The sequence below is a fragment of the Vibrio sp. Scap24 genome, from assembly GCF_013394185.1.
GTDB lineage: Bacteria > Pseudomonadota > Gammaproteobacteria > Enterobacterales > Vibrionaceae > Vibrio > Vibrio pomeroyi.
In genome coordinates, this window is sequence record NZ_CP041332.1 from 2,998,509 (window position 1) to 3,056,179 (window position 57,671).

51 protein-coding genes, 1 riboswitch and 1 other annotated feature (2 of these 53 cut by a window edge) are annotated in these 57,671 nt (G+C 44.3%); of the genes, 31 read left to right on the forward strand and 20 right to left on the reverse strand.

Going from position 1 to position 57,671, the window contains the following annotated elements; all coding sequences use genetic code 11:
* Positions 1 to 662, forward strand: the 3' portion of a protein-coding gene (pyrF, locus tag FLM53_RS13440) for an orotidine-5'-phosphate decarboxylase (RefSeq protein WP_017078954.1). The gene continues 34 nt to the left of window position 1, outside the view; 662 of the gene's 696 nt are visible here — the last part of the coding sequence; its start codon lies beyond the left edge, outside the window; its stop codon occupies positions 660 to 662.
* 103 nt (positions 663 to 765) lie between these two features.
* On the opposite strand, the gene FLM53_RS13445 is transcribed toward pyrF, so the two are convergent.
* Both FLM53_RS13445 and FLM53_RS13450 read right to left on the reverse strand, forming a co-directional pair.
* Entirely contained in the window at positions 766 to 1,560 is a 795-nt protein-coding gene (locus tag FLM53_RS13445; RefSeq protein ID WP_306293725.1) for a tRNA-(ms[2]io[6]A)-hydroxylase, read from the reverse strand.
* 103 nt (positions 1,561 to 1,663) lie between these two features.
* Positions 1,664 to 2,428: a hypothetical protein gene (locus tag FLM53_RS13450; RefSeq protein ID WP_017629879.1), complete on the reverse strand. Its 765-nt coding sequence runs from the start codon at positions 2,426 to 2,428 to the stop codon at positions 1,664 to 1,666.
* A 322-nt stretch (positions 2,429 to 2,750) separates the two neighbouring features.
* Here FLM53_RS13450 and cysB point away from each other — a divergent pair, with 322 nt between their 5' ends.
* Both cysB and FLM53_RS13460 read left to right on the forward strand, forming a co-directional pair.
* Complete coding sequence (gene cysB / locus FLM53_RS13455) at positions 2,751 to 3,725, forward strand: HTH-type transcriptional regulator CysB (RefSeq protein WP_004741986.1); 975 nt, start codon at positions 2,751 to 2,753, stop codon at positions 3,723 to 3,725.
* 149 nt (positions 3,726 to 3,874) lie between these two features.
* On the forward strand, positions 3,875 to 5,077 hold the full coding sequence (locus tag FLM53_RS13460; protein WP_176681647.1) for a methyltransferase: 1,203 nt from the start codon (positions 3,875 to 3,877) through the stop codon (positions 5,075 to 5,077).
* Positions 5,078 to 5,235: 158 nt separating this feature from the next.
* On the opposite strand, the gene ald is transcribed toward FLM53_RS13460, so the two are convergent.
* Positions 5,236 to 6,360: an alanine dehydrogenase gene (gene ald, locus FLM53_RS13465; protein ID WP_017630266.1), complete on the reverse strand. Its 1,125-nt coding sequence runs from the start codon at positions 6,358 to 6,360 to the stop codon at positions 5,236 to 5,238.
* Between the two features lie 156 nt (positions 6,361 to 6,516).
* Between ald and lrp the strand changes: the two genes are divergently transcribed.
* From lrp to serS, 5 genes are all read left to right on the forward strand, one after another.
* Positions 6,517 to 7,011 (forward strand): leucine-responsive transcriptional regulator Lrp, encoded by a 495-nt coding sequence (gene lrp / locus FLM53_RS13470; RefSeq protein ID WP_004734558.1) that lies wholly within the window; start codon positions 6,517 to 6,519, stop codon positions 7,009 to 7,011.
* Positions 7,012 to 7,174: 163 nt separating this feature from the next.
* Positions 7,175 to 10,309 carry a DNA translocase FtsK gene (locus tag FLM53_RS13475; RefSeq protein ID WP_176681646.1) on the forward strand — a complete coding sequence of 1,045 codons (3,135 nt, stop codon included), beginning with the start codon at positions 7,175 to 7,177 and terminating at the stop codon, positions 10,307 to 10,309.
* Positions 10,310 to 10,390: 81 nt separating this feature from the next.
* Entirely contained in the window at positions 10,391 to 10,987 is a 597-nt protein-coding gene (gene lolA, locus FLM53_RS13480) for an outer membrane lipoprotein chaperone LolA (RefSeq protein ID WP_017630264.1), read from the forward strand.
* Between the two features lie 63 nt (positions 10,988 to 11,050).
* Positions 11,051 to 12,406 (forward strand): replication-associated recombination protein A, encoded by a 1,356-nt coding sequence (locus FLM53_RS13485; RefSeq protein ID WP_256099373.1) that lies wholly within the window; start codon positions 11,051 to 11,053, stop codon positions 12,404 to 12,406.
* A 142-nt stretch (positions 12,407 to 12,548) separates the two neighbouring features.
* The gene (gene serS / locus FLM53_RS13490) at positions 12,549 to 13,856 is read left to right on the forward strand and encodes a serine--tRNA ligase (RefSeq protein WP_176681644.1); all 1,308 of its coding nucleotides are present in this window, start codon (positions 12,549 to 12,551) and stop codon (positions 13,854 to 13,856) included.
* A gap of 110 nt (positions 13,857 to 13,966) precedes the next feature.
* Here serS and FLM53_RS13495 read toward each other — a convergent pair whose 3' ends face one another.
* The 4 genes from FLM53_RS13495 to bioA form a co-directional block, all read right to left on the reverse strand.
* A complete protein-coding gene (locus FLM53_RS13495) occupies positions 13,967 to 15,613 on the reverse strand; it encodes a response regulator (RefSeq protein WP_176681643.1) in 1,647 nt (548 codons plus the stop codon).
* A gap of 2 nt (positions 15,614 to 15,615) precedes the next feature.
* Complete coding sequence (locus FLM53_RS13500) at positions 15,616 to 16,767, reverse strand: EAL domain-containing protein (RefSeq protein ID WP_176681642.1); 1,152 nt, start codon at positions 16,765 to 16,767, stop codon at positions 15,616 to 15,618.
* On the reverse strand, positions 16,764 to 20,348 hold the full coding sequence (locus FLM53_RS13505) for an ATP-binding protein (RefSeq protein WP_176681641.1): 3,585 nt from the start codon (positions 20,346 to 20,348) through the stop codon (positions 16,764 to 16,766). The genes FLM53_RS13500 and FLM53_RS13505 overlap by 4 nt, the downstream gene beginning before the upstream one ends.
* A 224-nt stretch (positions 20,349 to 20,572) precedes the next feature.
* Positions 20,573 to 21,856, reverse strand: coding sequence for an adenosylmethionine--8-amino-7-oxononanoate transaminase (gene bioA / locus FLM53_RS13510; RefSeq protein WP_176681640.1), 1,284 nt, complete (start codon positions 21,854 to 21,856; stop codon positions 20,573 to 20,575).
* Positions 21,857 to 22,016: 160 nt separating this feature from the next.
* Between bioA and bioB the strand changes: the two genes are divergently transcribed.
* Genes bioB through bioD form a run of 4 tightly spaced genes read left to right on the forward strand, consistent with a single transcriptional unit; the run spans position 22,017 to position 25,751 of the window.
* The gene (bioB, locus tag FLM53_RS13515) at positions 22,017 to 23,069 is read left to right on the forward strand and encodes a biotin synthase BioB (RefSeq protein WP_048609384.1); all 1,053 of its coding nucleotides are present in this window, start codon (positions 22,017 to 22,019) and stop codon (positions 23,067 to 23,069) included.
* Positions 23,056 to 24,267, forward strand: a complete 1,212-nt coding sequence (gene bioF, locus FLM53_RS13520) for an 8-amino-7-oxononanoate synthase (RefSeq protein ID WP_176681639.1) — start codon at positions 23,056 to 23,058, stop codon at positions 24,265 to 24,267. The genes bioB and bioF overlap by 14 nt, the downstream gene beginning before the upstream one ends.
* Complete coding sequence (gene bioC / locus FLM53_RS13525; RefSeq protein WP_176681638.1) at positions 24,268 to 25,071, forward strand: malonyl-ACP O-methyltransferase BioC; 804 nt, start codon at positions 24,268 to 24,270, stop codon at positions 25,069 to 25,071. It begins immediately after the preceding gene.
* Positions 25,068 to 25,751 carry a dethiobiotin synthase gene (gene bioD, locus FLM53_RS13530; protein WP_176681637.1) on the forward strand — a complete coding sequence of 228 codons (684 nt, stop codon included), beginning with the start codon at positions 25,068 to 25,070 and terminating at the stop codon, positions 25,749 to 25,751. Before bioC ends, bioD begins: the two co-directional genes overlap by 4 nt.
* A gap of 84 nt (positions 25,752 to 25,835) precedes the next feature.
* Here bioD and FLM53_RS13535 read toward each other — a convergent pair whose 3' ends face one another.
* Positions 25,836 to 26,003, reverse strand: a complete 168-nt coding sequence (locus FLM53_RS13535) for a hypothetical protein (RefSeq protein WP_017057057.1) — start codon at positions 26,001 to 26,003, stop codon at positions 25,836 to 25,838.
* Positions 26,004 to 26,278: 275 nt separating this feature from the next.
* Here FLM53_RS13535 and htpX point away from each other — a divergent pair, with 275 nt between their 5' ends.
* Positions 26,279 to 27,142, forward strand: coding sequence for a protease HtpX (htpX, locus tag FLM53_RS13540; RefSeq protein ID WP_102344686.1), 864 nt, complete (start codon positions 26,279 to 26,281; stop codon positions 27,140 to 27,142).
* A gap of 293 nt (positions 27,143 to 27,435) precedes the next feature.
* On the opposite strand, the gene purB is transcribed toward htpX, so the two are convergent.
* From purB to mnmA, 3 genes are all read right to left on the reverse strand, one after another.
* Positions 27,436 to 28,806, reverse strand: a complete 1,371-nt coding sequence (gene purB, locus FLM53_RS13545) for an adenylosuccinate lyase (RefSeq protein ID WP_176681636.1) — start codon at positions 28,804 to 28,806, stop codon at positions 27,436 to 27,438.
* Positions 28,807 to 28,949: 143 nt separating this feature from the next.
* Positions 28,950 to 29,567 (reverse strand): high frequency lysogenization protein HflD, encoded by a 618-nt coding sequence (gene hflD, locus FLM53_RS13550; RefSeq protein ID WP_146491851.1) that lies wholly within the window; start codon positions 29,565 to 29,567, stop codon positions 28,950 to 28,952.
* Positions 29,568 to 29,610: 43 nt separating this feature from the next.
* Positions 29,611 to 30,747 carry a tRNA 2-thiouridine(34) synthase MnmA gene (gene mnmA / locus FLM53_RS13555; RefSeq protein WP_176681635.1) on the reverse strand — a complete coding sequence of 379 codons (1,137 nt, stop codon included), beginning with the start codon at positions 30,745 to 30,747 and terminating at the stop codon, positions 29,611 to 29,613.
* 204 nt (positions 30,748 to 30,951) lie between these two features.
* On the opposite strand from mnmA, the gene FLM53_RS13560 reads away from it, so the two are divergent.
* Positions 30,952 to 31,221 (forward strand): hypothetical protein, encoded by a 270-nt coding sequence (locus FLM53_RS13560; protein WP_010439986.1) that lies wholly within the window; start codon positions 30,952 to 30,954, stop codon positions 31,219 to 31,221.
* A gap of 102 nt (positions 31,222 to 31,323) precedes the next feature.
* Positions 31,324 to 32,628, forward strand: a complete 1,305-nt coding sequence (locus FLM53_RS13565) for an inosine/guanosine kinase (protein ID WP_017631378.1) — start codon at positions 31,324 to 31,326, stop codon at positions 32,626 to 32,628.
* A gap of 215 nt (positions 32,629 to 32,843) precedes the next feature.
* On the opposite strand, the gene FLM53_RS13570 is transcribed toward FLM53_RS13565, so the two are convergent.
* Positions 32,844 to 33,254 (reverse strand): H-NS family nucleoid-associated regulatory protein, encoded by a 411-nt coding sequence (locus FLM53_RS13570; protein ID WP_017060262.1) that lies wholly within the window; start codon positions 33,252 to 33,254, stop codon positions 32,844 to 32,846.
* Positions 33,255 to 33,618: 364 nt separating this feature from the next.
* Positions 33,619 to 33,796, forward strand: a riboswitch (Lysine riboswitch).
* A 112-nt stretch (positions 33,797 to 33,908) separates the two neighbouring features.
* On the opposite strand from FLM53_RS13570, the gene FLM53_RS13575 reads away from it, so the two are divergent.
* The 9 genes from FLM53_RS13575 to hisIE all read left to right on the forward strand — a co-directional run bounded on the left by FLM53_RS13575 (position 33,909) and on the right by hisIE (position 43,189).
* The gene (locus tag FLM53_RS13575) at positions 33,909 to 35,501 is read left to right on the forward strand and encodes a Na+/H+ antiporter NhaC family protein (RefSeq protein ID WP_176681634.1); all 1,593 of its coding nucleotides are present in this window, start codon (positions 33,909 to 33,911) and stop codon (positions 35,499 to 35,501) included.
* Between the two features lie 190 nt (positions 35,502 to 35,691).
* Positions 35,692 to 35,827 (forward strand) — a sequence feature (His leader region).
* Positions 35,828 to 35,880: 53 nt separating this feature from the next.
* Complete coding sequence (gene hisG / locus FLM53_RS13580; RefSeq protein ID WP_017060264.1) at positions 35,881 to 36,777, forward strand: ATP phosphoribosyltransferase; 897 nt, start codon at positions 35,881 to 35,883, stop codon at positions 36,775 to 36,777.
* Positions 36,777 to 38,096 (forward strand): histidinol dehydrogenase, encoded by a 1,320-nt coding sequence (hisD, locus tag FLM53_RS13585; RefSeq protein WP_176681633.1) that lies wholly within the window; start codon positions 36,777 to 36,779, stop codon positions 38,094 to 38,096. Before hisG ends, hisD begins: the two co-directional genes overlap by 1 nt.
* 9 nt (positions 38,097 to 38,105) lie before the next feature.
* A complete protein-coding gene (gene hisC, locus FLM53_RS13590; protein WP_017630679.1) occupies positions 38,106 to 39,146 on the forward strand; it encodes a histidinol-phosphate transaminase in 1,041 nt (346 codons plus the stop codon).
* 132 nt (positions 39,147 to 39,278) lie between these two features.
* Positions 39,279 to 40,367 (forward strand): bifunctional histidinol-phosphatase/imidazoleglycerol-phosphate dehydratase HisB, encoded by a 1,089-nt coding sequence (gene hisB / locus FLM53_RS13595; RefSeq protein ID WP_176681632.1) that lies wholly within the window; start codon positions 39,279 to 39,281, stop codon positions 40,365 to 40,367.
* 24 nt (positions 40,368 to 40,391) lie between these two features.
* The gene (hisH, locus tag FLM53_RS13600; protein WP_176681631.1) at positions 40,392 to 41,006 is read left to right on the forward strand and encodes an imidazole glycerol phosphate synthase subunit HisH; all 615 of its coding nucleotides are present in this window, start codon (positions 40,392 to 40,394) and stop codon (positions 41,004 to 41,006) included.
* Between the two features lie 43 nt (positions 41,007 to 41,049).
* Positions 41,050 to 41,787 carry a 1-(5-phosphoribosyl)-5-[(5-phosphoribosylamino)methylideneamino]imidazole-4-carboxamide isomerase gene (gene hisA / locus FLM53_RS13605; RefSeq protein WP_012604374.1) on the forward strand — a complete coding sequence of 246 codons (738 nt, stop codon included), beginning with the start codon at positions 41,050 to 41,052 and terminating at the stop codon, positions 41,785 to 41,787.
* Positions 41,769 to 42,542 (forward strand): imidazole glycerol phosphate synthase subunit HisF, encoded by a 774-nt coding sequence (gene hisF, locus FLM53_RS13610; RefSeq protein ID WP_176681630.1) that lies wholly within the window; start codon positions 41,769 to 41,771, stop codon positions 42,540 to 42,542. The genes hisA and hisF overlap by 19 nt, the downstream gene beginning before the upstream one ends.
* A complete protein-coding gene (hisIE, locus tag FLM53_RS13615) occupies positions 42,539 to 43,189 on the forward strand; it encodes a bifunctional phosphoribosyl-AMP cyclohydrolase/phosphoribosyl-ATP diphosphatase HisIE (protein ID WP_176681629.1) in 651 nt (216 codons plus the stop codon). Before hisF ends, hisIE begins: the two co-directional genes overlap by 4 nt.
* A gap of 177 nt (positions 43,190 to 43,366) precedes the next feature.
* Here hisIE and FLM53_RS13620 read toward each other — a convergent pair whose 3' ends face one another.
* The 4 genes from FLM53_RS13620 to FLM53_RS13635 form a co-directional block, all read right to left on the reverse strand.
* Positions 43,367 to 43,891 (reverse strand): YchJ family protein, encoded by a 525-nt coding sequence (locus FLM53_RS13620; protein WP_176681628.1) that lies wholly within the window; start codon positions 43,889 to 43,891, stop codon positions 43,367 to 43,369.
* A 118-nt stretch (positions 43,892 to 44,009) separates the two neighbouring features.
* Positions 44,010 to 45,227: an EAL and HDOD domain-containing protein gene (locus FLM53_RS13625; RefSeq protein WP_176681627.1), complete on the reverse strand. Its 1,218-nt coding sequence runs from the start codon at positions 45,225 to 45,227 to the stop codon at positions 44,010 to 44,012.
* A 111-nt stretch (positions 45,228 to 45,338) separates the two neighbouring features.
* Positions 45,339 to 46,085 (reverse strand): UDP-2,3-diacylglucosamine diphosphatase, encoded by a 747-nt coding sequence (gene lpxH / locus FLM53_RS13630; protein ID WP_176681626.1) that lies wholly within the window; start codon positions 46,083 to 46,085, stop codon positions 45,339 to 45,341.
* An 84-nt stretch (positions 46,086 to 46,169) separates the two neighbouring features.
* Positions 46,170 to 46,664 (reverse strand): peptidylprolyl isomerase, encoded by a 495-nt coding sequence (locus FLM53_RS13635; protein ID WP_017060275.1) that lies wholly within the window; start codon positions 46,662 to 46,664, stop codon positions 46,170 to 46,172.
* Positions 46,665 to 46,854: 190 nt separating this feature from the next.
* Between FLM53_RS13635 and cysS the strand changes: the two genes are divergently transcribed.
* Both cysS and FLM53_RS13645 read left to right on the forward strand, forming a co-directional pair.
* The gene (gene cysS, locus FLM53_RS13640) at positions 46,855 to 48,240 is read left to right on the forward strand and encodes a cysteine--tRNA ligase (protein WP_176681625.1); all 1,386 of its coding nucleotides are present in this window, start codon (positions 46,855 to 46,857) and stop codon (positions 48,238 to 48,240) included.
* 96 nt (positions 48,241 to 48,336) lie between these two features.
* Positions 48,337 to 48,915 carry a thymidine kinase gene (locus FLM53_RS13645; protein ID WP_048658319.1) on the forward strand — a complete coding sequence of 193 codons (579 nt, stop codon included), beginning with the start codon at positions 48,337 to 48,339 and terminating at the stop codon, positions 48,913 to 48,915.
* Between the two features lie 100 nt (positions 48,916 to 49,015).
* Here FLM53_RS13645 and FLM53_RS13650 read toward each other — a convergent pair whose 3' ends face one another.
* The 3 genes from FLM53_RS13650 to FLM53_RS13660 all read right to left on the reverse strand — a co-directional run bounded on the left by FLM53_RS13650 (position 49,016) and on the right by FLM53_RS13660 (position 50,873).
* A complete protein-coding gene (locus FLM53_RS13650; protein ID WP_176681624.1) occupies positions 49,016 to 49,681 on the reverse strand; it encodes a YdcF family protein in 666 nt (221 codons plus the stop codon).
* The gene (locus FLM53_RS13655; RefSeq protein WP_176681623.1) at positions 49,674 to 50,528 is read right to left on the reverse strand and encodes an NAD(P)H-binding protein; all 855 of its coding nucleotides are present in this window, start codon (positions 50,526 to 50,528) and stop codon (positions 49,674 to 49,676) included. The genes FLM53_RS13650 and FLM53_RS13655 overlap by 8 nt, the downstream gene beginning before the upstream one ends.
* Before the next feature lie 114 nt (positions 50,529 to 50,642).
* The gene (locus tag FLM53_RS13660; protein ID WP_017630468.1) at positions 50,643 to 50,873 is read right to left on the reverse strand and encodes a TIGR02647 family protein; all 231 of its coding nucleotides are present in this window, start codon (positions 50,871 to 50,873) and stop codon (positions 50,643 to 50,645) included.
* Positions 50,874 to 51,133: 260 nt separating this feature from the next.
* Between FLM53_RS13660 and FLM53_RS13665 the strand changes: the two genes are divergently transcribed.
* Together FLM53_RS13665 and focA are read left to right on the forward strand one after the other, a co-directional pair.
* Positions 51,134 to 52,438 (forward strand): ATPase, encoded by a 1,305-nt coding sequence (locus FLM53_RS13665; protein ID WP_176681622.1) that lies wholly within the window; start codon positions 51,134 to 51,136, stop codon positions 52,436 to 52,438.
* A gap of 362 nt (positions 52,439 to 52,800) precedes the next feature.
* Positions 52,801 to 53,643, forward strand: coding sequence for a formate transporter FocA (gene focA, locus FLM53_RS13670; protein WP_048614492.1), 843 nt, complete (start codon positions 52,801 to 52,803; stop codon positions 53,641 to 53,643).
* 354 nt (positions 53,644 to 53,997) lie between these two features.
* On the opposite strand, the gene FLM53_RS13675 is transcribed toward focA, so the two are convergent.
* Positions 53,998 to 54,792: an ABC transporter permease gene (locus FLM53_RS13675; protein WP_176681621.1), complete on the reverse strand. Its 795-nt coding sequence runs from the start codon at positions 54,790 to 54,792 to the stop codon at positions 53,998 to 54,000.
* A gap of 437 nt (positions 54,793 to 55,229) precedes the next feature.
* Between FLM53_RS13675 and torE the strand changes: the two genes are divergently transcribed.
* The 3 genes in view from torE to torA are tightly spaced (at most 50 nt apart) and all read left to right on the forward strand, a layout consistent with a single transcriptional unit that may run on beyond the window.
* Positions 55,230 to 55,412 (forward strand): trimethylamine N-oxide reductase system protein TorE, encoded by a 183-nt coding sequence (gene torE / locus FLM53_RS13680; RefSeq protein WP_010440051.1) that lies wholly within the window; start codon positions 55,230 to 55,232, stop codon positions 55,410 to 55,412.
* 50 nt (positions 55,413 to 55,462) lie between these two features.
* Positions 55,463 to 56,644, forward strand: coding sequence for a pentaheme c-type cytochrome TorC (torC, locus tag FLM53_RS13685; protein ID WP_065205537.1), 1,182 nt, complete (start codon positions 55,463 to 55,465; stop codon positions 56,642 to 56,644).
* A gap of 24 nt (positions 56,645 to 56,668) precedes the next feature.
* Positions 56,669 to 57,671, forward strand: partial view of a trimethylamine-N-oxide reductase TorA gene (gene torA, locus FLM53_RS13690; RefSeq protein ID WP_176681620.1) — the 5' end (the start) only. The gene runs 1,460 nt beyond the window's last position; the window shows 1,003 of its 2,463 coding nt (coding positions 1-1,003); the start codon lies at positions 56,669 to 56,671; its stop codon lies beyond the right edge, outside the window.

The window sequence follows — 57,671 nt, forward strand, 5'->3', positions numbered from 1 at the left end:
ATGACAACCAAGCGGATGCGTTAGCCTTTGTTGATCGTATTGACCCAGCATCTTGCCGTTTAAAAGTCGGCAAAGAGATGTTTACCTTGTTTGGCCCTGAGTTTGTTCGTGAATTACACAAGCGTGGTTTCTCAGTATTCTTAGACCTTAAATTTCACGACATTCCTAACACATGTTCAAAAGCAGTGCGTGCTGCCGCGGAACTTGGCGTATGGATGGTGAACGTACACGCAAGTGGCGGTGAGCGTATGATGACGGCTTCTCGCGAAATCTTAGAACCGTATGGTAAAGATCGTCCGTTGCTTATCGGTGTAACAGTACTAACCAGTATGGAGCAGTCTGATCTAGCGGGTATCGGCTTAGACCTAGAGCCACAACAGCAAGTAATGCGCTTGGCTTCTCTTACTAAAAACTCTGGTCTAGACGGTGTGGTATGTTCAGCGCAAGAGGCTTCATTGTTGAAAGGTGCACTTGGTCAGGAGTTCAAACTAGTGACTCCGGGTATTCGCCCTGTGGGTGCTGATGTTGGTGACCAGAAGCGAATCATGACGCCTTCTAAAGCGATTGAATCAGGTTCTGATTACCTAGTTATCGGTCGTCCAATTACTCAAGCTATAGACCCTGCAGCTGTTCTTGCTGAGATTAACGGTACTCTAGCTTAAGTTTCTCTTATAGCTAGCGATACGAATAAAGAAGGCCAGCAAATTGCTGGCCTTCTTGTTTGTTTGCGATAAACAGAGTTTGTTCGGGCTAGATTGACTTAACTTAAACCGGCGCACCACTATGGAATTTAAAATCGCTGTCTTCTGAAGTAATAAGGTCAGCTTCTACTTGAGCAAAGTGTGCAATACGTTCAGAGATATCTTTCCCCGCGATCTGCTCTGCTAGCTCAAGGTAATCTTGATAATGACGCGCTTCTGAGCGAAGTAGAGACACGTAAAACTTCTCCATGTCTTCTTCTAAGAAAGGCGCTAATTTAGCGAAGCGTTCACAAGAACGAGCTTCAATAAACGCACCGATGATCAGCTTATCAACCAGAGCGTCCGGCTCGTAAGTTTTAACTTGCTTGATCAAACCTTTCGCGTAACGACCTGCTTCGATCGGTTGGTAAGTCACGCCTTTCTTTTCCATCAACTCCATCACTTGATAGAAATGATGCAGTTCTTCTTTAATCAGTAGAACCATTTTGTCGATCAGGTCAGCACCGTAATTACAGCCTTCTTTCGCTGTGATTTGCTTCGATACGTTGCTCTTGCCACGAAGTGACTGTAGATCTCCAATACGGCGGTAAGCAAACTGCTCGTATGGCAAGATCCACTCATTCAGTTGCTTGGCGCTTTCTTTGTCAACCGCGTACTTACGGATAAGGAACAGAGCACTTTGAGCCGCTTTTAGCTCACAAAGCATGTGATCACGAAGAATGATGTGAAGGTTTTCTGGCTTTTTGGCTTCATCGATCCATGAATCTGGCGTTTCGGCTTTAAGAAAGGAGTGAATTGGAGCTAATAGTTCTTGATACATGGTCGGGGCAAGTTTGTTGATAATGCGGGATTTTATCACAGCTCACTAGATCTCCCTATACGGAGAAAGGAAATTAACTAGGTACAAAAAAGGCCGCTTATTTAAGTAAATAAGGCGGCCTTTTCTTGTTTGGGCTAGACGATTACCATTTCTTCTTCTGACCGAATAGGGCATCCATATCGTCGTCACGCTCTTTAGATTCCATCTGTTGTAAATCTTGAGCGTTTTTATCTTGGCGCTTCTGATCAAGGTCGTTAAGCATCTGCTGAAGCTTCTCTTTTGCTTGATTAGAGTATGAGTCGTTTTTAGTTGCTAACGCATCAATACCTTTACGCAGTAACTGAATCGCTGTGCCTGGTTGACCACGAGATATTGAGTCGTTTGCACGTTTGATAACGTTCTCGATGTTAATACGAATTTGAATTGTCTCGAGACGAGCGTTCTCAACCACATAAGCTTGGGTTTCAAAACGACCTTTGTTGTGTTCATTACGAACCGTATCGCGAAGGCGTTTGACTAGCTTAAGCATCATGATCGCTTGCTTATCACTGCTTGGCACGCGGAAAGCTGTACTTTCACCACCTTGGTAGTTCTCTTTAAGCTGAGTGATTTGTTGCTTTACGCTTTCGATACGTTGAGCGAGTTGCTTATTTTTAGGGTCGAGCTGATACATGTTTTCTAATGCATCAAGAATTCGATTATTTAGGCATACAAGAAGATCTTGGCTAAACGGCATATGGTGAGCATTACCAATCAACTCTTCAGTTCCGTCAATAATGGTTAGATAACGAGAAGCTTCCTGTTTCTTCGCTGTTTCTACCTTAACTTTGTATTGAAGCATGATGTTGTAGCCTAAAACCAACACCAAAAGAACGGCTACTAAGGCGATTATTAAACCAATATTCATATATTTGTGTCTGCTTGTTGTTTTCTATAGCTAACTGGAGAGGATACACGATTCCATTATGTATCGGCACTCGTAAATTGCAATTTCTGATTATCTCTTGTTGAGCGCAATCGGCAATCAAAATTTACCAACTAATGTATGAGAATGAGGAGTGGGTTGCAAAGCGTTAGTGATGTTTTTGTTTGTTAAGCTATAAAAGCTCAATTTTTCTGTCATTTTTGTGCTTGAAGCGTTATAACTATTAATTATATTACACGAGACTATAACGCTCTCTTTGCAAATAAGTTAGCACAGAAATGAGTAAAGGATTACGAGGTTAGATATGAAGTTACAGCAACTGAAGTACATTGTTGAGGTTGTAAACCATAACCTAAATGTTTCTGCGACCGCAGAGAGTTTATACACATCTCAGCCTGGCATCAGTAAACAGGTTAGATTGCTTGAGGATGAGCTGGGTATTCAGATCTTTGAGCGAAGCGGCAAGCACTTAACGCAGGTGACTCAAGCTGGTGAGGATATCATTCGTATCTCTCAAGAGATTTTAGCTCGTGTTGAAAGTATTAAAGCGGTAGCGGGTGAGCATACTCATCCAGAGATGGGTACATTGAACATTTCAACGACTCATACCCAAGCACGTTACGCTCTTCCTGATGTGATTAAAGGCTTTACTGCCCGTTACCCTAAAGTTTCGCTTCACATGCACCAAGGTACACCGAGTCAAATGTCTGAGGCCGTTGCGAAAGGGACTGCAAACTTTGCTATTGCGACTGAAGCTCTTCACCTTTACCAAGACGCGATTATGCTGCCTTGTTACCACTGGAATCGCTCAATCGTAGTAACCAAAGATCACCCTCTTGCTCAAAAGCAAAATATCACGATTGAAGATCTAGCCGCTTATTCTCTAGTAACTTACGTATTTGGTTTCACTGGCCGCTCAGAACTTGATACCGCATTCAACAAAGTTGGTCTAACACCGCGCGTTGTGTTTACCGCGACAGATGCGGACGTAATCAAAACTTATGTTCGTATGGGCATTGGTGTTGGTGTTATCGCGAGTATGGCAATTGACCATGAACAAGATACTGATTTGGTTGCCATTGATGCAAGCCACCTATTTGGTGCGAGCACGACAAGCATCGGCTTTAGAAAGGGCACCTTCCTGCGTTCTTACATGTTTGATTTCATGGAGCGCTTTGCACCGCACTTAACTCGCCCTGTTGTCGAGCAGGCTATTTCTTTGAAATCCAATGAAGAGATTGAAGAGATGTTTAAAGATATCGAGCTACCTGTTCGTTAATCTCATCGTGCAAATCTATATTCTTATTCGGCCTGTATCTACAGGCCGTTTTTCTTTCTGATTTCGAACTCTCTTTACTGCTCTCTTTTATATCGAGCCTTTCCATTTCCGTTTGTTACCCCTACAATCCACGCACCATAGGGGGAAGCATGCATTCACGATTTAAAACACTCGACTCATTCTTGTTAGAGCACCAGGTTTACTGGCGTTCAGAGCCTTTCCACTTATGCCAAACTCAGCAACAACCTTGGGTTGATGTGAATCGCCCGCTTGTCGATTGGTTGGATAGATTGAGTATTGAGAATATTCAGATTCTAAAAGAGCAGCCTCAAGTGTTGGCCGAAGAGCTTATTGGTTTTCTTCCCGAATTAGAGGAGGCGAATCAAAGCATTCAGTTCACTACCAAAGCTCTTAAAGGGTTAACACTTCCACGAGGTACTGAAGATGGTATTCCAGGAAGAAAGCTACAACAGATTGTTTCGATGGGCGAGGCTTCGCTTGAACATCATCATGGCAAAGAGTGGTTGGAGTGGTGTTCTGGAAAGGGTTTCCTTGGTCGAATCTTATCTCAACAATCTAAGCAAAAAGTGACCAGTTTCGAGTGGCAGCAATCGCTGTGCGAAAGCGGCCAAAAGATTGCAGATGCACAACGTCTAGAAATGACGTTTGTTCAAGGTGATGCGTTTTCTAAAGGTGCAGATAAGGTATTTAATCCAAACCAACACGCTGTAGCACTGCACGCCTGTGGCGATCTTCATGTTGAGTTAGTTAAAAAATCTGTGTCACATGGGCTGCCAGCAGTCACTATCTCCCCTTGCTGTTATCACCTTATTCGTGAAGAAAACTACCAAGCTATGTCATCAGTGGCAAAGGCTTCGGCTTTAACATTGAGCAAGAGTGATTTACGAATCCCACTTCAAGAAACGGTTACTGGTGGTGAAAGAGTAAAGCGACATCGTCAGTTAGAGATGAGCTATCGTTTGGGCTTTAGCCAACTGCTTAAGTCTGAACTAAACATCGATGAATACATCCCAGTACCGAGCATCAAAAAATCAGAATTATCTGAAGGGTTTGAATCGTTTTGTCAGTGGGCATCTGAAATGAAAGAGTTACCACTTGGTTCGGATATCGATTTTGAATTCTATTTTGCTCAAGGCGAGAAACTTTTCTGGGAAATGGAGAAGCTGAGCTTAGTTCAGCAAGTTTTCAGGCGACCATTGGAGATATGGCTAGCTTTGGATCGCGCTCTTTACCTGCAAGAGCAAGGCTATGAGGCAAGCATCGAAGAGTTTTGTGAACGCAGTGTCACGCCTCGAAATTTGTTGATTCATGGTGTTAAGAGCGACCGATAGATCTCAAGAGTATAAGGCAGGCCGTTGATCATAGTTCACGAGCGATAGTGCTATAGATACAAAAAGCCAGTTCGACAAATGTCGGACTGGCTTTTTTAATGTGTGTTGTAACTGAACGTTTCAACGAGAAAATTTACGCTCAGTTAGTCATTACATCATTAGTTAAACATTGCGATAGCTTCTGCTGGGTCTACGTATTCTAGGTCAAAGCTCTCTGCAACTTCTTTACAAGTCACTTTCCCGTGGATTACGTTTAGACCTTCTAGGAAGCCTTTATCAGATAGAAGTGCTTCGCGGTAGCCTTTGTTCGCTAGCTTAACAATGTAAGGAAGTGTTGCATTGTTTAGTGCGTAAGTTGAAGTACGAGCAACGGCACCTGGCATGTTAGCAACACAGTAGTGAACTACATCGTCAACGATGTAAGTTGGGTCTGCGTGCGTTGTAGCGTGTGAAGTTTCGAAACAACCACCTTGGTCGATTGCAACATCAACAACCGCTGAACCTGGCTTCATCTTAGCGATGTGATCTTTTGTAACAAGCTTAGGAGCCGCTGCACCTGGGATTAGTACTGCACCAATCACTAGGTCTGCTTCTAGAACATGCTTCTCGATAGCGTCTTCAGTAGAATAAACTACTTTTGCGCGACCTTGGAATTCTTCATCAAGGCGACGAAGTGTATCTACGTTACGGTCAAGAATTGTAACATCTGCGCGAAGGCCAACAGCCATACGTGCTGCGTTAGCACCTACAACACCGCCGCCAACAACAACAACTTTTGCTGGTTCAACGCCAGGAACGCCACCAAGAAGAAGACCACAACCACCGTTAGATTTCTCTAATGTTTGTGCACCTGCTTGAATAGACATGCGACCAGCGACTTCAGACATTGGTGCTAATAGTGGCAAGCGACCCATATTATCTGTTACAGTCTCATAGGCTACGCAGACAGCTTTGCTCTTGATCAGCTCTTCAGTTTGTGGAAAATCTGGTGCAAGGTGTAAATAGGTAAATAATATTTGCCCTTCGCGAAGCATAGCTCGCTCGACAGCTTGAGGTTCTTTAACCTTTACAATCATCTCTGCTTTCGCGAAAACGTCAGCAGCAGTAGGAAGAATGGATGCGCCTACAGCGATGTAATCATCGTCTGAAAAACCGATACCAGTACCGGCATTGGTTTCTACAAAAACTTGGTGGCCGTGTGAGATAAGTTCTCTCACGCTAGCTGGGGTCATACCAACGCGGTATTCGTGGTTTTTGATTTCCTTAGGTACGCCAATGATCATCCTGACTCCTCATTTTATTTTGGTTGTTTTATCTATGTGTAGGGTAATTCTGTCGAATTAATATCTAGTATAGATATGTTCAGATAAAATTTGATACTGAATATTAAAAAGTTGTAGTATATTTTTTTGCAAGGAAGTAATAAGGTGGAATAAAAAATGGCAGACAATTATAAGAAGCCGTCCAAGGAACTAGATCGTATTGACCGCAACATTCTTAATGAGTTGCAAAAAGACGGTCGTATCTCAAACGTTGAACTCTCAAAACGAGTAGGACTTTCTCCAACTCCATGTCTTGAGCGTGTTCGTCGTTTAGAACGTCAAGGTTACATCACTGGGTACACAGCATTGCTGAACCCTCAGTACCTTGATGCTTCACTTTTAGTGTTTGTTGAAATTACTTTGAACCGTGGTGCGCCAGATGTGTTCGAACAATTCAACACCGCTGTTCAGAAACTTGATGACATCCAAGAGTGTCATTTAGTGTCGGGTGATTTTGACTATCTTCTAAAAACACGTGTATCGGATATGGGTGCTTACCGTAAGTTACTGGGTGATACGTTACTGCGTCTACCAGGCGTAAACGACACTCGTACCTACGTTGTAATGGAAGAAGTGAAACAAACTAATCAACTTGTGATTAAAACTCGTTAATCACAATTGGTGAAATGAAAGAAAGCGGACTTTTGTTCCGCTTTCTTGCTTTCTGGAATTGGGTTTTTCGGTTTGATATGGTTAAATCAACAGTAGTTTCATTGAAACGAGCGGCGTGTGCCGCTCGCTATGTTTTTATCCCGTTTAATTATTAAGTTGGTTTATGTTCAAGCAGAGCAGTAATAAAGTAGAAACAATCATTAAAACGAGTGAAGAGCCTCAGTCTCCTCGTTTGAATGGTTCTCAACGTCTTAAAGAGTGCAGCCTGATTCTGGGTGTTCTCTTCTCTATTCTACTTGCCGTTGCGTTATTAACTTTTAGTCCTGCAGACCCATCATGGTCGCAAACGGCGTGGGGTGGTGACATTCAAAATGCCGGTGGTTACCTAGGTGCATGGTTAGCGGATACGCTGTTCTTTGTATTTGGTTCTTTGGCTTACCCTCTGCCTATCTTAGTCACGGTTGCCGCGTGGGTATTGTTCCGCAAGCGTAATGAAGATGAACAGATCGACTTTATGCTTTGGGGCACTCGCTTACTTGGTCTTACTGTCCTTATTCTTACTAGTTGTGGTTTGGCGGATATCAACTTTGATGACATCTGGTACTTCTCATCAGGTGGTGTAGTCGGTGATGTATTAACTAGCCTTGCACTTCCAACTCTGAATGTTCTGGGCAGTACGTTAGTTCTTCTTTTCTTATGGGGCGCTGGTTTTACTCTGCTAACGGGTATTTCTTGGTTAAGCATTGTTGAATGGTTGGGTGAACGTGCGATCAAGCTGTTCACGTCCGTTGTAAACAAGGCGCGTGGCCAAGACCAAGAGTTGCTTGAGCCTCAGTTAAGAGAATCAGCAGACCGTGATTTAATTGAAGAACGTCACCAAGAGCCAACTTACCGCGACGTTCCTGCTATAGAAGACAACAAACACTCAACAGAGCAAGATCCACTTGATCCTGCACTGAGCTTCTCTGCGACCAATGATGCGTCAGATGCGGCTGCAAGTGCGCTAGAGAGTGCTGCGACACCGAAGCGTCATTACAATATTCACATGCCCGTTGAGGCACAGGCTAAGCAAGAAACTTCAGCTCAAGAAGAGTCTCAGATTCAGTGTCAACCTCAAGTTGAACCTGAGCCGATCCCTGTAGCGCCGGTTTACCAAGCACCAGAAGAGCCTTTAGAAGAAGGTGTTGAGCGTTCTAAGCAGCTTAATGCCACTATCGAGCAGCTAGAAAACGCCGCTATGTATGAAGATGACCTTGCAGAGCAAGAACAGGTTGACGCGCATGAATCTCAGGTCGCGTATCAGCAATACATGCAGAATGAGCAACAGGACGCGGCTCCTACAGATACGGATCTTGAAAGTGCAGAACCAGAAATCAATAGCTCGCCAGAAGTAACGAGTGAATTCGATGCTGAAGATGTTCAGCCTGAATCTCTATACGCTTCACCAATGGGTGAGCCAGAAGGTACGCTACAAGATGATTTGTCTGCACAAGCTTCACCGTTTGATGTGGTTGAAGAGCAGAGTGACGAACAGGTTTTCGCTCCTTCAGTCCCACAGACTGAAATCGAGCAAGCTGATGAGCAATTTGAACCTTTTTCTTACCAAGAAGAAGATTCACAGCCAACAGAACAAAGCCTAGAGCCAGCGATTGATCTTCCTTGGGAAGAGGTGACAGAAGATGAGCCTCTAAACCAAGATAAAGACGTAGAAGCATTCCAAAGCATTGTCTCTGAAGCGCAAGCGAATATGGCGGCGGCACAGAACCCGTTCTTGGTTCAACAAGATGTTAACTTACCGAAGCCTGCAGAGCCTCTACCAACGCTTGAGCTGTTGTTCCACCCTGAAAAACGTGAAACCTTCATCGACCGTGACGCACTAGAAGCGATTGCTCGTTTGGTTGAATCGAAACTTGCGGATTACAAAATCAAAGCCGATGTCGTCGACATTTTCCCAGGCCCTGTGATCACTCGATTTGAGTTAGATTTGGCACCAGGTGTGAAAGTAAGCCGTATCTCAGGCCTTTCTATGGACTTGGCGCGTTCTCTGTCTGCATTAGCAGTGCGTGTGGTTGAAGTTATTCCAGGTAAGCCTTATGTGGGCTTAGAACTGCCGAACATGAGTCGTCAAACGGTATTCTTCTCAGATGTTGTGGGTAGCACTCAGTTCCAAGAAGCGAAATCACCAACGACAGTGGTTCTAGGACAAGACATCGCGGGTGAAGCGGTGATTGCTGACCTATCGAAAATGCCTCACGTTCTTGTTGCGGGTACGACTGGTTCAGGTAAGTCGGTGGGTGTGAACGTGATGATCTTGAGTATGCTATATAAAGCATCTCCAGAAGATGTTCGCTTCATCATGATTGACCCGAAAATGCTTGAGCTATCAGTTTATGAGGGTATTCCTCATCTGCTCTCTGAAGTCGTTACTGACATGAAAGATGCGTCGAATGCGCTTCGTTGGTGTGTAGGCGAAATGGAACGTCGTTATAAGCTCATGTCGGCGTTAGGTGTTCGTAACATCAAAGGCTACAACGATAAACTTAAGATGGCCGCTGATGCGGGTCACCCAATCCATGATCCATTATGGAAACCGGGTGACAGCATGGACCCAGAAGCGCCATTGCTAGAGAAGCTGCCTTACATTGTGGTTATCGTCGATGAATTTGCCGACCTAATCATGGTGGTAGGTAAGAAGGTTGAAGAACTGATTGCGCGTTTGGCACAAAAAGCACGTGCGGCGGGTGTTCACTTGATTCTTGCGACTCAACGTCCATCGGTAGATGTAATTACGGGTCTAATTAAAGCCAACATTCCAACGCGTGTTGCCTTTACCGTATCAACTAAAACCGACTCTCGAACCATTCTTGACCAAGGTGGCGCTGAATCGCTACTTGGTATGGGTGATATGCTATACCTACCGCCGGGTTCTAGCCATACCATTCGTGTGCACGGTGCCTTTGCATCGGATGATGATGTACACGCGGTGGTGAACAACTGGAAGGCACGCGGTAAGCCAAACTATATTGACGAAATCACTAACGGTGAACAAACTCCTGAAACCTTGCTTCCGGGCGAGAAGATGGAAGGTGATGAAGAAGTCGATCCTCTGTTTGATCAAGTAGTAGAACACGTTGTTCACTCACGTCGTGGTTCGGTTTCTGGCGTACAGCGTCGATTCAAGATCGGTTATAACCGCGCAGCACGTATTGTCGAGCAACTTGAAGCGCAAGGTATTGTTAGTGCGCCGGGCCATAACGGCAACCGAGAAGTCTTGGCTCCAGCGCCACCAAAAGATTAGGTCTACACGCCCTATGAACTTATGCCCATTAAGTCGGTCAAATCGAGAATATGACCGACTTATGTTTTAACAGGATTATTGATGAAAAAAGTATTCGCACTTTTATTTATGAGCTTCTCAGTGTTTGCTTCTCCGAAAGAAGAGCTGAGTAGTCGTTTGGCATTGAACGCAGGTTTTAGTGCGGACTTTAAACAAGTCGTGACCAGCCCTGATGGTGATGTAGTAATGGAAGGCGAGGGTACAGTAGAGATTGCTCGTCCTAGCTTATTCCGCTGGGAAACCACTTTCCCTGATGAAAACCTATTGGTATCTGATGGCCAAAGCTTGTGGTACTACAGCCCGTTCATTGAGCAAGTGAGCATTTACTGGCAAGAACAAGCGACATCACAAACGCCTTTCGTACTGCTGACTCGCAACCAAGAAAGCGATTGGGATAACTACAACGTCGCGCAAACGGGTAACCAATTTACGCTAACGCCAACGGCAGTGGATTCTAACCAAGGTGATTTCCAGATTAACATCACCGAAAAGGGCATTGTTCAGGGCTTTAACGTGATTGAACAAGATGGCCAGAAAGGTGAGTTTACTTTCAGTAATGTTGATTTAGGTAAACCATCAGCAGACCGCTTTACTTTTGTGGCGCCAGAAGGTGTCGAGGTCGACGACCAAAGAAATTGATCCAAACAGGCAGATCGTTTGGTCGTAAGTCGATAGGCATGATGCCATCAACGAATCAAGAGATTGCAATTGAGTAATTACAGCTTAGATTTTGCAGGGGACGAAGATTTTCGTCCCCTTGCTGCTCGTATGAGACCTGAAACTGTTGAACAGTATATCGGTCAGCAGCATATATTGGGTCCAGGTAAACCACTTCGCAGAGCGTTGGAAGCGGGCCATATTCACTCCATGATTTTATGGGGGCCTCCGGGTACCGGTAAAACTACGTTGGCGGAAGTGGCTGCAAATTACGCCAGTGCAGAAGTGGAGCGTGTATCAGCGGTAACATCGGGTGTGAAAGACATTCGTATCGCCATTGAGAAAGCCCGAGAAAACAAACAAGCAGGACGCAGAACGATTCTGTTTGTGGACGAAGTCCATCGCTTCAATAAGAGCCAGCAAGATGCCTTTCTTCCTCATATTGAAGATGGCACGGTTACGTTTATCGGCGCGACTACAGAAAACCCTTCTTTTGAATTGAACAACGCTTTGTTGTCACGTGCGCGTGTCTACAAACTGACTTCTCTCAATACTGACGATATCTCCCTTGTTATTCGCCAAGCGATTGAAGATAAACAGCGTGGATTGGGTGATGTGTCTGCTGACTTCGCTGACAACGTCTTAGATCGCCTCGCTGAACTGGTGAACGGTGATGCGCGTATGTCGCTCAACTACCTCGAACTGCTGTACGACATGGCAGAAGACAACGATAAGGGCGAGAAAGCGATAACGCTGCAGTTACTCGCTGAAGTCGCAGGTGAGAAAGTCGCTCGTTTCGATAACAAAGGCGATATTTGGTACGACCTAATCTCTGCGGTTCACAAATCGATTCGTGGTTCGAACCCTGATGCAGCACTGTATTGGTCGGCGCGAATGATTGCTGCGGGCTGTGACCCTCTGTATATCGTAAGGCGTTTATTGGCGATTGCTTCTGAAGATATTGGTAACGCCGACCCTAGGGCGATGCAGGTTGCGATGTCGGCTTGGGATTGCTTCACTCGTATTGGCCCTGCTGAAGGAGAACGTGCGATTGCTCAAGCGGTTGTTTATTTAGCATGTGCACCAAAGAGTAATGCCGTTTACACCGCTTGGAAGCAAGCGTTAACCGATGCACATAACCTTCCTGAGTATGAAGTGCCTCATCATTTACGAAATGCACCGACAACTTTGATGAAGGACATGGGCTACGGGCAAGAATACCGCTATGCTCATGACGAACCGGGTGCCTACGCGGCTGGCGAAAAGTATCTGCCTCCTGAAATGGGAGAGAAACAATACTATTTCCCAACAAAACGAGGCTTAGAGACCAAAATTGGCGAGAAGCTAGATTATCTGGCGGATTTGGACGCAAAAAGCCCACAAAAACGCTATGAAAAGTAGTCTTTTTTGGATATCGTTACCTAGTCATAAAATTTATATTAAATCGTTAAAAGTTGGTCGAAATAGCACCAGTTTTAGGGGTTTAGCAGTGATTCAGTAGCAAACTACTGAATATTCAAATAACTAAAGCATAGGATTAGCAATGCTGGATTCTAAATTACTTCGAGCTGAGCTGGATGAAACAGCGGCAAAATTAACACGTCGAGGCTTCGCCCTTGATGTAGAGACAATTCGTGAACTTGAAGAAAAACGTAAGTCCCTTCAGATGAAAACTGAAGAGCTGCAAGCGTTACGTAACTCTCGATCGAAGTCCATTGGTCAAGCGAAAGCAAAAGGCGACCATGAAGAAGCTGAGCGTATCCTTGCAGAAGTAGGCAACTTAGGCGCAGAACTAGACCAAGCTAAAGTAGCATTGGCTGACCTTCAAGCTGAGCTAGAAACGATCACAATGTCTATTCCTAACCTTCCTGACGCAGAAGTGCCAGATGGTAAAGATGAAGACGATAACGTAGAAGTTTCTCGTTGGGGCCAACCTAAGACTTACGACTTCGAAGTTAAAGATCACGTTGACCTAGGCGAAATGTCTGGCGGCCTTGATTTTGCTAGTGCAGTTAAAATCTCTGGTTCTCGTTTCATCGTGATGAAAGGCAAATTTGCACGTCTACACCGTGCTATTGCTCAGTTCATGTTGGATCTTCACACTGATGAGCACGGCTACACAGAAATGTACGTACCGTACCTAGTGAACCACGATAGCCTATACGGTACTGGTCAACTTCCTAAGTTTGGTGAAGACTTGTTCCACACAAGCCCGCTAACTGAGCAAGTAAGTGACGTACCTCTTAAGACTCTGTCGCTTATCCCAACTGCAGAAGTACCGGTAACGAACATGGTTCGTGACACGATTACAGATGAAGCTGAACTGCCACTTAAGATGACAGCTCACACACCATGTTTCCGTTCTGAAGCAGGTTCTTACGGCCGTGACACTCGTGGTCTTATCCGTATGCACCAATTCGACAAAGTTGAACTAGTACAAATCACTAAGCCAGAAGACTCAATGGCAGCTCTTGAAGAGCTAACAGGTCATGCTGAGAAAGTACTTCAACTTCTAGAGCTTCCTTACCGTAAAGTGATTCTATGTACGGGCGACATGGGCTTCGGTTCTGCGAAAACTTACGACTTAGAAGTATGGGTTCCAGCACAAGAGACTTACCGTGAAATCTCTTCTTGTTCAAACATGTGGGATTTCCAAGCGCGTCGTATGCAAGCTCGTTTCCGTCGTAAAGGCGAGAAGAAACCTGAACTTGTACACACACTAAACGGTTCTGGTCTTGCTGTAGGTCGTACTATGGTTGCTATTCTTGAGAACAACCAAGAAGCTGACGGCCGTATTGCTATCCCAGCAGTACTTCAGCCATACATGGGCGGTGTAACGCACATCGGTTAATCTAATTATTTAGCGCCTCGCGCGAAATAGATTATTTAAAAGGCTTTGCTGTAATGGCAAAGCCTTTTTTATATGCGACAGTTATTTAGAGAAGCTAATTCAAAGAACCGTTACATAAAAGAGAAGCTGGCGTTAGCAGCAGTATCTGCTTGCTTACACGCTAGAAGAGCCTTTCGGTAGTAGCTTTGATAGTTGTTTTTTGTCAGCTCATCAATGGTATAAAGCTGGGTGATCACTTCATCACATTGCTTGATGATAGTAAGCACTTGCTTAGCACCCATAGAATCTGGCCAAATTACAGAAAGCAGTTTCACGATGTTCATACAGACGTTTTTGATCATCGGGCAGCGCTTATGAATGTCTAAGTAAGCCACGAGCACCAGTTTATAATCTGATTGGCCTTGCTTAATGCTGATGTTTTTCTCTTTAAGCCATGTCATTTTTTCTGTGTTACGATTTTTCATCTCAGCACACATCGTCATCTGACTCGACACAACGGTTTCGTTTGCTGTCTTGATGATCAACATGCCGCAGCGATTCTCAGCGACTTTGAATTCGTTCTCACAACTCATTCTGTCCAACAACCATGCATGGTGATAAATCACAGGAAATGCGTTGAAGTCATTCTTGTCGTGCAGTGCGGTCAAAATTGTCACCGCCTTTTGATACTGCTTGGATTCCATCGCGATGTGAGCTGCTATCAATGCCAAGTCGGTTTGAAGTCCAGATCTTGCCTCGGTCGGGATCTTAGAAATTAGGTAATTGACCTGATCCAAATTCGCTTGTCCATCAATGCCATCAGACGCGCAATAGAGCAAGAATCGAATATGATTCAACTTCATGTACAAGTTGTCACGGAAGGTGTCTCTGTTGATCTGCACGTAGTTTTGATAGTGAAGTAGCGCAGCTCTCGAGTTATTCACCGACAAACATAGATTCGCGATTGCCAACTCTCGCTCTGAGTTTCCAGGGGTGAGTTCGCTCGCCAACTTAAAATGTGCAATCGCCGCAGGAATCTTGTTGCTGATCAGATTGACCTGAGCGGCTTGGTCTCGATACAAAGTGCTGGTGGGCGCTGAATCAATCAAGCTTTCGATCATGCGTTGTGCTTCATTAAGCTGGCCTAAGTTCGCAAGGCTGTTCGCTAGCCCAGCTTGAGCCCAATCGAAACTGCCTTCATCAAGCGCTTTTTCATAAACACGCTTAGCTTCGTCGTAGAGTTCAAGCTTTGATAGAAATCTTCCACGGAACTGTTGAATCGTCGCGAAATATTCTGGATGGAATGCGACTAACTCTTCGCAAAATTCTAAACCCGCTTGGTAGTTGTTCTCTCTTTCAGCCTTGTAGATATTCTGCAACACCAGCTTCTTTTTTAGAGAACTGGTAATACGTTGCTTCAACGTTTCGCGGTTGAACGGCTTTAATAGGTAGTTATCTGGTCGAAGCTCTAAGATAGGGCGGATCGACAAAGCCGAATTCTCGCCTGTTACTAGGATAAATATCCCGTCATCTTTTAATCTTTTGGATTGCTTCAACTCTTCAAATAGCTGTTTGCCGTTGATGGTGTTGCCAAAATTATAATCGCAAATGATCACATCAAAGGTTGTATCACTGGTGAGAGCCATTGCTATACGAGGTGACTTAGCAATTGAAATCAAACGCTCTGAAAAGCCAATATGAACCAGCATATTGCGAATAGTGGATAACACTATCGCTGAGTCATCAACGATAAGTGCATTTAATTGAGTTAATTTCATGTTTATTTTAAATTATTTACTGACGTGAATTCCGAAAAGCTTGCAGGCTTTGAAGTAATAAAACCTTGATATTTGGTCATGCCAATTGTTTTTAAGTATTCAAGGTCTTGCTGCTGTTCTACACCTTCGACAATACAAGAAAGGCCAAGGTTTTCTGCCAAATTGATGCAAGCTTTCGTTAGAATCTGATTCTTTTTGTTTTCGCTAATGTTGTTTACAAAACTGCGGTCTACTTTGAGCTCAGTAAAAGGCAAACTCGACAGCTGAGACAAAGACGCATAGCCCGTCCCGAAATCATCAACCGACAATCCAACCCCCAACATGCTGAGTTTTGCGATGTTCTTATAGCAATGCGCATCCAGTAGGATCGTTTCGTGCTCTGTAATTTCTAGTGTCAGCAGTGACGGATCAATTTTGTACTTGTCACATAAGTTGGCGACTTGGTCGGCAATCTCAAGCTTCAATGTTGATTGCTCAATATTGATCGCAAAGTGGATCGGCTTACGCATCGACGAGATATCTTTCAGAGCCAGCTCAAGCACTGTAAAGAAAAGTCGATCCATCAGCCCAAGTTGACGCAATGTGTCCATGAAATGGAAAGGCGTGAGCAGCCCTAATTCTGGATGCATGATGCGAGCAAGTACCTCAACACCAACCAGTGTTGATTGTTCAACGTCATGTTGAGTCTGATAAGCATTGGTGAACCATTCATTCTCAAAGGCATCAATGGTCTGTTGTTCATCCAACTTAACTTCGGTCGGCAGAATAGACTTAGCGGTTTGGATTCGTTTATACGACGACAACAAACGTTGGATATGCGTTTCATCTACCGGTTTTGGTATCGCTTCGACTTCGTTATAGCCAATGAGTTTGCACATGCTTCTAGTTGAATCCAACGCAGCATCAGCCATCGCACTCAAGATGACGACAGTTTGTATCGAACCTTGAGCTTCCGAAGAAGCCAGTAACGACACACCATCAATCTGTGGCAATTGAAGGTCACAGAACGCAATATCAAAGCGATGTTGTTTGCATAGCTCTATCGCATCTTCGCCGTTGTAAGCGGTATAAACCTCATCCACGCTGTAGCGTTTAAGTAGGATCTGAATTTGTGTTGCTTGTAACAATGAATCCTCAACGATGAGAATTTTCATAGTGAATCTAACCTGTTTATAACCGCTTGAGCTGAGGCAATCGCTAAGTCCAGCTCTTCAATTAACTTGTGACAATACATCGGGGCTTCTGCATTTTTCTCACAATCCTTTGCTGCATGATTGAGAGAATCTAAGCCGAGTAGGCTTGCCGACCCTTTGATTCTGTGTGCTATTGCTTTGATGTTTGGATCAGGCTCTAGCAACATCGCTTTGTCTGAGCTGAACGAATCCAAAATAACAGTCGCCATTTGAAGCTGCTCTTCAGGGCTGTAATTCTGTGCCCAGGATTGGTCTGCTTGGATCGTTTCTATCGCTTGTTGGGGCAGTAATTCCTCAATCGCACATGCGAGCTCTTCAAACGAATAAGGCTTATAGATCACTTGATCCATACCCACACGTTCAGCCTTCTCAATAACCAGTTTCGAGTCTTCGGCTGTACAACCAATTATTGGTAAGTGTTTCAGCTTGTCGAGTGAACGAATCTTCTCAGTCAATTGATAGCCATCCATGTTCGGCATATGGCAATCGGTGATGATGATATCCACCAGTGTTTCGCTATTTTCTAATTCTTCCATCGCTTCTTGGCCGTCTTTTACGATGACCGTCTTTAACCCAAAGCGCTTAAGCTGTTTTGCAAACAACAAGCGGTTGATTGGGTCGTCATCGGCGATAAGCACGGTTCCGGTAAAGTGGTACTCTGACGCCGGAGCGTGAGTCACGCTTTTGCCTTGAGCCGTGATATCGCTCAGCAATAGGTCTGGATACAGGTTCTGCCATTGTGTGGAGCGCTCAATTGCCTGACTGTAATCGTTCATCTGATTCTCGATTTTCCAAGCTTTAAACCACGCTAAGATCTCTCTATCTTCAGAGTGCATAGGTGTAACCACTTTTATTGGGCTCGCTGTTCCTTTAATTGGTAAGCTCACCGAAACCTTAGTGCCTAGCCCCAACTTGCTTTCAATTTTTAGGTCACCGTCCATCATGTTGACTAGGCGTTGGACCACCGTAATCCCAAGACCTGTGCCGCCGTAGCGTCGACTAATACTGCGGTCGCCTTGTGCGAAAGGTTGAAACGCACGCGCTATTTGTTGGTCAGACATACCGCAGCCTGTATCCGTAATCGAAAGCTGCAGTTGTTCGCTCGATGTTTTTACCGTAACCAACACAAAGCCGTTCTCGGTGAACTTAATCGCATTGTTCAATAGGTTATTAAGAATCTGAGTGACTCGAAGCCAATCCAAGCTTGCTCTGGATATCGAGTCGACTTTCCAATCTAATTTAAAGTTAAGATTGTTGAGTCGAGCATTGCTCTCAAATGTCCTAAATATCGGGCACAGCTCGTCATAGATATTGCTTATCTTCGACTCTAAATGAAGCTGATTCGCCTCCATTTTTGAGATGTCGAGAATGTCACTGACCAGCAATTTCAAACGTTCAGCTGACAACTGAGCATTGCTAAGAAGCTCCATGTCATCTTTGTTTTCTATCTTGGTACTGAGTAGCTCCATCAGGCCAATCATGGCCGCGATAGGCGTGCGCAATTCGTGGCTGACGATGGCTAAGAATAGATCTCGAGCTTTGATCGCTTCTTGCGCTTTCTTATTAGATATCTCAAGCTCACGCTGTTGTTTTTCCCACCTTGTGAGGTCATCAAGTACCGTGATTACGTAAGGGTCTTTCTCTGATGCGTTGGCCAAACACTGACGAATCACGCGAAAATGCTGTTCGCCGCCACTACAGTCACACTTGATGGTGCTCCAAACGCCTAATTTGTTCCCTGTTTTTTCATCGTTATCTCTAAGCCAGCAAAATTCTGGGTTTTCATCGTGTTGCTGTGTAAAGCAGTGTGCCATTTGCTTATCAAAAGCACTGTTGGAAAGAACCAATTGGCCGCTTTTATCGTGAATCGCAATCAGGCTAGGTAAGTTATCTAGCAAGGTCGTTAGCCATTGGATCTGATCATAACTGCGCTGTTCAGACTGTTGAGCACGCGACAGCGATAGAGACAGTCGACGAGTCTTCATTAAACCAAACGTGATCAAAGCGAATATCACCCCAGATATTGCTAAGGTATAAGCCACGATTCGCTCTTCACTGAATCCGTATTGAGCGACGATGTTGTGATGCTTCAGCGTTAGAAGATCAATTTCATTTTGCGTCGTGACTGAAATAGCTGAGTCGATTACGCTTTGTAAGAATGACGAACTCGGATTTAAAATGACCCCCATCTTACGTTGCAGTGAAACTTCGGCTGTTTGTGGGACGATGTTAAACAGCGCATCGTAACCATTAAAAATGTATAGGTTAGCGATACTCTTTGGGATATAGGCGTGCGTAATCTGACCGTTACTCATCGCGGTAATGATCGAGTCCATGTCTTTGTAAATCAAAGCATCAGCTAAGTGGTCTTCTAAACTCGATTTTGGAATGAAATAGCCCGTTCGATCCAAAACTGCGGTCTTTTTATTTACAGACTCGCGGTTAGTTTCAATCAGCGCCCATTCGAATGTCATGAAGGGTTTACTGGCGATAAACTGAGTCGAATCTACGTTCTCCACATCGAAGCCTGGTAAAAACTCAACCTCACCATTCTTGAGCATATCGATGATGTTTTTGCCTTCTGGTGGCACATATTCAAATTTCAATCCGAGTTTTCTCGAAATCAGCTTTATTGCATCATGAATAAACCCCACAGCCTCTTGAGTTGTAGGATCAAAATATGAATATGGGTAGATTCCTTCCGTCACAGTAAAGCGAATAGGGCGTTTGCCATATTGGCTTTGGATTATCTGGTTCACGAGATCATCGTAAAAATGATAGAACTGTTCTGAAGACAAATTGGCAATGTCGTTTTCTTTGTCGTGAATGAATCTTTCGATGATGCTGTGCATTACGCTGTCATTCTGGTTCATCATGATCTGAACGGGAAATTTGGGCAGATCTTGGCTGAACGAGAGTGCACCTTGCCATTCGCCCGGGGTCATGACTGAGTAGTAACTTTGTACTGATGTCAGATCTAAAATCGTCGCATCGGCAAAGCCATTCGCTATCGCAGGTAAAAGTTCAGAAGTGCTGTTCACAACCATAGGATCAGACACCCCCAGCTGATTGAGCAGTTGGCAGAACAGTGAGCTTTTAATGCATACCCATTTTAATTGGTCGTGCGGCGTATTCTTGGCGACGTCATCTCTGTACCAATAAACATTTTGAATGTCATATAAGCTGTCTGAAAACTCAAATTGTTCAGCTCTTCTGCGTGTTTCCGCAAAGCCAATGGTTAAGTCAGCTTCACCGCTAGCAATCGCAGATAATAAGGCTCTTGAAGAGAAGTACTCTTTTACTTCCACTTCTACATTCAAGTAATCCCTGAGCATACCTTGGACGCTATCGCACGTGTCTTGATTGCGATTGACGACAAAGTCTTCCCAAACTTGATTAAACAGGTACATAGGTTTCGCAATGACTAGCTTCTGTTTGTTTTGGATATAGCTATGCTGGGCTGCACTTAATGTGGTTTCTTCAGCTGTGCTGGAAAAAGAGAGTGAAGTTAGAGCGATTAATAAGAGAAACAGGGTCTTCATAAAGTTAGCGAGCGATGAAAAGTCCCGCATTCTATGACGACATTTTATTCAGCCGCTAATACAATTTTTGAATTTATTTTTGTCGAGAGGGTAAATAAAAATTGTGATTATCTTTTTAATAAATCCCTTCTTAAACAGAGGCTTAATTTTAATAATTCAGCCTGTTTTTCACAGGCTGAATCGGTAATTTTTCTATTGAACACATTAAGATTTATTTAAAACAATTAGGTCTCTTTGAAGCAATCAGGACGACTAAGAGCCTTATCAATGGCTGAAACGAGCTGCTCAATATGTTCAGGTTTGCTAATGAAAGGAGGCATCATATAGATCAACTTGCCAAATGGGCGGATCCAAACACCTTGTTCAACAAAGTGAGCTTGAATGGTTTCCATATCGACAGGTGAATGGGTTTCAACTACACCAATCGCGCCCAACCAGCGAACGTCTTTAACCAGTGCATGCTCTCGTAAAGGTGGCAGCAACTCAGAGAAAAGCTGTTCAATCTGCTGAGTCTGACTCTGCCAATGGCCTTGCTCTATGATGGATAAACTTGCCGCGCCGACTGCGCAAGCCAATGGGTTACCCATAAAGGTTGGTCCGTGCATAAAGCAGCCCGCTTCACCACCACATACCGTGTCTGCGACTTCTTTGCTCGCTAGTGTTGCTGAAAGGGTCATGTAGCCGCCAGTCAGCGCTTTACCCAAGCATAGAATATCCGGTTGAATATCGGCATGCTCACACGCGAACAGTTTCCCTGTGCGGCCAAACCCGGTCGCAATCTCGTCCAAAATCAGCAATACGTTGAATTCATCACACAGCAAGCGCACTTGTTTCAAGAACTCCGGGTGGTAGATACGCATGCCGCCAGCGCCTTGAACAATCGGCTCTAAGATCACGGCAGCGACTTCTTGATGATGTGTTGCTAGCTTTTCACGGAAGCTGTTTATGTCGTTAGCGTCCCACTGTTCCCAAAAACCTGTTTTCGGTGAATCTGCAAAAATGTGTTCAGGCAAAAAGCCTTTGTAGAGGCTGTGCATCGAATTATCTGGGTCGGTAACCGACATCGCAGCAAAGGTATCACCGTGGTAGCCATCTCTGAGTGTGAGGAACTTCGAACGAGGTTGTCCTTTGGCATGCCAGTATTGAAGCGCCATTTTAAGACTCACTTCTACGGCGACTGAGCCCGAATCGGCCAAGAATACATGTTCAAGATTACTTGGTGCTAGGTTGAGAAGCTTCTTACATAAATCGATGGCAGGCTGGTGGGTGATACCACCAAACATAACGTGTGAAACCTTATCTATTTGGCTATGAGCCGCGGCATTCAGATCTGGATGATTGTAGCCGTGAATGGTTGACCACCAAGACGACATGCCATCAATAATTCGTTTTCCGCCTTCTAATTCTAGGTAAACACCCTCTGCATTGGTGACTGGGTAGCAGGTCAGAGGTGTTAACGTTGATGTGTAGGGATGCCAGATATGCTGGCGATCAAAGGCGAGATCCATAGTAACTTCCATTCTTGGTGTGATTAAAAAATAACCAAATGTAAACTTTTGATATTATCAATGTGTTGACAGTCTAAAGCTTGTCGGTAGACTAGCCAAGCATAAATGCAAACTCTAGACACAGAGTTGTAACATCAAAAAAATAAAAAAGGATCGACACGTGGAAGTTCGTCATGACTGGACAGTTGCTGAAGTAACAGCGCTGCTTGAAAAACCGTTTATGGATTTAATGTTTGAAGCTCAAGTCGTTCATAGACAGTACCAAGAGCACAACCACGTGCAGGTGAGTACGCTTTTATCGATAAAGACAGGTGCTTGCCCTGAAGATTGTAAGTACTGCCCTCAAAGTGCTCACTACCGAACGGATGTCGACAAAGAACGCTTAATGGAAGTTGAGCGTGTTTTGGATGCGGCGCAAAAAGCCAAGAATGCAGGCTCAACTCGCTTCTGTATGGGCGCGGCATGGAAAAACCCGAAAGAGCGCGATATGCCTCACCTAACTGACATGATCAAAGGTGTGAAAGGCATGGGGCTAGAAACCTGTATGACACTGGGCATGTTAACGCCGGATCAAGCAGGCGAGCTAGCCGACGCAGGTTTGGACTACTACAACCATAACCTTGATACGTCTCCAGAATTCTACGGCAGCATTATTACCACTCGTACTTACCAAGATCGTTTAGACACGTTGTCTCACGTACGTGATGCCGGAATGAAGATCTGTTCTGGTGGCATCATCGGTATGGGCGAAAGCACTAATGATCGCGCAGGTCTACTTGTGGAGTTAGCGAACCTTCCAGTACACCCTGAAAGTGTACCAATCAACATGCTAGTGAAAGTGAAAGGCACACCGATGGAAAACGTCGATGATGTTGAGTCTTTCGACTTCATCAAGTTGATAGCGATTGCTCGTATCATGATGCCAATGTCTGCAGTTCGCTTATCTGCAGGCCGTGAGAACATGAACGAACAGATGCAAGCGATGTGTTTCATGGCAGGTGCGAACTCTATCTTCTACGGTTGTAAGCTACTGACTACGCCGAACCCTGATGAAGACACGGATATGCAGTTGTTTAAGAAGCTGGGTATCAACAGCCAAGAAGTGGCTCAAAAGCCAGATGAAATTCAAGAAAACGAACTGTTAGATCAAGTGGTGGAGCGCGTTGCGGCTCGTCCAACTAAAGATGACATGTTCTACGATGCCACGGTTTAAAGCTCGCATTAAAGCAGCCCTTGTTCATCGCCTTGGGGAAGGGTTGACTCGTCAACTCAAGGTGCTCGAAAACAGCAATGGACCTTTGCTGAATAGCGAAGGTTCTAGTTTCATCAATTTTTCGAGTAATGATTACTTAGGCCTGGCGAACGATCCTGAACTGGTCGATGCATGGCAAACTGGTCTTTCCCAATATGGTGCTGGAAGTGCGGCATCGCCATTGGTTACAGGCTTTAGTCCTGCTCATCAAAACTTAGAGGCTCAGCTGTGTGAATGGCTTGGCTTCGAACGTGCCATTCTCTTTAGTTCTGGTTTCAGTGCTAATCAAGCCTTGTTGTTTTCTCTGCTCGAAAAAGACGATTCATTGCTGCAAGCCAAACTTAACCACGCCTCTTTGATGGAAGCTGGAATGCTTTCTCCTGCAACAATGAAACGCTTTAAACACAACGATACGCAACATCTAGAGTCGCTACTGCGCCGTTCTCCACAATCCTTGGTTGTGACGGAAGGTGTGTTCAGCATGGATGGCGACCAGGCTCCCCTCAATCAAATATCTAACCTGACCAATCAATACGACAGTTGGCTAGCAGTTGATGATGCCCACGGCATTGGGGTATTGGGCGATAAAGGGGCAGGGAGCTGCAACGCTTCGCAAATAACGCCTGATATCTTGGTGGTGACCTTTGGTAAAGCATTTGGCCTATCTGGTGCTGCGATTTTATGTTCGTCAGAGGTGGGTGATTACTTAACTCAATTTGCTCGTCATCATGTGTATTCGACGGCAATACCACCTTCACAAGCGGTGGCTTTGTCTCATGCGTGTAAGATGATTCAAACGCAAGAGTGGCGTCGCGAGAAGCTAACCGAGTTAGGGACTCTCTATGCAGAGCAGATGAATGGCGTACAAGGTTTTGTTGATACTCAGACTCCAATTAAGCCGTTTGTGATCGGTGAGGCACAGGCTGCACTGTCTGTTGCTGAAGAATTAAAGCGCAACCAAGTTTGGGTCACTGCAATTAGGCCACCCACGGTTCCGACCGGGACGGCGCGTCTGCGTATTACGTTAACCGCCAATCACACTCAAAAGCAGATCCTTCAGTTAACCCGTTCGTTACGTCAAGCAGTAGAAACAAATCTTGAATCAAGCTTTGAATCCAATAGCGAAACTAACACCGAAATAAATAATGAGGCTCAGTAAATGTCACAAGAAGCAGTCGTGCATAATTACGTAGGCCAAGATAAGAATGCGATTGCCGAAGCCTTCGGCAAAGCAGCAACAACCTATGATAAACACGCTGAGTTTCAGCGCGATGTCGGCCACCGATTACTGGATAAGTTACCTAGCGATCTCTCCGGTTTAAAGGTGCTCGATTTAGGTTGTGGTACGGGTTATTTCTCCGAACAGATAGCGAAGCGTGGTGCTGAGGTAGTGTGTGCTGACCTGTCTGTTGGAATGTTAAAAGCGGCAGAACAACGCTGCGGCACATCGGTCTCTTTATATCAACAAGCTGACGCTGAACAATTGCCGTTTGAAGATGGATGTTTCGACATCGTTTTTTCGAGCTTAGCGTTGCAATGGTGTGATGATTTATCGTCGCCTTTGAAAGAGATGAAGCGTGTTACAGCGGCTGGTGGACGTGTGATTTTCTCAACTTTGCTTGATGGGTCACTGTTTGAACTGGAAAAGTCATGGTCCAAAATTGACGCACATCAACACGTTAACCATTTTATTACAATCAATCAGGTAAAAATTGCGTTAGCGCAATCTAGCTGTACTGCTCATCAACTAGACTTGCCCACCATCACCGTTTGGTACGACACTGCGTTTGAACTGATGCGCGACCTTAAAGGCATCGGCGCTAATCACGTAAGTGGTCGCTCACAAGGTTTAACAAGTCGCCGTATGTTGCAGCTTGTTGAACGGGAATATCGAGAGTTCAAAAACCATCAAGGTTTCTTACCAGCAACATATCAAGTTTGTTTAGGGGTTATTCAATTATGATTGATGCATTATTCATTGCAGGTACGGATACCGAAGTGGGAAAAACTGTGGTTTCAAAAGCGATTCTTCAAGCTTTGGCCGCACAAGATTTATCAACAATTGGCTACAAGCCAGTTGCTGCAGGGTGTGAACAATACCCTGAAGGGTTACGTAACAGTGATGCGCTGCATCTTCAAGAAGCGGCGACGCAAGATATTGCTTACGAAGACGTTAACCCGTACGCGTTGCTACTGCCATCATCACCTCACATCGCAGCCAAGCATGACGGTGTCGTGATTGATGAAGCGGTGTTATCAGCGAAACTAGACGAGCATAAGCAAAACTCTGACATCGTTCTGGTTGAAGGTGCGGGTGGCTGGCGTGTACCGGTTTCAGATGACGAATACTTGTCTAGCTGGGTCAAGAAAGAGCAGCTTCCAGTTGTATTGACCGTTGGTATTAAGCTGGGTTGTTTGAGCCATGCTCTGTTAACCGCAGAAGCGATTCGTGCTGACGGACTAAACTTAGTTGGTTGGGTAGCAAACCGTATTAATCCAGGCACTGAACATTACGCTGATATTATTACGATGCTTGAAGATAAGCTAGGTGCGCCAAAGTTAGGTGAGATCCCTTACGTACCAAAAGCGAAGTCTAAGAATATTGGCAAGTACATTAATGTACAGCCATTGCTTGAGCTTTAATTCTCAAGTTATACGAGAAATAAGAAAAGGGCTGCGATTGCAGCCCTTTTGCTATTTTAAGCCTGTGTAGAGTTAAGCTTGGGATCAATGTTCTTTTGTAAGTCCCATTAGTGCTTGTTGTGTCTCTGTTATATTGGTTTGCGCTGCTTGTGGCGTAAGAATACCGATCTGTTTCTTTGCTTCTTCTTCAGTAATCCCTAGGTGACAGCACAGTAAGTCGATAGCCATTTGAGTGTTAGTACCTTCAACCATGATCCTTTCCTTTTGTTCCATGAACTAGCCAATACAGTAATTGACTGACACTCTAAACGGATCACTGGTGGTTAACCATACTACTTAGGTCTAATGGACGATTGAGAAATGAACCACTCCCGTAATCAAATGTTGCAATTTAATGCTTAACCTTGTTTTCTTAATCTAAGACTATATGTATAAGTAAGTATAAGTCTCAAGGTTGGAATAAATTGCTGTCTGCCTTGTCTATAACAATAAGTTTTATAAAAACAGCTTTCATGCGGAGATAAGTAATGAAGCGAGTAATGTTGTTCCTTGCAACCAACCTTGCGGTTGTATTGGTACTAAGTGTTGTTCTTAATATTGTATACGCAGTTACAGGTATGCAACCAGGAAGCCTCTCAGGCTTGCTGTTAATGGCTGCGGTATTTGGTTTTGGCGGCTCATTCATTTCATTAATGATGTCAAAGAAAATGGCGCTACGCTCAGTTGGCGGCATGGTCATTGAAAGCCCGCGTAATGAAACAGAACATTGGTTGATGGAGACGGTAAGCCGTCAAGCTCAACAAGTTGGTATTGGTATGCCAACAGTGGCGATCTACGATTCGCCAGACATCAACGCATTTGCAACCGGCGCTAAGCGTGACGATTCATTGGTAGCGGTATCAACAGGCCTGCTGCACAACATGACACGTGACGAAGCTGAAGCGGTATTAGCGCATGAAGTTAGCCACATCGCAAACGGCGACATGGTGACAATGACGTTAATGCAAGGCGTTGTGAACACGTTCGTTATCTTCCTTTCTCGTTTCATCGCGAACATTGTTGCGTCGAATGACAACGAAGAAGAGGGTGGCAGCAACATGATGGTGTACTTCGGTGTGTCTATGGTGCTGGAATTGGTGTTTGGCTTCTTGGCAAGCTTCATTACGATGTGGTACAGCCGTCATCGTGAATTCCATGCCGATGCAGGTGCTGCGCACTTGGTAGGTAAAGAGAAGATGATTGCAGCGCTAGAGCGTCTAAAAGTGAGCCACGAGCCACAGCTAGAAGGTTCTATGATGGCGTTTGGCATCAACGGTAAGAAGTCTCTAACTGAGCTACTAATGAGCCACCCACCGCTAGATAAGCGTATTGCGTCTCTACGTAACATGTAATTTCTAATACGATTAGTCATCGCTAGCCGATAAGAATAATCTAAAGGCTTCCTTCGGGAGGCCTTTTTTGATCTTGGCGTTTAAGATAACAAGTGTTGAGACACGAGAAACGAGACACGAGGTGCAGTTGTTGCTAGATGATTAAATTGAATGAGTAGGGGACGAGTAGATCAACTGGAGAAGGCTTGGTGTTCTTATGTTTACGATTTTTGTGTCGATAGATTTAATTTCGCGCAACAAAAAGGCTTCCACATGGGAAGCCTTAGTCTATTCTACAATTCGAAAATCGAATCTTACAGCTTGTCAGTTAGCTCGATTGCTTGACCGATGTAGTTCGCTGGAGTCATCTCTTTCAGACGAACTTTCTCGTCTGCAGGGATTTCTAGACCGTCGATGAATGCACGCATGCCTTCGCCGTCTACACGCTTACCACGAGTTAGCTCTTTAAGCTTCTCGTATGGCTTCTCGATGCCGTAACGACGCATTACTGTTTGTACTGGTTCTGCTAGTACTTCCCAGTTTTTGTCTAGCTCAGCAAGTAGCGCTTCGCGGTTAACTTCTAGTTTGCTAATACCTTTCAGAGTTGAAGTGTATGCAATGATTGCGTAGCCAACACCAACACCTAGGTTACGAAGAACCGTAGAGTCAGTTAGGTCACGTTGCCAGCGAGAAACTGGAAGTTTCTGTGCTAGGTGGCCAAATACAGCGTTAGCTAGACCAAGGTTGCCTTCAGAGTTTTCGAAGTCAATTGGGTTAACTTTATGCGGCATTGTAGAAGAACCGATTTCGCCAGCGATAGTCTTCTGCTTGAAGTGACCAAGAGCGATGTAGCCCCAAACGTCACGGTCGAAGTCTAGAAGAATCGTGTTGAAACGAGCAACTGCGTCGAATAGCTCAGCGATGTAATCGTGAGGTTCGATTTGAGTTGTGTAAGGGTTCCAAGTTACGCCAAGAGATTCAGTGATGAACTCTTCAGAGAACTGGTGCCATTCAACTTCTGGGTATGCAGAAAGGTGTGCGTTGTAGTTGCCTACCGCGCCGTTGATTTTCGCTAGAATCTCAACGCTTTCGATTTGCTTGTATTGACGTTCCATACGGTACGCAACGTTAGCCATCTCTTTACCCATAGTAGAAGGAGAAGCTGGCTGACCGTGTGTACGAGACAGTAGAGGAATGTCACGGTACTCGTTCGCAAGTGCTTTGATAGCATCGATTACGTTACGAATTTCTGGAAGAATCACTGTGTCACGAGCTTCTTTAAGCATAAGCGCGTGAGATGTGTTGTTGATGTCTTCAGAAGTACATGCAAAGTGAATGAATTCGTTAACTGCGTGAAGCTCAGGAACGCCCGCAACTTTCTCTTTCAAGAAGTACTCAACCGCTTTTACGTCGTGGTTTGTTGTGCGCTCGATCTCTTTGATACGTAGAGCGTCTTCTTCGCTGAAGTTAGCGGCTAGTTCATCAAGAAACTGGTTAGCTTCTGCACTGAACGCTGGTACTTCTTTGATTGCATCAGTAGCTGCAAGCTTTTGTAACCAACGAATTTCAACGATAGAGCGGTACTTTAGTAGTCCAAACTCACTAAAGATGCTGCGTAATGCAATAGTCTTACTTCCGTAACGGCCGTCTACTGGTGAAACAGCAGTCAATGCTGACAGTTCCATGGTGTTCTCCTGAATTGAGTTTTCTAAATTTTGAGAGGTTTATACCAGTAACAATCTCAATTGTCACGCACATTGCGCAATCGTTTGCGTGAGAGTTGTGTTGATACAAAAAACAAGCTCGCGACGAGGCGCGAGCTAATAAATTACATTCGAGCTAGTAGGATTTGAGCCTGCTCGATCATCTTCTTGCGACCGAAGATAAGGTGACGACGTTTGCCGCCAACTTGACGCCATAACACAGCGCTTCGAATCCCTGATAGAAGCAGTGCGCGAACCTTATGTTGGCTCGATGTCTGTTGAAGTACAGACGGTGTACCAGAAACTTGAATGCGAGGGCCGATAGGGCTGACGACATCAAGGTAGATACTTGCAAGGTTGCTGATCATTTGCTCGTCAAACAGATCAAAGTGTTCAGTTTGGCGTTCTGCAGTTTGAATGCGATCACCAAGCTGAGACATAGAGTCGTTGCGAGAAGATAGCTTACGCTCAAGCGCCATCAAGCTGATGATGTAACGCGTGATATCGCTACCTGCTGGAGTACTATCGATACCTTTTACTAAGCACTCAAGGCCAAGCTTTAGGTTTGCTTCACGTCCAAACACGCCCACGGTATTCGCTGGGTTGGTATTTAAAATGGCACTGAGTGAAGCTTCGAAGGCATCTTTATCACAATGGCCGTCTTTCGCTACTTGTTGAACCAAAGCCACAGCTTGGCAAATTCCGGCGAAAGCAATAGTACGGTCATAAAGTGTATTAGCCACGTAGTAACTCCTAGTTGTCTTCTATCGTTTATCGTTTGATTGATTAGATGCGTTTTTCGATGATACCACCACCAAGACATACTTCGCCTTGGTAGAATACTGCAGATTGACCTGGGGTCACAGCGATTTGTGGGTCATCAAAAATAACCTTAATGTTCTCATCATCAATTGGGATGATTGTACAAGGAATATCTGTTTGACGGTAACGTGTTTTTACCGTGCATGTCATAACTTCAGTAATTGGTGTGCGATTTACCCAATGAAGTTGAGATGCGATCAAGCCTTCTGATTTCAGAAGAGGGTGGTCTTTACCTTGAACGGCGATAAGTACATTACGCTTAAGGTCTTTTTCACCAACAAACCATGGTTCTTCATTACCGCCGCCACCTTTGGTGCCACCGATATGTAGGCCTTTACGTTGACCTAGTGTGTGGTACATCAAGCCTTGGTGTTGACCAATCACTTGGCCTTCTGGCGTCTCGATGTTACCCGGTTGTGCTGGTAGGTATTTGCCTAGGAATTCAGTGAATTTTCGCTCACCAATAAAGCAGATACCTGTAGAGTCTTTTTTCTTCGCTGTGATCAAGTCTTGCTCTTCAGCAATACGTCGCACTTCAGGCTTCTCTAGTTCACCAACAGGGAATAGGCTGCGTGCTACTTGATCTGAGCTTAGCGTGTATAGGAAATAGCTCTGGTCTTTGTTGCTGTCTAGGCCACGTAGCATTTCTGGTTTAACGCCAGCATCTAGCTCTTCTTGACTAGGGAAAGTACGACGAACGTAGTGACCCATCGCGATGTAGTCTGCGTCTAGTACTTCATCAGCAAACTCTAAGAATGCTTTGAATTTGATTTCTTTGTTACAAAGGATATCTGGGTTAGGCGTACGGCCTGCTTTGTATTCTTCAAGGAAGTATTCGAATACGTTGTCCCAGTATTCTGCAGCAAAGTTAATGGTGTGAAGGTGGATACCTAGTTTGTCACATACCGCTTGAGCATCAGCAAGATCTTCAGCTGCTGTGCAGTATTCTTCGTTATCGTCTTCTTCCCAGTTTTTCATGAAAAGGCCTTCTACCTGATAGCCTTGTTGCTGAAGAAGATACGCCGATACTGACGAATCTACACCGCCGGACATACCGACAATTACTTTCTTTTCGCTGTTTCCAGAGCTGATATCTGACATGTCTAAACACCGTTACTATTACTTGGTCGCAGATTCTAACAGAAAGAGAAACGCCGTGACAGATCCGAGACCGGAATCACAGTTTCATTTGCACAAATAGTGCGCTGACTTTGTTAGAGAATCGCATGAGAGCGAGGTGAGTCGCTAGGATGTCAGAAGTATATGTGGCATAGTCGCTCGAAATCCAAGACCTGAGATAAAAAAATGTCTGAACAAAATGAATTTATGCAAGAAGAAGAGCTGATCGAGATTATTGAAAATCAACTTGAAGATGGCGAACCTGTAAAAGTAAAAGAGACGCTAATGCGTTTAATGATGACAGGCACTCCTCGTGAAGAGGCGATTGCTGCAATGGCATGTGCATTGGCTATCGAAGTATTTGACGTTATGAAAAACGGCGCTGAGTTTAATCAAAAGCGTTACGCCGAGCATTTGGGCATGCTGCCTGATTTAAGCTTTATGGAAGGCGAATAAAAAAATACCCTAGCAAACGTTTGCTATAGTTTGAAAGATTGCCGCGTTAAATATAGCGCGGTAGAATCCGCCACCTATTTCCCCTTGACTTAGACTAGCCCTATGAAATTCCCTGGACAACGTAAATCAAAGCACTACTTTCCGGTTCACGCACGTGATCCTCTAGTGAGCCAAGCTCAAAGCAGTAAAAGAATGTCACGCACTCATATTATCGGTATTGACCAAACTTTGGTGGATATTGAAGCAAAAGTGAGTTCTGAACTTATTGAGAAGTACGGTTTAAGTAAGGGACATTCACTGGTTATTGGTGACGAAGCCGCTGAATCTTTATATCAAGAATTAAAAGAACAGTGCCTGATTACCAATGAATACGCTGGTGGCACAATTGGTAATACACTACACAACTATTCAGTATTGGCGGACGACCGTTCAACACTATTAGGTGTAATGAGCCAAGATATTAAGATTGGTAGCTATGGTTACCGCTATTTATGTAATACATCAAGCAGAATGGATCTGAACCATTTACAAGGGGTAGATGGCGCAATTGGTCGCTGCTTTGCATTAATTACAGAAGACGGTGAACGTACTTTCGCAATTAGCGAAGGACAAATGAACCAACTAAAACCAGAAAGCATTCCTGAAAAGATCTTCAAAAGTGCTTCTGCTTTAGTATTAACCGCTTATTTAGTTCGTTGTAAGCCAGGCGACCCTATGCCTGAAGCAACAATGAAAGCGATCGAATACGCGAAGAAATATGATGTGCCTGTTGTTTTAACACTAGGTACTAAGTTCGTTATTCAAGACGATCCAGAATTCTGGAAAGACTTCTTAGAGCAGCACGTAACGGTTGTTGCAATGAACGAAGACGAAGCGGAAGCCCTAACCGGTGAAAGCGATCCGCTTGCTGCATCAGATAAAGCGCTAGAGTGGGTGGACTTAGTTCTATGTACTGCTGGCCCTGTTGGCCTATTCATGGCGGGTTACACGGAAGATGCAGCGAAGCGTGAAACATCACTGCCTCTACTTCCAGGTTCAATTGCTGAATTTAACCGTTTCGAATTTAGCCGTCCTGCACATAAAGAGTTATGTGAAAACCCAACTAAAGTGTATTCGCATATTGCGCCATACATGGGTGGTCCAGAAAAAATCAAAAATACGAATGGTGCAGGTGATGCTGCTTTATCGGCTTTATTACATGATATGGCTGCGAATAAGTACCACAAAGAAAACGTGCCAAACTCAAGTAAGCACCAACATTCATTTTTGACTTATTCTTCATTCTCACAAGTTTGTAAATATTCAAACCGTGCCAGCTATGAAGTGTTAGTTCAACACTCTCCACGTTTATCTCGTGGTCTTCCTGAAAGAGAAGATAGCCTAGAAGAAGCGTACTGGGAAAGATAAGACACTTTGTTTATCCGATGCGTACGAGTTTATCAAATGCGCATCTATGTTTATAAAGAACATTAAAGGGTAACAAAATATAAAAAAGGCTCCGAAAGGAGCCTTTTTTGTTTCTGAATATATTGAAGCCGTAAATAATACTTTGGTCGACTTAAATATTAATTCTATTGCTAAGTGTGTAATTGATTACCCACTCAGTAAACTGAACGCTTAACTTAGATAGCAAACTCTTCTAGAGATTTACCAGCATCTAGCTGTTCTTGGATAGCTGAAGGCGTACGGCCTTGACCTGTCCAAGTTTTCTCGTCGCCGTTTGCGTCTACATATTTGTATTTCGCTGGGCGAGGAGCACGTTTAGCTTTAGTTGTTTTAGATTTTGCTTCGCCAGAAAGAGCTGCGATAAGATCTGCAACATCAATTCCGTCTTTTGCAATTTGTTCAGCGATAGCAGAAAGCTTAGCTTCTTGTTCTGCTTTAGCTGCACGTTCTTCAGCTTCAGACTCTTGACGCTCTTGTACAACAATAGTTAGCTTGTCTAGCGCTTCTTCTAGTTGCTCAAGAGTTAATTCACGTGAGAATGCGCGAAGGCTACGGATATTTAATAGAGTTTTTGTTAATTCAGACATGATATTTTCCATCAAGGTAAACTAAATAATCATCCTAATAATAAACAGAGCTTAGGAATAAAACAAATAGTATTTCTTCTATTACATATTTAAATATAAAAGTGAGATGAATAGTTGAAATTTCAAAGGCACATTTCTATTGAATTTATAATAATTATTAAGATTATCTTAAAAACTGATATGTGACAGGTGGAGTAATTAACATGTGTAGACTATTCTTCTATTGATTAGTTCATTAACAAAAAGCTATTTTTCTCGGAATGATATGTTGCATTGTTGCTCTTGATGAGTACAATTGCGGCTACCTGATGCGATGCTTTGGTTAATTTGTTGTTAAACTCTGGTTTACACGGTTAATAATGTTATCGCACGTAGAGGTGCAATTATAAAAAGTAACTTCCGTTGGGGTGATGCCAATGAGCGGGAATGAAAGGTGTAATTGCCGAAGTAAATTGTATATCTAAGCAATTTGCTGGGGTTGTGCTCAATAGGTACAACACTGCCATAGTCTTAATTTTAAACTATGGAGCGCTACTGTAGGGTTGGGTGAAGTGTTCACTTCCCTTTCGCTTAGTTCAACATGAACTTGATAAGCCGTATCAAGTTTGTCTGCAGTAGATCTCTAGCCAAATAAAAAACTGGTTTTTGAAGATCATGAATTTAATAGATTTTGCAACATCGCCTTTATCTTTGCTTCCGCCCCTTGTGGCTTTAAGTCTTGCTATTGTTACCCGCCGTGTATTGGTTTCTTTGGGTGTAGGTATCATCATGGGTGCTATCTTACTTGCTGACTATTCAGTAGGTAACGCAGCGAGCTACGTGTTTACTAAAGCATCTGGTGTTTTCATCGAAGATGGTGGCATCAACACTTGGAACATGAGCATCATCGCATTCCTAATTATTCTTGGAATGACAACTGCACTATTAACACTGTCTGGCGGTACTCGTGCATTCGCTGAGTGGGCTCAGTCTCGTGTTAAGAGCAAACGTGGTTCAAAACTACTTGCTGCTTTCCTAGGTGTATTCATCTTTGTTGATGACTACTTCAACAGCTTAGCGGTAGGTGCTATCTCTCGCCCTGTAACAGACCGTTTCTACGTATCTCGCGCTAAGCTTGCTTATATTCTCGATTCTACTGCTGCTCCAATGTGTGTGATCATGCCGGCTTCTAGCTGGGGTGCTTACATCATTACTATTATTGGTGGCATCTTAGTAACACACGGTGTAACTGAGTATTCAGCACTGGGTGCTTACGTTCGTCTTATTCCAATGAACTTCTACGCTGTGTTTGCACTACTAATGGTGTTCGCAGTGGCTTGGTTCGATCTAGATGTTGGTAAGATGCGTGAGCATGAAATCGAAGCATCTCAAGGCCGTGGCTTTGAAGGCGATAACGATCAAAAGCAAGCTCACGATCTAAACGAAGAGCTAGATATCGAAGAGAGCGAAAACGGTTCAGTTTCTGATCTTGTTATGCCAATCGTATCGCTAATTGTAGCGACAGTGGCAGCAATGCTTTACACAGGTGGCCAAGCGCTGGCTGCTGATGGCCAAGCATTCAACCTTTTAGGTGCATTCGAAAACACGGATGTTGGTAAGTCTCTTGTTTACGGTGGTGTTATCGGCTTACTAGTCGCACTAGCAACAGTATTTAAGCAAAAGCTATCTATGGCTGATATCGCAAGAACAATGTGGATCGGTGCTAGCTCTATGTTTGGCGCGATTCTGATTCTTGTGTTTGCATGGACTATCGGTTCTGTAATCGGCGACATGAAAACGGGTTCTTACCTATCGTCTCTAGTAACAGGCAGCATTGATTACCACTGGCTACCGGTTATGTTGTTCCTTCTAGCGGGCGTTATGGCGTTCTCTACAGGTACATCTTGGGGTACATTCGGCATCATGCTACCAATCGCGGGTGACATGGCAGCAGCATCGGACATCGCACTGATTCTTCCAATGCTAAGTGCGGTTCTAGCGGGTGCAGTATTTGGTGACCACTGTTCTCCAATCTCAGATACGACGATTCTGTCTTCTACTGGTGCTCGTTGCAACCATATCGACCACGTATCGACTCAGCTTCCATACGCGTTGTCTGTAGCGTTCGTATCGTGCATTGGTTTCATCACTCTAGGTATGACATCTTCAATTGGCATCGCATTTGGCGCAGCGTCTCTGACGTTTGTTGCTGTATGTTTTGCATTGGCTTACTTCTCTCGCTGCAAAATGGCGACGTGCAAAAGCTAAAACTGAAAGTTAATCAGTAAACTATCAGGGAGGCGTTTGCCTCCCTTTTTTGTGCCTGTTAATTTAATTTTAAGTTTCGTGAAAAAAGTTCGAATAAATGGTTGAAAAAGGATGTCAGCTTAGTTAGTGTGGAGACAAGACAGCAAACAACCTAAGAGCTGATAAGTATGCGTAAATTAGTAATGAACATTCATCACCATCATCACCCTATCTAGTCTTTCGGGGAGATTTACGTATACCCGGGAGCAAGATTACTCCCGGAGGTTAAGTCAAAAGAATTTAGATTTAAACCCTCGGGATGACAAAGTCTCCGAGGGTTTTTTAGTTTTAGCGCTTTTAAATAATCAATAAATTCAAATATTTGCACAGGGATACAGCAATGCAGACACAACGCCTAAGAATCGCAATTCAAAAGAAAGGTCGCTTAAGTAAAGAGTGCCAAGACCTACTTAAAAAATGTGGTGTTAAATTTAACATCATGGGTGAGCGCCTAGTGGTTCACTCACTAAATATGCCAATCGACTTGTTACTCGTTCGTGATGACGACATCCCAGGTCTTATCATGGACGGTGTGGTTGACCTTGGTTTCATCGGTGAAAATGAGCTAGAAGAAGTTCGTCTAGACCGTGTTGCTCTTAAAGAGCCTTCAGAGTTCCGCACACTACGTCGCTTAGACTTCGGTGGTTGCCGCCTTTCTATCGCTATCAACAAAGACGAAGAATACAACGGCCCACAAGACTTAGCGGGCAAACGTATTGCGACAACCTACCCACAACTACTCAAAGCCTACATGGACGAGCAGGGTGTTGAGTTCAGCACTTGTATGCTAACAGGCTCGGTAGAAGTCGCGCCTCGCGCTGGCCTTGCAGACGCTATTGCCGATTTAGTTTCTACAGGCGCAACGCTAGAAGCTAATGGCCTAAAAGAAGCAGAAGCTATCTTCCAATCGAAAGCAACACTGATTCAACGTGTTGGTGACTTCGACGCAGACAAAACCGCACTGATTGAAAAACTACTGACTCGTATGCAGGGTGTTCAACAAGCGAAAGAGTCGAAGTACATCATGCTTCACGCGCCAACCTCTCAACTAGAGCAAATCAAAGCACTACTGCCTGGTGCTGAAGATCCAACGGTTCTTCCTCTATCTACAGACAAAGACAAAGTTGCCGTTCACCTAGTAAGTACAGAGAACTTGTTCTGGGAAACAATGGAACAACTTAAAGAGTTGGGTGCGAGCTCGATTCTAGTATTACCAATCGAAAAAATGATGGGGTAGTGACGATGAGAACCGTTGTTTGGCAATCTTTAAGTGAATCACAGCAAGACTCGGTATTAGAGCGTCCAGCTATTACTGAAGGTGCAAACATCACAGCGACTGTTTCTGATGTTATTGCAAAAGTACGAAATGAAGGCGATGCCGCGCTTAAAGAGCTGACTGCAAAGTTTGATGGTGTAACTCCAGAATCTATTCGAGTCAGTTCAAATGAGATCGAAGAGGCGTGTGCTCGTTTAACACCAGAAATGAAGCAAGCGCTAGAGCAAGCTTATAGCAACATTGCTAAGTTCCACGAAGCTCAAAAGCCTCAACCGATTAAGGTTGAGACACAACCGGGCGTTGTGTGTGAGCAAGTGACTCGCGCGATTAATACGGTTGGCCTTTATATTCCAGGTGGCAGTGCACCACTACCGTCAACGGTTCTTATGTTAGGTGTACCAGCTCAAATTGCAGGTTGTCGTAAGGTTGTGCTTTGTTCACCTCCGCCAATCGCTGATGAAATCTTGTATGTCGCTAAGCTTTGTAAGATCGATGAAGTTTACAACGTTGGTGGTGGTCAAGCGGTTGCAGCAATGGCTTACGGTACCGAGAGTGTGGCTAAAGTCGATAAGATCTTCGGCCCAGGTAATGCCTACGTAACGGAAGCGAAGCGCCAAGTGAGCAATGACTTCCGCGGTGCGGCGATCGATATGCCTGCTGGCCCATCTGAAGTGTTGGTGATTGCTGATGAAACGGCTGATGCTGACTTCATTGCAGCCGACTTGTTGAGCCAAGCTGAACATGGCCCTGACTCTCAAGTGGTATTGGTAACGCCATCTCCAGTGATTGCTGACCAAGTAACAGAAGCGGTTCAGAAGCAGCTGAAAGAATTGTCTCGCGCGAACATCGCTCAGCAAGCATTGGCTTCAAGCTTAATTATCATTGCTGAATCAATCACTCAAGCGATTGCGATTTCGAACTTCTACGGCCCTGAGCACTTGATTGTTCAAACCAAGAACCCACGTGAATTGCTGCCATTGTTAGACAATGCAGGCTCAATCTTCCTTGGCGACTGGTCTCCAGAATCTGCGGGCGATTATGCGTCTGGTACAAACCACGTATTACCGACTTACGGTTACACAAAGACGTATTCAAGCCTAGGTTTGGCTGATTTCTCTAAGCGTATGACGGTACAAGAGCTAACAGCCGATGGTTTGAAAGGCCTAGCGCCAACGGTAGTAACAATGGCGGAAGCCGAAGGCTTGGATGCACACAAACGCGCAGTGACTATCCGAGTTGAAAAATTAAATCGATTTGAACAGCTAAATAAAGCGAAATAAGGGTAGGGCATGGAAAAGTTAGCAAGAAAACAAGTTCAGGCTCTAACACCTTACTTGTCTGCGAGACGCATTGGCGGCACGGGTGATGTATGGCTAAACGCCAACGAATCTCCGTTTGATAACGAGTACAACCTAAACCTGTCTCGTCTTAATCGCTACAGTGAATGTCAGCCTAAAGAGTTGATTGACGCTTACGCACAATATGCAGGTGTTAAACCAGAGCAAACACTGACAACTCGTGGTGCTGATGAAGGCATCGAGTTATTGATTCGTGCTTTCTGTGAGCCGAACGAAGACGCTATTCTTTACTGCCCACCCACTTACGGTATGTACGCTATTAGTGCAGAGACGATCGGTGTTGAGCGTAAAGTGGTGCCTCTAACCGCTGAGTGGCAACTGGATCTTCCTGCGATTGAAGCGCAACTAGACAATGTGAAAGTGGTGTTTGTTTGTAGCCCAAATAACCCAACCGGTAATTTGGTTAATCGTAAAGACATCATCAAGTTGCTTGAAATGACTCAAGACAAAGCGATTGTGGTGATGGATGAAGCGTACATCGACTTCTGCCCTGAAGCATCAACCGTTGATTTGCTTGCACAGTACCCGAACCTAGCGATTCTTCGTACTCTGTCTAAAGCTTTTGCATTAGCCGGTTTACGCTGTGGCTTTACGCTAGCGAACCAAGAGCTTATCGATGTATTGTTGAAAGTGATTGCACCATACCCAGTGCCAATTCCGGTTGCTGATATCGCCGTTCAAGCACTTTCAGAACAAGGCCTTGCAAGAGCGAAGTTTCAGGTTCTGGATTTAAGTGCGAACCGTGCTTATTTACAAGCCGGTTTATTGGGCTTACCTCAAGTGACGGTATTTGATGGTTGGGGTAACTACCTATTGGTTAAATTCCCTAACGGCGACGAATTATTTAAAGCGGCATGGGACAGTGGCATTATTTTACGTAACTCGCCAATCGAAGACTGTGTTCGGATTAGTATTGGTAACCGCGAAGAGTGCGAAAAGACACTTGGATTCATTCGTAACTTTTTTCAGTAACGAAAGGTTTACCAGTAATAACATTTGTCAGTCTTAGATTTATTAATTGCCGACTGACAAATGAAACCAATATTTTGGGTTAGCGTTTGATTTTAGCTAGGCCACCAGATTTAAAATTAAAAGGAAGTTCAAGTGAGTAAACAACAGAAAATACTTTTTATAGACCGTGACGGCACCTTAATTGTTGAGCCGCCAGTCGACTTTCAAGTAGACCGTTTAGACAAGCTAAAATTTGAACCGCTAGTGATTCCTAGCCTGCTTGCATTGCAAGATGCTGGTTACCGTCTAGTGATGGTGACTAACCAAGATGGTCTAGGTACTGATAGCTACCCTCAAGAAGATTTCGATGCGCCACACAACATGATGATGGAGTTCTTCGAATCTCAAGGCGTTAAGTTTGATGACGTGCTTATTTGCCCTCACTTTGACGAAGACAACTGCTCTTGCCGTAAGCCTAAGCTAGGTATGGTTAAAGAATACCTGCAGGGGGGGAAAGTCGACTTCCAACACTCTGTTGTGATTGGCGATCGAGTGACTGACCTGCAACTAGCAGAGAACATGGCAATCCGCGGTATTCAATATGGCCCGGACGCAGAAACGGAAGGCACGCTTAACTGGCCACAGATCGTTAAAGATCTGACGGTTAACGCTCGCGTTGCTGAAGTGGTTCGTACGACCAAAGAAACCGACATTAAGGTAGCCGTAAACCTTGATGAAACCGGTGGCAATAAGATCGATACAGGTATGGGTTTCTTCGACCACATGCTAGATCAAATCGCGACACACGGTGGTTTCCAAATGAACCTAACTGTGAAAGGCGACTTGCACATTGATGATCACCACACAGTAGAAGATACAGCACTTGCGTTAGGCCAAGCCCTGAAAGATGCGCTAGGTGACAAACGCGGTATTGGCCGTTTTGGTTTTAGCCTGCCAATGGATGAGTGTTTAGCTCAGTGTGCGTTAGACCTTTCTGGTCGCCCATACCTGAAGTTCGATGCTAAATTCAGCCGTGAGCAAGTGGGTGATCTTTCAACCGAGATGGTGGTTCACTTCTTCCGCTCTCTAACCGACACACTGGCTTGTACGCTACACCTTTCTTCTGATGGCAATAATGATCACCACATCATTGAGAGCTTGTTTAAAGCGTTTGGCCGTACTCTTCGCCAAGCGATCAAAGTTGAAGGTAATGAGTTGCCAAGCAGCAAAGGCGTCTTGTAAGGCTAACGTTAGCAAGGAAAAACAATGAAAGATCAAAAAGTCGTCATTATTGATACTGGGTGTGCCAACGTTTCTTCGGTGAAATTTGCCATTGAACGTTTGGGTTACGCAGTTGAGATTTCAAAAGAACCAGAAGTCGTCCTTGCCGCTGACAAGCTTTTCCTACCGGGTGTAGGTACAGCAAGTGAGGCAATGAAGAATCTACAAGAGCGCGACCTTGTTTCTCTTGTGAAGAAAGTAGAGAAGCCTCTGCTGGGTATTTGTTTAGGTATGCAGCTGCTAGGCAAACTGTCTCAAGAGAAAGGCCAAAAGGCTGACGAGCTAGTTGAATGTCTAGGCTTGTGTGATGGTGAAGTACGTTTACTTGAAACGGGCGATTTACCCCTACCACACATGGGTTGGAACACAGTAACTTCGACACCTAACCACCCTTTATTTAAAGACATTGAAGAAGGCGAGTACTTCTACTTCGTTCACAGCTTCGCAATGCCAGTGGGTGACTACACAATCGCACAATGTAATTACGGTAATCCGTTCACAGCGGCGGTGCAAAGTGGCAACTATTATGGTGTTCAGTTCCACCCAGAGCGTTCTTCAAAAGCCGGCTCTAAGCTGATTCAGAACTTCTTGGAATTGTAATAAGGATTAGGCAGCGGCCAACGTTGCCATATAAGGAATGTAAATGATTATTCCCGCATTAGATTTAATTGAAGGTCAAGTAGTTCGCTTATTCCAAGGTGATTACGGGCAAGTAACAGAATACAAAGTAGACCCTGCAGAGCAGTTTAACCTATATCACCAAGCTGGCGCAGGTTGGCTTCACCTTGTTGACTTAACGGGTGCAAAAGACACAACCGCCCGTCAACTTGACCTAATCGCAAAGCTACTTGCTAGCACGCCTGCCAATATTCAAATTGGTGGTGGTGTTCGTAATGAGCAAGATGTGGTCGACCTACTTGAAGCTGGCGCGCAACGTGTTGTTGTTGGCTCAACAGCGGTTAAGCAACCTGAACTTGTAAAAGGTTGGATGGAAAAATACGGCGCTGAGAAAATCGTACTGGCTCTGGATATCAACATCGACGAAAGCGGCACTCGTAAAGTGGCGATTTCAGGTTGGCAAGAAGATTCAGGCGTTACGATTGAAGCGCTGATTGAAGATTATCTAACAGTGGGTCTTAAACACGTTCTGTGTACCGACATTTCACGTGATGGCACGTTAGAAGGATCAAACGTAGAGCTTTACGTTGATCTTTGTAAGCAGTACCCACAGGTTCAATTCCAATCATCGGGCGGCATCGGCAGCCTAGCGGATATCGAAGCTCTAAAAGGCAGCGGTGTTGCTGGTGTGATTGTTGGTCGCGCGTTACTTGATGGCAAGTTTACCGCAGAGGAGGCATTTGCATGTTGGCAAAGCGAATAATCCCTTGTTTGGATGTCCGTGACGGACAAGTGGTTAAGGGCGTTCAGTTCCGTAACCACGAAATCATTGGCGATATCGTTCCGTTAGCACAGCGCTACGCGGAAGAGGGCGCTGATGAATTAGTATTTTACGATATCACAGCATCAAGCGATGGTCGTGTCGTCGACAAGAGCTGGGTGAAACGTGTCGCAGAAGTGATTGATATTCCTTTCTGTGTAGCTGGTGGTATTAAATCAGCAGAAGATGCAGCGCGCATTCTAGAGTTTGGTGCGGATAAAGTATCGATCAACTCGCCTGCACTGGCTAACCCTCAATTGATCACTGACCTTGCTGATAAGTTCGGCGTGCAGTGTATCGTTGTTGGTATCGACTCATACTTCGACAAAGAAACAGGTAAGTATCAGGTTTACCAATTTACTGGTGATGAAGCGCGTACCAAAGCGACCAAATGGGAAACCAAAGATTGGGTGCAGGAAGTACAGAAGCGTGGCGCCGGTGAGATTGTATTAAACATGATGAACCAAGATGGCGTTCGTAACGGTTACGATATCGAGCAGCTCAACATGGTGCGCGAAGTGTGTAATGTGCCACTGATTGCTTCGGGTGGCGCAGGTGCGATGGAGCACTTTGCTGAAGCCTACAACAAGACCAACGTGGACGGGGCATTAGCGGCTTCGGTATTCCACAAGCAAGTCATCAATATTGGTGAACTTAAACAGTACTTAAAACAACAAGATGTAGAGGTGCGACTATGAGTTTTGAAACCGCAAGCTTATCAAAAGCAGCAGTAGGCGCATTATCAGAGCGTATTAACTGGGAAAAAGTAGATGGTTTAGTGCCAGCTATTGTTCAAGATTACCAATCGAGCCAAGTGTTGATGATGGGATACATGAACCCAGCAGCACTTGAGAAAACCGGTGAAACGGGTCAAGTAACCTTTTTCTCACGCACTAAAGAGCGTTTGTGGACGAAAGGTGAGACCTCGGGCAATGTTCTGCGACTGGTGAACATGTCACTTGATTGCGACAACGACACCTTGTTGGTAAAAGTGAACCCAATTGGTCCAACGTGCCACTTAGGTAACACCACATGTTGGGATGTCGATCCGCAAGAAGAGACCCAGATGGTGTGGCTTCATCAACTTGAGCAGCTACTGGCTGCCCGCAAGGACGCAGATCCTGAGTCTTCTTATACTGCCAGTTTATATGCCCGTGGCACCAAGCGTATTTCGCAAAAAGTGGGCGAAGAAGGCGTTGAAGTCGCGCTTGCGGCGACGTCGGGCGATAAGGCGGAGTTAGTGTGTGAATCAGCAGATTTGATTTACCACCTAATGGTTCTTCTTCAAGACCAAGGTCTATCGATGAACGACGTAGTGAATAAACTTAAAGAGCGCCATAAGTAAGCTCTCTTTAGATTCGCTGAACCACGTAAAAGATAGATAAAAGCCCCGTAAACAACCATGTTTACGGGGCTTTTTAGCGTTCTTGAATGTATTGCTTCACCTTTAGGCCTCGTCATTCCGAGGAGCCTAAGCGACATCAGGAATCTTTTTAGTACTCAGCTCTCTGAAGTCTCAGCATTAGCCGCAGCACTTTTTATACTTCTTACCGCTACCACAAATACAAGGGTCATTGCGGCCGATCTTGAAGCTCTCTACGGTTTGGTTTAGGCGCGGGTCAATCTCTGGCTCTGTTAGCTCTTCATGTTCGTTTTCTTGCTCTGGGAACTCACCATCGATATAGAACCAAAGGCAATCTTCACGAACGAAACGCGAGCGCTCTTGCATGCCGTATTGCGCGCCGTCTTCATTGAAGTAGGCTTTAAACTCGACAAAGCCTTCGTTCTCGTGTGAGCCACCGGCGGTATCAATGACTTCTAAGCCAGCCCAATCACTATCGATAGATTCTGCAATACCTTCTCTTTGAGCTTCTGCATTACAGCTAGGGTGGTAAGTCGCAATAACATAATCAACTAACCCCAACACGTGCGCTGAATAACGTGAGCGCATCAATTGCTCAGGTGTTTCAACTGAACTGTGATTAAGGTGCGCTGATTCGCAGCATTGTTGGTAAGTATTTTTGCTACCGCACGGGCATAAAGACATAGTCAAATCCTGTAAAAATGGCCTCTATTAAGAGGCCATAAATGAATGCGTTGGAGTTTACCAAGAAACGATCGCTCACCAAAGCTTAGTTTCTATTGAAGTGGTTATTAGAAGTGAATTATCTCAAGGCTGGTGAAAGTAGCTCTTGTGCCCAATTCGTTGCTTCATCGTAAGCTTGGCCTAATTGAGCCTCGCTGAGCTTGAGAAGTTTACGAATGCGCGTTGCTTCATCCCATCGAGCTTGCTCATAAGCTATAACCATAGCCAAAATGGCACCTAACACGCCCTTGCGTTGGATAAGGGCCTGTTTAATCTCGTCGTCGATTGGCACTGAGTCCAATACTTGCTTCAACGGTTGGTCAAACAGTGAATCCAGCAACGAGAACATACCAGTTAGGAAGGCTTGTCCGGGCTCAACCTTCACATTCATTTTCTCGACTAAGAGCTCACATTGACGTGCGCGTAATACCGCTAAACCGTAGAGTGAATCTGGCTTGTCTTCTTTCGCTGATGCGATCGCCACAAGTGAAACGAACTTACGCAGTTTTTGCTCGCCTAGGTAAATCAGTGCTTGGCGGAATGAACGAATGGTCGTTGCTGAGCCGCCAGCCGAGTTCACATAAGCGAGTAGCTTATAAGATAGGGTCACATCCAGAGTGATCAGACGCTCTACTTCACTAAAGTCGATAGGATCGTTAGCGATCTCTTTCAACAGTTGAACAATGGTCAAAAAAGCAGGGTTGAGCGCACGAGTTTGAATCATTTCCGGCTTACTAAAGAAGTAGCCTTGGAAGTAGGAGAACCCAGCTTGGTTCGCTTCTTGGTACTCGTCGTAAGTCTCGACCTTTTCAGCAAGGAACTTGATATTTAGCCCTTTGAGAGAGTTCATGAACATCGAAGCTTTCGCAATAGAGATCAAACGGATATCAAACTTGATAATAGAGACGTAAGGTAAGAAACGTTTCCACGCTTTACTTGGCACAAAGTCATCCAATGCGATGGTATAACCCGCATCGTAGATAGCTTTAATGGCTTCAAGTAGCTCGTCTGTTGGTTCGCAGTCTTCAAGAACCTCGACTACGAGGCTTTCTTTTGGAAATAGGGTAGGGACCAAGTTAATCAGGCTTGCATAAGGAAAGTTCACGAACCCCAGCTTATCACCCAGCGTATTATAGTGGGTTGATAAAAAGTGGTCGGAAAGCAAACGGCTAGTAGCGAGCTCCGGTTCTACTTCAGGGAAAGTGTTCTTAGGACCATCCCTGAATAGCAACTCGTAACCTATGGTTTTCTTATCTGTATCGAGTATTGGTTGACGCGCTACGTATGAATATTTCAACTTGGTACTGTGTTCGGTTTATTTCTGATAGAGAGATAATAGCTAATTCAGTGGAAATTACCATACACAATCTAAGAAAGTCTGACCGACAATAATAATCAAAGTGAAAGTTTAAGACTGATGTTGAAAGCTATTGCTAAACTCTCGATTCTGTAGTTCAAAACTTTGCGGAGTGAACACCAGCACTGAGCCTTGCGTATACCAATCGCCAAGTACGATACGGGTTTTAGTGCAATTATTAGCATTGAAGGCGTGGATGTCAGGGCGATGAGTGTGGCCGTGAATCATTAGATCAACGTTGTTTCGTTCCATCACATCTTCGACTTCTTGTTGTGTCACATCCATGATATCGAGAGACTTAGTTTGTTTGTCATCTTTGATATCAGATTGAACCTTCGAGACGATCTTCTTCTTGATGAAAAATGGAATTCTGTTGAAGACCCATTGTAGCCACGGTTGATGCACTTTTTCGCGGAAAGCGAGGTATTTTACATCTTCGGTGCATAGGGTATCACCATGTAACACAACCGCTTTTTGGCCGTAGATATCGATTGTCGATACTTCGTCTAGTAGTTTCACGCCGGTTTGCTTAGCAAATTTTTTGCCGACAAGGAAATCACGGTTACCTTGAGTGAAGTAGCAAGGTACGCCTGTTTTCACCAAATCAATAAACGCTTGGCGAATAGAGGTCGCGAACTCACTCTTATCGTCGTCACCAATCCAGAATTCGAAAAGGTCGCCTAACACATAAAGTGCATCCGCCTCTACCGCTTCATTTTTCATGAAGGTTAGGAAGCAGTCAGTGATGTCTTGTCGTGACGGAGCAAGGTGCAGGTCTGATATAAAATATGTTTTCATAGGTCTAAAAAAAGGGAGCGATTCGCTCCCTATATCCTGATTTTATCGGCTCATCAATTATTAATACTAATCGAAAGCAAGTAATTAAGCTTCGATTGTAGTACCAGTGATGATCACTTCTTCTAGAGGTACATCTTGGTGCATACCCATAGAACCAGTGCTAACACCTTTGATCTTGTTTACGATGTCCATGCCTTCAACAACTTCTGCGAATACACAGTAGCCCCAACCGTCTAGGCTTTCGCTACGGAAGTTTAGGAAAGAGTTGTCGTTAACGTTGATGAAGAACTGAGAGCTCGCTGAATGCGGTTCCATAGTACGAGCCATTGCTAGCGTACCAACTTTGTTCGCTAGACCGTTGTTTGCTTCGTTCTTGATAGTTGCACGAGTTGCCTTTTCTTTAAGGCCAGAAGTCATGCCGCCGCCTTGAATCATGAAACCATCGATAACACGGTGGAATAGTGTGTTGTCGTAGAAACCGTCACGGCAATACTGTAGGAAGTTTGCGCTTGTTTCTGGTGCTTTTTCTTCGTTTAGTTGAACTTTGATGTCACCAAAATTTGTGTGAAGGATGATCATGATTGTTACCTTACTGTCTTTTTAATATGAAGTTCGAATTCTAGCGCATGTTGGCGGACTTTCAAATCATCAAATCATTCACTTAACTCGGATGTTTAAAGTAATTCCTGCTTTTGGGGATTACCTATTAAGGTATGACTTGTTATACTGCGAGCTTATTTTTGATTAATCCATAAAATAGATAGAGATCATGCTGAAGATATATAACACGCTCACAAGACAGAAAGAGGAATTCAAACCAATTACAGCTGGCAAAGTCGGCATGTATGTCTGTGGGGTAACCATATACGATCTCTGTCACATCGGTCATGGTCGTACGTTCGTTTCTTTCGACGTAGTAACTCGCTACCTTCGTTACCTTGGTTACGATTTGAACTTCGTTCGTAACATCACAGATATCGATGACAAAATCATCAAGCGTGCTAACGAAAACGGCGAGTCTTGTGACTCTCTGACTGAGCGTTTAATTGGCGAAATGCACGCTGATTTCGATGCATTGAACATGAAGCGTCCAGACGTTGAACCTCGTGCAACAGAGTTCATTTCTGAAATCATCGAACTTGTTGAAAAGCTAATTGAACGCGGCTACGCATATGTTGCAAGTAACGGCGACGTAATGTTCGAAGTTAAGAAGTTTGAAGAATACGGTAAGCTTTCTAAGCAAGACCTTGATCAGCTTCAAGCTGGCGCTCGTGTTGACGTAGACTCAGCAAAACGTAGCCCGCTAGATTTCGTTGTTTGGAAGATGTCTAAGCCAGGTGAACCAACATGGGAATCACCATGGGGTCCAGGTCGTCCAGGCTGGCACATTGAATGTTCAGCAATGAACTCGTCTATTCTAGGTAACCACTTCGATATCCACGGTGGCGGCTCAGATCTGCAATTCCCACACCATGAAAACGAAATCGCGCAATCTTGCTGTGCACATGGTACTGACTATGTAAACACATGGATGCACAGTGGCATGGTGATGGTAGACAGAGAAAAAATGTCTAAGTCACTAGGTAACTTCTTCACTATCCGTGATGTGCTAGCATACTACGATGCTGAAACAGTGCGTTACTTCTTAATGTCTGGTCACTACCGTAGCCAACTGAACTACAGTGAAGATAACCTAAACCAAGCTCGCGCATCTTTAGAGCGTCTATACACGTCACTTCGTGGCCTAGACCTTACTGCAGCTCCTGCTGGTGGCGAAGAGTACGTAACTCGCTTCTCTACTGCGATGAACGACGACTTCAATACGCCTGAAGCTTACTCAGTGCTGTTTGAAATGGCGCGTGAAATCAACCGTATCAAGCCTGAGAGCATTGAAAAAGCAAGCGGACTTGGTGCATTGATGCGTGAACTAGCAGACATCATCGGTATTCTTCACCAAGAACCAGAAGCCTTCCTACAAGGTGATGCGGCTGGTAACGATGACGAAGTGGCTGAAATCGAAGCGTTGATCAAACTGCGTAACGATTCTCGTGCTTCTAAGGATTGGGCAAATGCCGATCTTGCACGTGACAAGCTCAACGAGTTGGGCATCGTTCTAGAAGATGGCCCTGAAGGCACGACTTGGCGTCGTAAGTAAATCTTATAAAAAGGGCTGATTTTCAGCCCTTTTTTCTAGCAAAAATTCTCTAATTTCACCTTTTCATATTCAATTTTATTTAACAGGAATATTTCTGTGGCTCAGATGTATTTTTACTACTCGGCAATGAATGCGGGTAAATCAACAACGCTTCTTCAATCGTCATTCAACTACCAAGAACGCGGTATGACGCCAGTGATCTTCACAGCGGCTCTGGATGATCGCTATGGTATCGGTAAAGTAAGCTCTCGAATTGGTCTGCAATCTGAAGCTCAACTGTTTAAAAACGACACCAACATGTTTGATGCGATCAAAAAGCTAAACGATGAAGAGAAACGTCATTGTGTTTTGATTGATGAGTGTCAGTTCTTATCGAAAGAGCAGGTATACCAACTAACAGAAGTAGTGGATAAGCTGCACATTCCTGTACTGTGTTACGGTTTACGTACTGACTTCTTGGGTGAACTGTTTGAAGGCAGCCGTTACTTGTTGTCTTGGGCCGATAAACTAGTTGAGCTGAAAACGATTTGTCATTGCGGTCGTAAAGCGAACATGGTGATTCGTACTGATGAGCACGGTGTTGCGATTGCTGAAGGTGACCAAGTTGCCATTGGTGGTAACGACAAATATGTGTCTGTCTGCCGTTTGCACTATAAAGAAGCGTTAGGTAAATAACAGCTTATTAATGTTTCGGCAATAGCTGAAATACTAAGCAATAGAATTAGAAACGGTGGCCAAGTGCCACCGTTTTTGTTTTCTGATTGGTCATTGCTATTTATTCAAAGTCGAGCTTCTTAATCGTTAAATAGGCGTGATCAACCTCCTCGGAAATCGGCATTTCGATCTGGAAGCCTTTAGCAGGGTAGGACTTGATGCGCTCAAAATCGGCCACTAACGCACCTAAAACCATGTCCAATGGCAACTCTTCATTAAAGTAATCGACCCAATCTTGCCACTTTGATGTCACGGTGATTTCTGTCGCAGCTTCAGGCCACTGTTTACTGAAGGTCGCGTAAGTACGTTTCTCCATAAAGGGTTTCTGTACCAAGGTCAGTCTTTTTGGAGATAGCCCTCGCTCAGTTAGTAACTGATGAGTGAAGCGGACATTCTCTCCAGTATTGGATGCGTGTTTCTCAATGATAATGTCTGAATCTGGCACGCCACAGTCGCGGGCAATAGCAGCGAAGGTTTCTGCTTCTGAGCGATCAAAGCTGCCCTCGGTAAAGCGTCCGACACCACCAGAAAAAACAATGTATGGTGCAATCTTTTGGTGATAGAGCTCGGCTGCGTATTCAGCAACACGAGTATCGTTGCTACACAGTACAAAAATGCAGTCTGAGGACGAAACCTTGTGACCCATAGACATGAAATTCCAAAGGGTGTCGATCGCGCGGTGCAGTTTAATGTTGGGCTCTTTCTTAGCTATAGATTGTTCAGTCATGCAGTGCGTCCAATGTGGATTCGAATTTAAACGAATAACCTAAGTCGAGAATCTTTTTCGAAGAGATCAGCTTGTCTGGTGTATCAACAACTGGTGGCAGAGGCTCGCTACTATTCGCGCTTTTCAGTGCCGCGGCATAAAACTCCGCCTTACTCACGGTGTTTGGCGTAGTCACATTAACCACTTCATTGTGAAGCTGGTTAATAGCGAAGTCGACGGCGCCAATGGCATCATCAAGATGAAGCATGTTAGCCGGAGCTTGAGTGCTCACTTGCTTCAATTTACTTGCAAACCTCGATGGGTGGCGACTTGGACCGATTAAGCCACTAAAGCGAAGAATGGTGTAATCGATACCTGAATCTATCACCAATTGTTCAGCATGCAGCATGACACGCGCGTTATCGGAAAATGAAGATGCGTGCTCTTTATCTGAGGTGGAGAGGAACAGTGAGGCATCTTGCTCATTTAATACACCGGGTTTGGTTGGGTATACGGTAGTTGAGCTAACCATTATGAGCTTCTTAACGTTCGCCTTCTGACAAGCACTGGTTAGTTGCTGCCAGTAATCGGCATACTCTTGACCTGCACCTTTTCGAAAACCTGGAGGGAAACTGCCTATTACAATCTCAGCATTGTTTTCGAGTAACAGCGAATAGAGTTGTCCGATAGTTTGCTCAGCCTGTGATGCGTTAAAGCTGAATACTTCACAGGGAATACGCTCATTACCGATGGTGTCTGCACCGGCTTGGGTCGTCTTGGTGACGACCACTCGGTTACCATGTCTCTCTAGATGCTCAGATAAAGGGGCGCCTACCCATCCTGCACCGACAATAAATATAGAAGCCATCTGTACCTCACAACGACAAGCTATGGATTTAGAATAAGCCTAACAAACCTTTGCCCAAAAATGAAAAAACTCCACGGCCGAAGCGAGTGGAGTTTTTACTAGAACAATGAAGCTTTATTTAAGTACGCGAAGTAGTTTGTCTGCGCGCTCTGCCATCTCGATACCTTCATCTGTTAGGTAACCGCCGTCTGGCTGAGTACAAAGGTTCTTTTCGAATAGGCGCTTAACAGCGTCTTGAGTTTCTTGAGCAGCCTCTTGATGAACTTTAATGCCCGTAGCTGCGCTACTTACATCAAATTGAAGAAGGAGGTTTAAATCAGCAATATGTTCAGCGTTGTACTTCATAATTAACCTATATATTCATAACGTTCTCTACCTTCACCTTAGTGCGCATTCACAACTCAGGCAATAGCAAATAAATAGAATTGATAAGTGATACCAAATTGAATGATTAATCGACGTATGATGGGTTTATTTTGGTTAGATTGGGTGATTTGCAGCCACTTAAATTACGAATGATGTTTATTGCTAAGTGGTTGTAATATATTGTGGGACTAGAAATATATTGCATTCAGCTAATATTGAATAAAAAAGGAAATGCATCAGTGAGAGCGAACAAAGTAGCATTAGTTATTAGTATGCTATTTGCTATCTCAGGTTGTCAAAGCACACCCTCAGAGCAGACAGACGCGAACCAAACCACGAACAACAATGAATCAACCGTAGAGGTCCGTTCTTTCCAGTCTGTCCAAAGCGTTTACTCCGAATGGGAAGTTAAGCTTGAAGACCATGCTCAATTGTCTCTCTATGCACCAGAGAATTACAATGAACTGTTAGACGCATGGGACGATGCTGAAAGCATCTATGCGGACTTACTGAAAGACGAGTCTCGCCTGACGAAGAGCTACTCGATTTTTTCTAGCCTAACTTATGCTGAAGCTTTTGATGAAAAAATCGCTTTGATCAAATCGAACTATGATGCGATCTTAGCGCTCAAGAAAAAGGCTGACCGAGTATTAGCCGATTCGATTGTACAAATGGATTACCTTAAGTTTCTTGGCGCAGACACCATGTTTACGTCGAGCTATAAGAGGTTGTATTCAGAATACAGCGAGCTATTCGAGTACGTGTTAGTCGACGAACTGGAAGATGCACAAGAAGCTCAAGTTGAATTCCTCAATAACGCTCGTTTGCTAGAAGTGAAAGTGGCACACAAGAAATACATTGAGCCTTTGAAGGATGAGTTAGAGTTCTTAGAAGATGAAGATTTTGATGACGTTGTTCCATTAACGTTTGCTAAGGCCGCTGCTCAAATCGCGCTGGCAGAAAACCAAGTGAAAGCAAGCCCACGTGAAAAGTCGATCATTCAAGATGCGGTTCAAGCGGCCGAGTTTGAATTGAACCACGTGCGCAGCGTCGCTCATGAAGTGAAAGTGCTGGCGAGCGTGAAAGGGGACAAGTTTGAGCAGTCGGTATTGAACGCTGAGAACCAGTTGCTGAGCATTTCACAAGTGGTGAATGATGAAGATTACCGTGACGTTGTGCTGCGTATTCAGTCTCAAAAGATTGTAGAGAGTGTCAAAGCGTTAAAAAGCTCAGACATGACCTCTTTATTAAAGTCAGAGATCGAAACGTTGACTGAGCAATTAGCTAAGCTTGAAAGTGAAAACCAGCAACAAGCACAGCAATTGTCTGAAGCGACCAAACACAATCAGCTATTGGATGAGCAGGTGATTAAGAGTGATGCTCATATCAAAAGCTTGGAAGAGTTGGTGGATAGCTTGAAAAGCTTAGGTGGTAAGGTAGCGAATGAAAGCGATTCCGACCTTACGCCAACTAACGTTGAATCTAACCTCGAAGATGCGGCTTTAGATCAATCATCAGAAGAAGTGATTGAACCTTCGGTTTAGCATAACCAATGTCTTTATTTGTGACTGACTTAAAAGCGCCTCAGGGCGCTTTTTTACGTTCTGTTGATCTATGTCAAAATCTGAAAATAAAAGCCCTCAAAACACGTCTATAGTGTACGTCATTCTTTTGGTTTTAACGTAACTTGTTGATATTTATAGATGTGTTGTTTTTATCGTTGGTAAGTTTTCATTCATCAAACTTTTCTTTTTACTACTAAAGTCGTAAGAAATTTCAATATCATTGGAGGTTTGGCGTTTTCTTGGTTGTTGAAGGAAATTCGAGCATAAAATAGCTCTTGAATTAAGAAATGAAAGAGAGGATTATCGCGCTCCCGACGACATGTTTCAAAATGTAAATCATCATGAATCTAAACCAATTTGACTCATTATTACCGCCACAAATGGCTGAGCGCGCTGCAGATATTGGCGTAGGTAAAGCAACCAAAGATCCAATCAAATCTTTTCTCCTAGCGATTTCAGCTGGTATCCATATCGGTATTGCGTTTGTGTTCTACACCATCGTTACCACCGGTGCTGGTGATTTGCCATGGGGCATTACACGTTTATTAGGTGGCTTGGCATTTAGCTTAGGCTTGATCCTCGTTGTTGTTACTGGCGGTGAGCTGTTTACAAGTTCGGTGTTAACTCTGGTGGCGCGCGCAAGTGGCAAGATCACTTGGCGTACACTCGTTAAGAACTGGGCGACAGTTTATGTGGGCAACTTGATCGGTGCTTTGTTGCTGGTGGCCTGTATGCTTCTGACCAAACAATACATGTTTGACCACGGCCAAGTGGGCTTAAACGCGATGGCGATTTCCCAACATAAGATGCACCATGATTTCATCCAAGCTATCGCACTAGGTATTATGTGTAATGTATTGGTTTGTATCGCAGTATGGATGACATTCAGTGGACGCACATTGACCGACAAAATCGCGGTAATGATTCTGCCTGTTGCGATGTTTGTATCAGCAGGTTTTGAGCACTGTATTGCCAACATGTTCCAAGTTCCATTAGCAATCGGCATCAAAACATTTGCCCCTGCTGAATTCTGGACAATGACGGGCGCTAACCCTGCGGATTACGTTGACCTGAACATGATGGACTTTCTGATGAACAACTTGCTGCCCGTTACTATAGGTAACATCATTGGTGGCGGTATCTTTGTTGGTATGTGGTACTGGTTAATCTACCTACGTGACTAATAAAGAATACGCGATCAACAAAGATTGCGTGACAAGTTCAGTCGAGGAGAGTCGTTAAAGCTCAGCGAAACAATCGAATTGACATATGACACTTACAAGACGGTCTGCATTGCAGGCCGTTTTTTATTTGTGGAAAACCATTCTTTTTGTTGATCTATTTGTCATCAGAAGAGACAACAGCGTTGATCAACATGTGTGCATATGTCTTTGAAATTACCCAAGGATCAATAGCAATGATCTTTCGAATGGTCGAAATGGACAAAAAAGGATCTATATTGATTTGGTTATCCACAGTTTCTGTGGATAACCTGTCTCAAACTCAGTGAGTAACCAGATCTAAGGGGAGTGGAGAGGCTATTTTGCCGGTTTTATTTGAGCGAGAACTCGCCCTTCTTTTGTCAGAGAAGTCTTCAATGAGAGGTGAAGAGCCAGCGCCAAAGAGCAGCTCATCATCACGAAAATAGCCAACATGATCATCAGTTGATATTTAATGGCGATCATCGGTGAAGCGCCTCCTAAAATCTGACCAGTCATCATTCCTGGCAGTGTCACTAAGCCTGTGGTCGCCATAGAAGCCATAATTGGAGACATCGCTTTCTGTATCGCGTTACGTACAAAAGGTGTAGCAGCGTAGGTTGGAGACGCACCTAGCGCGATTGCCGCTTCATATTCTGATTTCTGCGTTTCAAAAGCACCAAACAAGTTCTGCAATGCCACTATATTACTGCTTAAGCTATTCCCCAATAACATACCTGCAATAGGGATAAGGTACTGCGCATTGAAAACCGGTGTTGGTTTAATAATGAAAAAGCAGATAAACAAAACGATAGGGACGCAGGTTACGGCAAGGCTAACGGCAACAGGCGCTAATAATAGCTGCCTTGGTAGCCTAGACTTCTCAACAATTGAGCTCGCACCGACAATTATCATGGCAAACAGCCACAACAAATTGACCCACAAACTATTCAAAGTGAACAAATATTCTAGGTAAAGACCCACAAGAAACAGCTGAATAACCATGCGAATGATGCTGATAGAGGCTTCTTTTCCAAGGCCGAGTTTCAGCTTGTGGTTGATGGCAATGGGCAGCAAGAGAAGTGAACTGAAGAACAACAACTGCCACCAAGATATATCAATAACGTCTTGCATAGTGCTTCCTTTTAAGTAGGCCTCCATCATATCTGAAAGTGCCAAATGATGCATTTCAGCTTCAAACCCGTCGATTCAAAAAGTGCTCAATTATTTAACAACCAAAGTACAAAATATTGGTTGTTTGAGGCTTTTTTGGCTACTACTTAGTAGGTAAAACGTTAAAATTAGTTACAATGTAGTTATATAATTGTTGGTTTTTAACATTTGTGAAATATACTTAATTCTTCACATTTGTTAATACTTTTTAATAACTTTGTTTAACTAAAAACAAGTTTGGATGAGCTCAAAAAAGTATTGATTAGCAAGGGTTATAAGGGGAGATTTGATTGAACCCTACTTTGAGTATGGTCTAAAATTTGTTGTTAGATACTCAAGAACTTTAGCCCCATAGAATGGGTTACTCGAAATTACTAAATACAAAATAGGCAAAATGTATGAGTGATGTTAAAAAAATTGAAACTGGCGAAAAACGCTCGTTGGAGTGGAAGTCATTCCTCTTCATTGCGGTGGTTCTCTTTCCAATATTAAGTGTGGCTTTTGTAGGCGGTTACGGCTTCATAGTTTGGGCACTACAAGTATTCGTATTCGGACCTCCTGGTGCTCACGGCGGCATGTAATGCCCTCTAGTAACAACATTTTTTAGAATCAATATTTAAGAGAGCTAAACATGAAATCATTTTTAGTTAAATTATGGCGCACAATGACTCGCCCTGCGGTACACATCAGTCTTGGTGTACTAACTATGGGTGGCTTTATCGCCGGTGTTATTTTCTGGGGCGGTTTTAACACAGCTCTAGAGCACACAAATACAGAAGAATTCTGTGTAAGCTGTCACACCATGCGTGACAACGTATACGTAGAACTACAAGAAACGGTTCACTGGAAAAACACTTCTGGTGTACGCGCGACTTGTCCTGACTGTCACGTTCCACATGAATGGACAGCAAAAATCGCTCGTAAGATGCAAGCATCTAAAGAAGTATTCGCTCAAGTATTTGGTGACCTAGATACACCTGAGAAATTCGAAGCTCGTCGTATCGAATTGGCTAAACATGAATGGGATCGTTTCTCTTCGAACAAATCTCTAGAGTGTAAAAACTGCCACAACTACGATTCAATGGATTTCGAAAACATGCGCCCAACAGCGCGTATCCAAATGAAGAACGCGGCAGAGCGTGATCAAAGCTGTGTTGACTGCCACAAAGGTATTGCTCACAACCTTCCATTAGATATGGCATCAGCAAGCGGTATTGTTGGCGAGCTAGAAAATGTAGCAAGCAGCACATCTTACGCAAATGGTTCAGACGTAATCTCTATTCGTCACCTACCAATGTATACGGATGAGACAGCAACAGTTGAAGCGGGTCTATTAAGCCCTGCAAGTAAAGTTGCAGTGATCGACGAAAAAGGCGACATGATTAAGATTCAAATCGACGGTTGGCGTAAAGCGAAAGGCTTCGGACGTGTAATCCAAGAAGACTTCGGTATGAACATCTCGACTGCAATCTTGACGAAAGACGTATCTCAAAGTGACGTAATCACTGTTGGTGAGAAGAAAGAAGATGAGCTAACTGGTCTTCCTTGGGAAGAAGTTAACCTAGCACTTTGGATGAAGAAAGAGTCTATGGTTGATAACTTCGATCCAATCTGGAACGCAGCTGGTCAAGCGTACCAATCTAACTGTTCAACGTGTCACTCACAGCCAGATGAAGCTCACTTCAGCGCTAACGGTTGGGTAGGCATGCTAGATGGTATGATTGCGTTCGTTAACTTCGATACAGATACAGAAGCACTTGTTCTTAAGTATCTACAGAAGCACTCATCAGATTTTTCTGAAGGCCATCACTAATAAGACGTCAATTGGAGTAACACAATGGCAATTACAAGAAGAAGTTTTCTGAAAGGTGTCGCTACCACAAGTGCGGCATCGGTTATCGGTCCAAGCTTATTGGCGTCGGCATCAGCGTCTGCTGCAGAAACAGACGGCGCGTGGAAAGTCTCTGGTTCTCACTGGGGTGCATTCCGAGCTCGTGTTTATGCGGGTAAAGTACAAGAAATTAAACCTCTAGAAATCGATCAACACCCAACTGAGATGTTGAAAGGTATTAAAGGTATTATCTACAGCCCATCACGTGTGCGTTACCCAATGGTTCGCCTAGATTGGTTGAAGAAGCATAAATACAGCGCAGAGACGCGTGGTAACAACCGCTTTATTCGTGTGACTTGGGATGAGGCACTAGACCTTGTTTACCGTGAACTAGAGCGCGTACAGAAAGATTACGGTCCATGGGCGCTTCACACCGGTCAAACTGGTTGGAGACAAACTGGTCAGTTCCACAGCTGTACTAACCACATGCAACGTGCAATGGCACTTCACGGTTACTCTGTGAAGAAAATCGGTGACTACTCAACAGGTGCTGGTCAAACGATCATGCCTTACGTACTAGGTTCTACTGAAGTTTACGCGCAAGGTACATCTTGGGAACTTATCCTAGAAAACAGTGACAACATTGTTCTTTGGGGTAACGATCCAGTGAAAAACCTGCAAGTAGGTTGGACATGTGAGACGCACGAGTCGTTCGCATACCTAGAACAGCTGAAAGAAAAAGTTGCTAAGAAAGAGATCAACGTTGTTTCTGTTGACCCTGTTAAGAACAAAACAGGTCGTTACCTAGAAAACGAGCAAATGTACATCAACCCACAAACTGATGTAGCGTTCATGCTGGGTGTTGCTCACGTTCTTTACAACGAAGACCTATACGACAAGAAGTTCATCGAAACTTACTGTCTAGGTTTTGAAGACTTCATCAAGTACGTTCAAGGTGAAACGAAAGATAAAGTTGAGAAAACACCAGAATGGGCTGCAGAAATCTGTG

Bases quoted from the DNA above. Each gene is read 5' to 3' on its own strand.
- hisA (WP_012604374.1), top strand. From the start codon at position 41,050: ATGATTATTCCCGCATTAGATTTAATTGAAGGTCAAGTAGTTCGCTTA.
- FLM53_RS13570 (WP_017060262.1), bottom strand. From the start codon at position 33,254: ATGTCTGAATTAACAAAAACTCTATTAAATATCCGTAGCCTTCGCGCA.
- FLM53_RS13655 (WP_176681623.1), bottom strand. From the start codon at position 50,528: ATGGCTTCTATATTTATTGTCGGTGCAGGATGGGTAGGCGCCCCTTTA.
- FLM53_RS13635 (WP_017060275.1), bottom strand. From the start codon at position 46,664: ATGATCATCCTTCACACAAATTTTGGTGACATCAAAGTTCAACTAAAC.
- FLM53_RS13650 (WP_176681624.1), bottom strand. From the start codon at position 49,681: ATGACTGAACAATCTATAGCTAAGAAAGAGCCCAACATTAAACTGCAC.
- FLM53_RS13565 (WP_017631378.1), top strand. From the start codon at position 31,324: ATGAAATTCCCTGGACAACGTAAATCAAAGCACTACTTTCCGGTTCAC.
- FLM53_RS13620 (WP_176681628.1), bottom strand. From the start codon at position 43,891: ATGTCTTTATGCCCGTGCGGTAGCAAAAATACTTACCAACAATGCTGC.
- cysS (WP_176681625.1), top strand. From the start codon at position 46,855: ATGCTGAAGATATATAACACGCTCACAAGACAGAAAGAGGAATTCAAA.
- bioA (WP_176681640.1), bottom strand. From the start codon at position 21,856: ATGGATCTCGCCTTTGATCGCCAGCATATCTGGCATCCCTACACATCA.
- FLM53_RS13475 (WP_176681646.1), top strand. From the start codon at position 7,175: ATGTTCAAGCAGAGCAGTAATAAAGTAGAAACAATCATTAAAACGAGT.
- cysB (WP_004741986.1), top strand. From the start codon at position 2,751: ATGAAGTTACAGCAACTGAAGTACATTGTTGAGGTTGTAAACCATAAC.
- ald (WP_017630266.1), bottom strand. From the start codon at position 6,360: ATGATCATTGGCGTACCTAAGGAAATCAAAAACCACGAATACCGCGTT.
- torC (WP_065205537.1), top strand. From the start codon at position 55,463: ATGAAATCATTTTTAGTTAAATTATGGCGCACAATGACTCGCCCTGCG.
- FLM53_RS13460 (WP_176681647.1), top strand. From the start codon at position 3,875: ATGCATTCACGATTTAAAACACTCGACTCATTCTTGTTAGAGCACCAG.
- FLM53_RS13500 (WP_176681642.1), bottom strand. From the start codon at position 16,767: ATGAAAATTCTCATCGTTGAGGATTCATTGTTACAAGCAACACAAATT.
- bioD (WP_176681637.1), top strand. From the start codon at position 25,068: ATGATTGATGCATTATTCATTGCAGGTACGGATACCGAAGTGGGAAAA.
- FLM53_RS13495 (WP_176681643.1), bottom strand. From the start codon at position 15,613: ATGAAATTAACTCAATTAAATGCACTTATCGTTGATGACTCAGCGATA.
- purB (WP_176681636.1), bottom strand. From the start codon at position 28,806: ATGGAACTGTCAGCATTGACTGCTGTTTCACCAGTAGACGGCCGTTAC.
- FLM53_RS13575 (WP_176681634.1), top strand. From the start codon at position 33,909: ATGAATTTAATAGATTTTGCAACATCGCCTTTATCTTTGCTTCCGCCC.
- bioF (WP_176681639.1), top strand. From the start codon at position 23,056: ATGCCACGGTTTAAAGCTCGCATTAAAGCAGCCCTTGTTCATCGCCTT.
- FLM53_RS13560 (WP_010439986.1), top strand. From the start codon at position 30,952: ATGTCTGAACAAAATGAATTTATGCAAGAAGAAGAGCTGATCGAGATT.
- serS (WP_176681644.1), top strand. From the start codon at position 12,549: ATGCTGGATTCTAAATTACTTCGAGCTGAGCTGGATGAAACAGCGGCA.
- bioC (WP_176681638.1), top strand. From the start codon at position 24,268: ATGTCACAAGAAGCAGTCGTGCATAATTACGTAGGCCAAGATAAGAAT.
- torE (WP_010440051.1), top strand. From the start codon at position 55,230: ATGAGTGATGTTAAAAAAATTGAAACTGGCGAAAAACGCTCGTTGGAG.
- hisIE (WP_176681629.1), top strand. From the start codon at position 42,539: ATGAGTTTTGAAACCGCAAGCTTATCAAAAGCAGCAGTAGGCGCATTA.
- lpxH (WP_176681626.1), bottom strand. From the start codon at position 46,085: ATGAAAACATATTTTATATCAGACCTGCACCTTGCTCCGTCACGACAA.
- hisG (WP_017060264.1), top strand. From the start codon at position 35,881: ATGCAGACACAACGCCTAAGAATCGCAATTCAAAAGAAAGGTCGCTTA.
- mnmA (WP_176681635.1), bottom strand. From the start codon at position 30,747: ATGTCAGATATCAGCTCTGGAAACAGCGAAAAGAAAGTAATTGTCGGT.
- htpX (WP_102344686.1), top strand. From the start codon at position 26,279: ATGAAGCGAGTAATGTTGTTCCTTGCAACCAACCTTGCGGTTGTATTG.
- focA (WP_048614492.1), top strand. From the start codon at position 52,801: ATGAATCTAAACCAATTTGACTCATTATTACCGCCACAAATGGCTGAG.
- FLM53_RS13505 (WP_176681641.1), bottom strand. From the start codon at position 20,348: ATGAAGACCCTGTTTCTCTTATTAATCGCTCTAACTTCACTCTCTTTT.
- lolA (WP_017630264.1), top strand. From the start codon at position 10,391: ATGAAAAAAGTATTCGCACTTTTATTTATGAGCTTCTCAGTGTTTGCT.
- FLM53_RS13660 (WP_017630468.1), bottom strand. From the start codon at position 50,873: ATGAAGTACAACGCTGAACATATTGCTGATTTAAACCTCCTTCTTCAA.
- hisC (WP_017630679.1), top strand. From the start codon at position 38,106: ATGGAAAAGTTAGCAAGAAAACAAGTTCAGGCTCTAACACCTTACTTG.
- FLM53_RS13675 (WP_176681621.1), bottom strand. From the start codon at position 54,792: ATGCAAGACGTTATTGATATATCTTGGTGGCAGTTGTTGTTCTTCAGT.
- FLM53_RS13450 (WP_017629879.1), bottom strand. From the start codon at position 2,428: ATGAATATTGGTTTAATAATCGCCTTAGTAGCCGTTCTTTTGGTGTTG.
- FLM53_RS13535 (WP_017057057.1), bottom strand. From the start codon at position 26,003: ATGGTTGAAGGTACTAACACTCAAATGGCTATCGACTTACTGTGCTGT.
- lrp (WP_004734558.1), top strand. From the start codon at position 6,517: ATGGCAGACAATTATAAGAAGCCGTCCAAGGAACTAGATCGTATTGAC.
- hisH (WP_176681631.1), top strand. From the start codon at position 40,392: ATGAAAGATCAAAAAGTCGTCATTATTGATACTGGGTGTGCCAACGTT.
- hisF (WP_176681630.1), top strand. From the start codon at position 41,769: ATGTTGGCAAAGCGAATAATCCCTTGTTTGGATGTCCGTGACGGACAA.